Below are 57,671 nucleotides of genomic sequence, written 5' to 3'. Positions count from 1 at the left end.
ACTGGTTATTGGTGGCGGACTGGGTGGATTGTCGGCAGCCATCACACTGAAGCAGAATGGGTTCGACGTCAGCCTGTATGAGAAGAATGCGCACCTCGGAGGCAAGCTCAACCGACACGAGCAGGATGGATTCGGATTTGATCTGGGCCCTTCTCTGCTCACCATGCCCTATATATTCGAAAGGCTGTTCGAAAGAAGCAATAAAGTGATGCATGATTATGTTGAAATTGAAGAACTGCCGTTACAATGGCGTTCCTTCTTCACTGATGGCAGGCAGATCGACCTATACGGTGACCTTGAAAGGATGGCATTTGAAAATCCCGATCTCACTGAACAGGATATGGAGGAGTATCGTGCGTTTCTCGCATATGCAGGGAAAATCGATCGGCTGACGTTGCCCGGCTACTTCGAAAGAGGGCTCGATGACATCCGATCCATCATCCGTTTCCATGGTCCATTGACGGCGCTCAAAGGGTTCGACTACCTCTCCACGATGCAGCAGGGAATAGACAGGCATGTCAGCAATCCATATCTTAGAGATATGCTCGGGTACTTTATAAAGTATGTCGGATCAAGTGCGTATAACGCCCCGGCGGTACTGAATATGATGGCCCATATGCAGCACGAGCAGGGTGTGTGGTACGTCAAGGGCGGTCTGCATAGACTGGCAGAAGGTATCGCTCAGCTGGCCCGCGACATCGGTGTCGAAATACATACCGGCCAGGCCATACAGACAGCCGTTACCAATGGACAGAAGAAAGTGGAGTATATTGTGCTTGAAGATGGCAGCAGGGTGGATGCCGATTATATCGTCTCCAATATGGAAGTATTGCCATTCTATCGCCATGTTCTGGATACACCACCTGATAATATGCCGGTACTTGAGAAAAAGTTCGAGCCTGCGAGTTCAGGTCTCGTTCTCCACCTTGGTATCGACCGTACGTATCCCGAGCTCGGGCATCATAATTTCTTCTTCTCCAAAGATTCCAAGAAGAACTATAAAGAAGTATTTGATAAAAAAGTAATGCCGAGCGATCCAACCATCTACCTCGTCAATACGAACAAGACGGATGCGGCACAGGCCCCGGCAGGTCATGAAAATCTGAAAGTACTGCCTCATATACCGCCAATTCAGAAAGATGAGTATACAAAGGCGGACTATCTCGCATTCAGGGAGACCGTCCTTGAGAAGCTTGAAAACATGGGTTTGACGAATCTCAGACAGCATATCGTGTCGGAGTATATGCTCACGCCGCACGACATACAATCTCTCTATAATTCAGATCATGGTGCGATATATGGGACAGTTTCAGACCGCAAAAGGAACAAGGGGTTCAAGCATCCGAAAAAAGATCGGCGTATGGACAATCTGTACTTTGTCGGCGGCACTGTCAACCCGGGCGGCGGCATGCCGATGGTGACACTGAGTGGTCAGCAAGTGGGTGAAATGATTGCAGATCAGGAAAGAAGCAGAAAGTGATATTTCCTGGGTAATGAAAAACGGAAACGAGGCTTATGCCCCGTTTCCGTTTTTCTTGTCCTCCTTGAACTTGTGTGCGCCTTTCAGAAGGCCGACAATACCACTCGTTGTGTAGTCCACATCATCAGTAATTGTCTTGAAAGTTGTATTTTTATTGTCATCAATATGATAAAGAATGATATCGTCTTCTGTAATACTATCCGCTTCAGCTGCATCCACTTCTGTAATTTCATGCTTGTCGACAAACTGGCTGAACCAGTAGTAGGTGAACCGATCGTCAAACAGGATGTGATGCTTGATAACCTGTTCGATGTTCTTCCGTGATTTCTCACTTTCAAAAGGTGGAGGCAGCATGCCTACATTCCTCAGACCGAATTCCTGTGAAAGTTCATTGAAGGCAAGATGGTTGAAAGTATAGGAACGTGTCATGATAAGACACTGGCTATACTTTGTAAGGTCAGTACGGACACGTTCCTCTCTTGAGAGCAGATTACCCTCGAAAGTTTCGAGTCCATATTCCTGAGCCTTTTTCGTTTCGGAATTCAAAAGATCTGAAATGAGTACGGGTATGCCATGACTGTCCAGTTTTTTGGCCAACGCCAGAGAGAATAAATTTTCCCCGAGGATGATTACTCCTGGCGGGCTGGTACTCGACAGCTTCATCCATTTGCTCAATGGTTTGAAGCTGAAGCCGTAGATGACCACCGTTACAAATACGAATCCGAAAGTGACCGGCACAATGAAATCTGCCATCCTTACCTCTTCGCTGATGAACAGGCCGGCGAAGAATTCCGCCACTGCCAGAGCGACGATTCCACGCGGTGCAACAAAAGATATGAAGGCTCGTTCCTTGAACGGAATCTCAGTCTTTATTGTTGCAAGAAGAATGTACAGCGGCCGAATGATGACAATCATGGCAATGCAGAACAGTACGAGCTGCCAGTTGAGCACTTCACCCAGAACTTGTCTGGTCAATGACGAAGTGATCAGAATGAAGACTGTCGACAGTAGTATCAGAGTCATTTCCTCTATGAAGTGATCGGATTCCTTATAGATGAGACTCTGATTTTTCAAGCGCGCCATGACGAGGCCGAAGATTGTAACTGCAAGCAGTCCGGATTCATGCAGTACATTATGACTGATGCTGAAAATCAGCAGAATGAAGATGAACTGGACCGGCGCCATGAGGTTCTGGGGAATAAAGTCCTTCTTTATCAGCCACCTGAACAGATAGGAAGCACCATACCCAAGGATGAATGCGACAGCAAAGCCGATAATATAATTCATAAGATATCCGATTCCAAACCCTTGATCTATGATCTGGAACATGTAAAATGCAAATAGTGCGAAAAGTGGACCTACAGGATCCAGAATGATACTTTCCCATCTCAGTATCGAATTGACCGAGTTCTTGACTTTTGCCTGCTTGAGCAGCGGTTGGATGACGGTTGGACCCGTCACTATGAATAGCCCTGCCATTACAAAAGATATTGATAGTGGGAACCCTAATATCAGATACATGGCCAGGGTACCCAGGAGCCAGGCGAGTACTGCACCTACAGTAATGATCCGGGTAACCGCTTTGGAGACACCTGGTAGTTCCCGGTAATCCAGATTACTGCTGCCTTCAAACAAGATGATGGCGACAGCCAGTGATACGATTGTACTGAAAAGTTCACTCCCCATCATCTCTTGTGGATTTACCAGTTGAAATCCGGGACCGATGAGCAGTCCAGCAATCGACATCACAACGATTGGCGGCCACTTGATTGTCGCTGCAAGCCATTGGCTCAGTATTCCCAAGCTGATAAAGATCACGATGAGCAGCATCAATGGCAGTTCTATATTCATTGCACCCTTCCTTCCTCTAACCGATTGTGAAACTGATATGAATGTAGATATGATCCATTAAAAAACAGATACGAAATCATATCTTGATTTCCGTATCTGTCTCTTACCCTTTTTTTACTACTTTACTATCATCACAGGAATATTTGCTCTTTTGGCAACCTTGTGACTGACGCTGCCAAGTACCATTTCCTGCAGACCGTTCAGCCCTCTCGTACCGAGCAGAACAACATCATAATCACCTGAATTTGCAACTTTGACGACTGTCTCCTTCGGCTCTCCATGTTCAAAAAGAGTCTCATATCTGATGTTGTTTTCATCGAAGAAACCTGTAATCTTCGATAGCTTCTCCAGACGCTCCCGTTCAAGACTTCTGTTGTTTGAGCCATGGAGTACATCCGCTTTGGAATCGGCATAGCCGATAATGTTGAGGATGGTGACCGTCGCATCCTCATGATAGAACTTCTTCACTTCCTGTGCAGCTCTGTAGCTGTTTTCGGAACCATCAGCTGCAAGCAGAATCGACTTATACATCAAAACTCCCCCTTATATCAGTTCTTCCTTATTGATCATGCTCAGTTCATTGATGATCTTCCGGCTGTCCTTGTTCAGATTCCTGATGGAGACCCGATTGCCTTTACGCTTCAGCTTGCTGATCATCGTGTCGATCGCATCGACACCTGAGTCATCCCAAATATGTGCATTGGTAAAATCAAGTTCAATCGCTTTATTTTCCTCATCCAGATCAATCTGATTCATCATTGTATCGACTGAAGCGAAGAACACCTGACCATTGAAACGATAGTTTACAGCATCGTCTGTCTTTGTCTTCTCAACCTCGACGTTCGATATCTTGGTTGCGAAGAACAGTGCACTGAGAATGACACCGGCAATGACACCGATGGCAAGATTGTGCGTCATGAGGACGATGGCTACTGTCACTACCATTACAATTGCATCCGTTCTAGGTGCTCTGACCATATACTTGAATGAGCCCCAGTCGAATGTACCAATTGCAACCATGACCATAATCCCTGCCAGAATTGGCATCGGTACCTGTACGACAAGATCACCAAGCACGATAATCAAGAATATCAGAACAGTACCCGCAGTGAAGGTGGAGAGTCTCGTTGTCGCACCAGAACGTACGTTGATGATCGACTGACCGATCATGGCACAACCACCCATACCGCCGAAGAAGCTTGCGATGATGTTGGATATGCCCTGTCCACGGGATTCGCGGTTCTTACTGCTGTAGGAATCCGTTGCATCGTCCACAATCTTGGCGGTCAGCAGACTTTCGACCAGTCCGACAATCGCCATTGAAATTGAAAAGGGAAGGATGATTCTCAATGTTTCAAGCGTGTAGGGTACGTCCGGTATGATGAAGCTTGGCAGGGATCTTTCGATTGCACCAAGGTCGCCTACTGTTCTGACTTCCGCACCCATGAACAGATAGATTGCCGTCAGCAGTACAATGGCAATCAGTGGGGCAGGCACCGCCTTGAAAAAGCGGGGAACAAGATAGACAATCAGCAATGTGACACCGACATAGACATATGTGGAAATCGAGATTCCGAAAATATGTTCAATCTGTGAGGTGAAAATCATGACAGCCAGGGCGTTGACAAAACCGAGCATGACCGACTTGGGAATGAATTTCATCAGTTTGCCGATTTTGAGTATGCCAAGTATGAGTTGTATAAGACCCATCAGCAGTGTGGCAGCAAGCAGGTATTCAACACCATACTCACTGACAAGCGGAGTGACGAGCAGGGCGATGGCTCCCGTTGCAGCAGAAATCATTGCGGGACGGCCCCCGAGAATCGAAATCGATACGGCAATGATGAAGGATGCATAAAGACCGACCATCGGATCCACACCCGCAATAATCGAGAAGGCGATGGCCTCAGGAATCAAAGCCAGAGCGACGACAATACCCGCGAGTATATTCGTTTTGGGATCCGTGATCCATTCTTTCTTTAAAATATCTATCATTTTTTACGCTCCTATTTTATAATTCATAGAGCCTATTATAATTGCATCAGTATCACATGTATACCCCTTTTTGATATCATCGGAAGTTAATTGAAGTTTTTAGGAGTGTTTGAAATGAAATATGGATACGTCAGGCCTGTCGAAATGATTGATTCCATGGAACAGCAGCAGAAAACATTGCATAAACATGTTGATCACATATACCAGGAAATACATGATAAAGCTAAAGGCAGAGACCAGCTGGAATTGATGATGTCTGCCATTCAACCGGGTGATACTCTATTTGCTACGGACCTTTTCATTTTCGCAGATTCTACAAAACAGCTCGTGGATCTTGTGAATGAAGCATCCAGGAAAAAAGCCGGCATTGTTGTTCTGAACAAGAACCTGACTATTGATTCGGAAACTGCTTTTACATTCGGACACTCTCTCAATCTGCTTTCCGAATTCCAAAGCGATGTCGTCAAATTCAGGACACGCATGGGAATGACTGAAGCGACAACCAAAGGAAAGCAGCTCGGCCGTCCAAAACGTAGTGACGACAATATAAAAAAAGCAATCAAGATGTACATGTCCAAAAAATATACACTTGATGAAATAAAAGAAGAAACGAATATCAGCCGGGCAACCCTATATCGGCACCTTGATCTATAGATCATGATTGGGGGATGGCAATTGCCATCTCCTATTTCTTTTTCAGCAAACCTTGAATGACCGCACTCTTGCCCTGGTGCATGCGTCCCTCGCTGCGGTGGACAATCACTTCTTTCAGTTCAATGATTTCCACACCGTATCCTTCAAGCTCCCTTCCCAAATCTCCTGCATCAAACATCATATGAATATCTTTCGGCCCCCCTGTCTGAAACTCGATCTGCCTTCTGGAATAGAGTTCAAAGACGATATGCCCACCGGGCTTCACACTTTCAGCAAAATTTCTGATCATTTCCGACTTGCCTGCCGGTGGTACATGACCGAACACATTGATCGCTATATCATATTCACTTTTCGGAAGTGCATCAGGAATTGTAATATCCTGCAGCTGTGTCTTGACGTCTACACCTTCAGATTGTGCCAGTTTATGCGTCTTGTCGATGCCTGACTGTGAAAAGTCATAGGCTGTCACGTCATGGCCGAGTTTCGCCATGTATACTGCATTTCTCCCTTCACCTTCGGCAAGTAGTGCTACTTTGAAATTGCCTTTCTCTTTGAAGATGGACTTAACCCATACATTTGGCTCTGTACCATAAATATATTCTTCCACATCAAATCTCTCATCCCATTGATTCATACTCCGCCTTCTTTCATCAAAAAAGTGTATTCAAATAAACCATACTTTGGTGGAAATAACAGAGCAAGATATATGCCCAATCAATATTTTTGGATTTAATCCATTTGCGTTCTACAATAAGCATGAACATACTTTAATGGAGGTAGATCATATGAAAAATGAACAGATTGTTCTTGCGAAACGTCCTGAAGGTTTACCAGGTGACGATGTATTCAGATTTGAAGATACAGAGGTCGCTCAGCCCTCTGACGGGGAAGCATTGATCAAGCCGCTGTATATATCAGTCGATCCCTACATGCGTGGCCGGATGTCCGATGCCAAATCCTACGTAGCACCTTACGAACTCGATAAGCCACTGCAAGGCCATATCGTTGGTGAAGTTGTGGAATCAAAGGATGATGCGCTTAAAGAAGGAGATCATGTTGTGGGCGTACTGCCCTGGCAGCGTTATATCACCGTTACAACGGATCGCGTGTCCAAAATACAAAACACCGATGTACCGCTTCATCTCTACCTGAGCACACTTGGAATGACGGGACAGACGGCATACCATGGCCTGTTGAAGATCGGCCAGCCTAAAGAAGGCGAAACGGTTGTTGTTTCCGCCGCATCAGGTGCTGTCGGATCCGTAGTCGGACAGATTGCGAAAATTAAAGGCGCCAGAGTCGTTGGTATTGCTGGCGGAGATGAGAAGGTCAGCTACCTTACAGAAACACTCGGCTTCGATGCAGGCGTGGACTATAAAGCAGATGATTTTGAAGAAGCATTCAAAGCAGCAGTGCCCGATGGTGTCGACGTCTATTTCGAGAACGTAGGCGGAGAAGTATCGGACGTCGTTTTCAAGCACCTTAATAAATTCGCACGCATCCCCGTATGTGGTACCATCTCAAGCTATAACAATACGGAAGCAGATATCGGTCCACGCATCCAGGGCGTACTCGTCAAAACACAGGCCCTGATGCAGGGATTCATTGTCGGCAATTACAGCGACGACTTCGAAACAGCTGGAAAAGAACTGGCCGAATGGGTTCAGAATGACAGGATCCATACCGAAGTGTCCATTGAAGAAGGATTTGAAAATGTACCAAAAGCCTTCATCAATCTATTCGAAGGGAAAAACTTCGGTAAACAGGTCGTAAAAATATAATAGCAATATGCAGAACAAGCCTCGGATGCAATCATCCGAGGCTTGTTCTGTAATACATATTCAACTGTTGGAACATGAATGAAGACTAGGAGAAGATTTCATCTATCCTGCTGATTTCATCCTCAGTCAATTCAATTTCCGCTGCTCTTAAGTTGGAGCGGATCTGCTCCCCATTTTTAGCTCCTGGAATCAGAAGATCCATGGAAGGACGGGTGAGATAGAACGCGAGTACGATGTGCGCCACTTCCTCGCCTTTTTCTTCTGCGATCTTCTTCAGCTCATCGACCTTTTTCAAGTTTTCTTCGAACTGCTCTTCTTTATAGAAAGGAAGGTCTGCTCTCAGATCTTCAAATTTCGTATTCTCATCATATTTGCCGGCTAGCAGTCCGGCAGCTAGTGGAAAGTACGGAACAAAAGTAATCTGGTTGTCAGCTGTATATTTTAATAAATCTTTTTCAGCTGAACGATCAAAGAGATTGTACTGACCTTGATAGACGTCGACATGTCCATTCTTGTCCGCTTGCTTGAGCTGCTCAATGGAGAAGTTGGAAACACCGATTGCACGTATTTTTCCTTGTGATTTCAATTCTTCCAATGCCTCCACTGCTTCATCCTTTGGTGTGTCCTCGTCAGGGAAGTGAATATAGAACAGATCGATATAGTCCGTCTTCAGCCGCTTGAGTGCATCTTCTACAGCATGCTTGAGGAATTCCGGCGAGTTGTCGAAGTACTGGTTGCCATCTTCGTCAAAGGCATGTGCTGCTTTTGTGGCAATGATGATGTCTTCGCGGTTGTATTCTTTGATTACTTCACCAACCAGTTCTTCAGAACGTTCCGGACCGTATATATAGGCTGTATCAATCAAAGTGACGCCTGCATCAATCGCATCTCTGACTACTTGACGACCCGCCTCTTCATCCAGATTTTGATAGAGATTGTGACCGCCAACCGCATTTGCACCCAGTGCAATAGGATGGACCTTGATGCCGGAATTTCCAAGCTCAGTAAAACTTGCCATGATTAAAACTTCCTTTCTATAGATGATTCATTTTAATCATATCTTTTCACTCAAGTTCATTACAAACCAGTTGCTCAATAAGATCGAGACTACAGCCATTCCAATAATCTCTTGGCATACTATTAGAAAATATTTGAAGATTTTTCTATCGTTGTGAGATAATCAGGAAAAGAAAGCTGAGCAGTACTGTCGTTCCATGGAGGTGAAAGGCATGACACGATGCCAGAAATGCGGAAAGCAATGGACATTCAAAGAGAAGCTGAGGAAGTCGTTCAAATTTTCATTCGATCGCAGTATGAACTGTCCCCATTGTCAGGAGAAGCAGTATCTGACCAACGGATATAGAAAGAAGAGTGCACTTATTACTTTCCTCATGATTCTGACGATCTTTCTGCCATCATTTCTTGGTGCATCATGGGAGATTTATGTCGTCTGCCTCGTTGCAGCAGTATCTATTGGATTTTTTCTGCAGATCCATACTTTCGAACTCAGCAATACAGACGAGGGGGACTTCTGGAATGAATAGGTACATCAGAAATATCATTATAATTATCATATTGCTTCCTGCTCTCTTACTCATATTCAATTCCTGGTTGTATTTTACATGGTGGGGAAATGCATTCATGATTGTAACGGCGTTATTTGCCATTGGAACCAACGTGGTTGCCATCTGGCATGGCAGGAAGCATAGTTACGATATCAGCGATAATGACTATATGAGAGGGATATAGCATTCAAAGGCAATGGAAAGGTGGAAACGTTATGTGGTTGCTTTATCTGATCTCTGACCTGTAATTCGAATCAGATTACAGGAGGAGATATGAATGGCAAGCAATTGGGCAGAGAAGTTTTATGAAATGCAGTACCGTTCACTGAAGCAGGAAGGTGAACTCACTGTTTATGAAATGGATTTGGCAAAAAGCTTAAAAGAACAGGTTGGCAGGCCACTCGGCAATGTGCTTGAGCTCGGTGCCTGGGATGGTAGATTGGCGCGTATATTGGCAGATGATGCTGACACGATTACTACGGTGGAGCTGATTCCAGAGATGGTGGAAGTGGCAAAAGCTCATTCTGCACCCAATATAACGCCGTTATGCGGTGATTTCTATGATATCAAAATTGACAGTACATTCGATACAATACTGTACATGGATGGATTTGGAGTCGGTGAGGATGAAGACCAGCGGACATTGCTTGAACGGATTGGAAGCTGGCTCAATGATAATGGCACAGCACTTATCGATATCTATAACCCGACCCATTGGATAAAGGCGGATGGACAAAGCATGTGTCCTAATCCTGTAGATCATCCTGAAGTAATAAGACGATATGACTATGATTATGACAACAATAGAATGATCGATACATGGTGGCATGCGGATGAGCCGGAAAATACGCTGTCCCAATACTTGAAGTGCTACACCACGGAGCAGATATATACGCTTTGCCAGGCGGCGGGACTTGATGTAATCGGTTATTTTCCCAACGGAGCCATGGATTATAACGCTTGGCAATACAGTGATAATGCTTCCCTAGAAGAGTGTCTTTCCTACCGCATCAAAGTCAGGAGACACTAGAATAGAAGCCATTCCAAAGAATTTGGAATGGCTTCATAACGTTTACTTCGTTTCAGGATGATGCTGGACGAACACTTCATATATCGACAGTTCAGCGCCGAGAATCGGATTGTCTTCAGGCTTCTTCCCACTATCACCTGACCCATGGGATTTCTGTGTCGCTCTGCTTTCTCTCCATGCATTGAAACTTTCATGATCCTCCCATGTCGTACATACTTCAATTACATCTTCTTCCTCGGTACCTTCTTTGATCAGTACTTCCATCAATACGAACCCTTCGAAAGTATGGACCGATTTCGCTTTGGAGAATCGTTCAGCGACTTCCTGTACGCGCCCCTTCTGAATACTAATTCTATTCACTGCTTTAATCATACGTCTAATGACCTCCTTAAAGTGGTATAGGGTATAAGGAGAATATACCACGAACACTGTTACTCAATAAAATATCAACTTCTAAACTGATATTATTTACTTTATTTGAATATGAGATGTAAAATAAATAGAATCGAAGGGAGGAGATTTCCATGAGTGGGAAAAAGCAGCCGAACAGATCCATGATGGGTGCAGGCCTGGCTATAGGTATTGGTGTTGGCACGGCGCTTGGGGTTGCTCTGGATAACCTGGCCATCGGAGTCGCACTTGGAGCAGGTATCGGTGTGGCACTCGGAGCAGGCATGTCGAATCGCGACGATAATGAAAAATAGTACAGCTGGAGGCAGTAACATGATACTTATCGATAAGGAAAAAAATTATAGAGTGGTCATCAAAGAAAATTTTGCATCCATTCGAACGAACACGGAAACAAACTACTACACAATTATCGAAAACAGAGGGGATATAGAAAACAGCGGCTACTGTGTCCTTAACAATGTATATGTCAATGAAGGCATGGAAGGTCCTTTTGAAGCACGCTTTCTGAGCCGCCAGTCGAATCTGGATACAGTGGACGGCTATAAGGCACTGCGTGTAATGAAGTCGGAGTCGGATCAATATTATGTCATCCTTTCTCTTTGGGAAGCAGAAGAAGACTTTCACAACTGGCAGAACTCTTCCCAATACCAGACCACCCATAAGAAAAGAGGCACAGACTCAGGGCTCGACCGCGATGTTGTAGACAGGACAAAATCTTTCAACTTTCGATTCTTCCTTGGCGGAGAGTAGAAAGAGGTCGTGTCTGCATCACTCCTTTTCATATTGAAATCAGATGAACTTCATGTGCAAGCCAAAATGAAAGCGTGAGTACAGAAAGATCCAAATTCAACAATAAGAAAAGAAGTGTAATATATGAAACGATTTCTGGACTAGGTGCCTCTAGCGATATGTGGCCTTATACTCGGTATCATATCGATTGGAAATCTCTTTTTCTCAATGCAGAACTATATACTCGGTTGGACTTTTACTTCCATGGGATTAATTTTAATGTTGCCGTTCATTCTGAGAATCATAACGATGGGCAAAGGGTTTCTAAAAAGTCTAGAAGATCCGGTTACAGCTGCTGTGTTGGCGGCATTCCCGATGGCGATGATGATTCTATGCACTATAATGAGCCGTTTTACTGAGTACGGCACTCTTATCACTGTAGTTTGGTGGATGGCCGTCATTCTGCATTTCGCAATGTTGACACTATTCATTTTCTATTTCGTCATACCGCATAGATTCAAATCGGATTACCTTCATCCCGGCTGGTTCATTCCTTTTGTAGGGATTGCGATGGTCTCGATTACTTCCACAAATTTCAGCATCGAATTCGGCAGAATCGTTTTCTGGATTGCATTGATTTTTGCAGTTGTTCTGCTTCCAATTGTCATCGGTAAGATGATCAAGGACAATCCAAGTCGTCAGAGCTTCCCTTTAGCTGCGACATTGGCCACCCCTGGATCAATCTGCCTGGCTGCCTATATTTCAGTGATGTCACCACCATCTGTCGGCATGGTCTATGGACTACTGATTCTATCTCAGCTACTATATTTAGTGACCCTGATACTCATCCCTAAAATGCTGAAGCCAGAGTTTTATGCCAGCTATGCTTCGCTGACATTCCCTTTGGCCATCTCAGCCACAGCACTCAACAACACTCTGAATGTAAAGGGGCTTGATGGTACACTAAAAAGTATTCTTGAAGTACTCTCCACCATCGAGCAGTATATCGTCGTTATCATCATTATCTATATTCTGGTGCGCTATATATGGTTCCTCGGTCAAAGCTATACCGAAAGCAGTCAGTCACGGGACTAGAAAGAATACTGCTGAAAAAATCAGATTCAGATTCCTGTTCCTTGTTCCCTGCTTCAAGAGACGGATGAGAACTGGCATAAGAGACAGCACTTCTTTCCATATTGAAAAAACAGGCATCTGGATGTACACTTGATTTTTGTGCTCTATACGGTGCACCACATTCAATCCAAAAAAGAAGTGACATGACATGAAACGATTCTTGTATCAGGTACCAGTGTCAATATGCGGTCTTATACTTGGACTCGTATCGCTCGGCAGCCTATTCTTCTCAATAGAACATCATATCCTCGGCTGGACTTTCATTATAATGGGAGTCCTTTTAATGCTGCCTTTCTTTATGAAAATAACCATTACAGGCAGAGATGCCTTAAAATCCTTGAATGATCCCGTAGCAGCTGCGATATCACCTACTTTTCCGATGTCATTGATGGTGCTCTCAAGTACTTTGAGCCGGTTCACCGCGAATGACATACTTGTGCTCACTGTATGGTGGGGGGCCATCCTCATGCATTTTACACTGATCATATTCTTTACACTCTATTTCATCACACCGAATAGAATACGATCTGAATACATCAATCCTGGATGGTTTGTCACTTTCGTCGGCATCGGCATCATTCCTACCACTTCCAGAAATTTTGGAGTGGAGTTTGGACAGGCCATCATCTGGATCGCACTACTATTCTATATGATCCTTCTGCCGATTATTATCAGACAGATGATAAAAGAAAAAGCCAGTCGCTCAGCTTTCCCTCTGACTGCCATTTTGGCAGCACCAGGCTCGCTATGTCTGACCGGCTATATCTCAGTAGTAGTCCACCCATCGGAAATACTCGTCTATACATTGCTCATTCTCTCGCAGATACTCTATTTTTTGATTGTCCTCATAATGCCGAAAATGCTGGAAATAAAGTTCCACCCAAGCTATGCTGCACTCACATTCCCAACAGTCATTTCAGCTACAGCAATTATCCACGTATTGGATTTTTTTAACACCATGGGACGGATGAACATCATCCTGACGTATCTTTTTACTTTCGAGCTTTATCTGGCTGTGGCCATTGTCGCCTACGTACTGATTCGATATGCACACTTCATTGCAAAGTGCTATTTTGAAAGCAGGCAAACATACGAGTAGAATGCTCGTGCGACTGATATCGACAGACACGCCTCTTCATTGCCATCTTTTTATTAAGTAAAATTTCACTATTATGATTCTGAATAGATCTTTAAAATGATAGACTATCTATAAGAACATTCTAACATTGAGGTGCGTTATGAGCAGAGCAGAAATGGCAATTCTTACAAATATGTGCATGATACAAAATGAAAAAGGGCAAATACTGATTCAGGATAGACTGAAGCATAACTGGCCTGGCGTGACTTTCCCAGGAGGTCATATCGAGAAGGGGGAGTCTTTCCATGACTCCGTGATCCGGGAAGTATTCGAGGAGACGGGACTCACTATCAGAAATCCTAAACTCTGCGGGGTTAAGCAGTTTCAGACTGCAAATGAAGAGCGGTATATTGTGTTCTTCTATAGAGCGAAGGAATTCGAAGGTGAACTGGCAAGCTCTGCTGAAGGAGAAGTCTCCTGGATTGAACCCGAAGACCTTGCAAACTACACACTGGCAAATGATTTTGAAGACATGTACAGAGTGTTTGCTGATGATAGCATATCTGAATTCTTTTATGATGCAGACTGGAAAGTGGCTCTAATGTAGTTTATCCAATACGTTATATGAGCGTTATACCGCATTGCGATACATCTATTTATTACTCTGCTAATAGTAGATTGTTAGTATATTGACAGGCGTTATCATTCGACCATACTGGTTCACGATGCTATACTGAAGATGCAATAGTATAGACACCGAGTCTTATATGTAATCATTAAAGGAGAGATGTAAAATGGCTTACGAACCAAGACCTTCCAACAGCCTTTTCGACATGAATCCGAGTGATATTTTCAGAGATTTTGGCCGCCAGCTATTTCCCCAGATGCCTGAGAGTACGATGAAATCCGATATTCGCGAATATGACAGCACTTATGTACTTGAAGCTGAATTGCCAGGTATCGAGAAGGAGAACATCAGCATTGAATATACGAATGGCGTACTTTCCATTTCAGCCGACCAGTCCACCGAGAATGAATTGAAAAGTGACCTTGGCCGCGTGATTCACCGTGAGCGCAGCTACAGTACAATCAAACGACAGTTTACATTTGATAACATCAGAGAAGAAGGTATTACAGCCGACTTCAATAATGGGGTACTGAAGATTACACTGCCCAAGACAAGTAGAGACAACTATTCGAAACGTATTGAAATCAACTAAATGAAGATAGTGCAGGAAGCATGGATCAACTGATTCATGCTTCTTTTTATGCTGGTTCAATAATTTGCCTTCTATATAAAAAAGTTTTATATTGAAAGTGCTTATAGTATCATAAAGGGATATATTTTTGAAACTTTTCTGTTATACTTGCCTTATTCTTTTCAGGAATCAGGAGGTTTTTTATGATAGAAAAGTTGAAAAGAGAATGGCTTGCTGCACCTGGGGCCAACATCATGGCAGGTATCGTTGTTGCATTGGCACTTATACCTGAAGCAATTGCGTTCTCCATTATTGCCGGAGTCGATCCAATGGTCGGGCTATACGCTTCATTTCTTATATCTGTAATCATTTCGATCGTCGGTGGACGCCCAGCAATGATTTCCGGTGCAACAGGTGCCATTGCGCTGCTGATTGTACCCCTTGTAAGCGAGTATGGTCTGGACTATCTGTTGGCTGCTACAATTCTCATGGGCGTCATACAGTTGATACTCGGCTTTTTGAAAGTCGGTAAGCTGATGAAATTCATACCAAATTCTGTAATGATTGGTTTTGTCAATGCACTTGGCATTATGATTTTCATGTCGCAGATCGAGCATATATTTGGCATTTCCATCGACACCTATGTCTATGTCATCGTCACGCTTCTAATCGTGTATATCGTTCCAAGATTCATTAAGAAACTGCCAGCACCACTGATTGCGCTGGTCGTTCTGACTGCGATATACATCTTCCTCGGTTCTGAAGTCCGTACGGTTGGCAATCTCGGCAATATCAAACGTTCCCTGCCGAGCTTCTTCATCCCGAATGTACCTTTCAATATGGAAACATTGCAGATCATACTGCCTTATTCGCTATCCATGGCCGTCGTCGGACTGGTGGAAAGCCTGCTGACAGCAAAGATTGTCGATAATGCGACAGATACCTACAGCAGTAAGAATAGGGAATCCCGGGGACAGGGCATTGCTAACTTCATTACTGGATTCTTTGGTGGCATGGGTGGCTGTGCCATGATCGGCCAGTCTGTCATCAATGTAAAATCCGGGGCGACAACACGGCTGTCGTCACTCACTGCTGGCGTAGTGCTGATTTTCCTCATCATTGTACTGGGCAATTGGGTGGTCCAGATACCAATGCCCATTCTGGCAGGCATCGTGGTCATGGTATCCATCGGAACTTTCGACTGGGGTTCCTTCAGATATCTGGCCAAGGCGCCACGAACGGACGCATTCGTCATGGTCGTCACTGTTGCTGTCGTCCTGTTCACTCACAACCTGGCCATCGGTGTCGTCGTCGGTGTGCTCTTCAGCGCAATATTCTTTGCCACAAAAATATCCAAAGTGGTCGTTACTTTTGAATCACTCAATGTCAGAAATGTGGTACGCTTTCAAGGACAGATATTCTTTGCCTCGATTGATACAATGATCGATCAGATAGAATTCAAGGAATACGACAAGGCGATCGAACTCGACTTCTCACAGGCTCACCTCTGGGATGATTCTGCAGTGGATGCAATTGATACGATCGTGAGAAAGTTTGAGGAGAAGGGGAACACTGTTCATGTCAGCCAGCTCAACGCGGATAGTCGCAAAATCGTCAAAGAGTTGAGCAGACTTAACGAACAGCATCTCACTTAAAAACAAAGGGGAGAATACCATGTACAAAAAGATTCTACTTGCAGCGGACGGATCTGAAAACAGCTATCGCGCAGCAGAGGAAACATTGAATTTTATTGATGGGAACTCGGAGGTGACCATCCTCAACGTCATCAACACAAACGATTCAAAGGATGACGTTCTGCATAACACACCTGGTGAAAGCATAAATGCCAAAAGAAAAGAGAAGTTGCAAAGCATCATCAATTTCTACGAAACCAATAACATTCCCTACAAGGTGCAATTTGAACACGGTACACCAAATGAGACCGTCGTCAAAATTGCCAACAGCGAAAAACATCAGGCAGTCGTGCTCGGGACAAGAGGCTTGAATGGGCTGCAGGAGATGGTACTTGGCAGTGTCAGCCATAAGGTGGCAAAGCGTGCCGAAATCCCTGTAATCATTGTAAAGTAATCTATCAGAAGCTTATGGATCATGTGGATTCTATAAGCTTTTTCATTATCATGGTGAATCATGGAATCCTGGATGGAAGTGGAACTGTAATGAAAAATAATACGAATTTCTACTATGGATGGGTCATAGTTTTTGTCTGTGGTCTTGCAGTATTTTTCTCAGGGCCGGGCCAGACCTATTCAAATGCCGTTTTTATCGATCAATATATCAATACGTTTGGATGGAGCCGGACCGAAGTTTCAAGCATCTACTCTTTCGCCACTCTGGTAGCCGGCTTTGTCATGATTGCAGTGGGAAACTTCATCGACCGCTTCGGCCAGAAAAAGATGATGATCATCGCCGCTTTCTTTCTGGCTCTGGCCTGTTTCCTGAATAGTGCTGTAACCAGTACTTTCATGCTGGCAATCGGCTTTTTCCTGATCCGTCTCTTTGGACAGGGCAGTATGACGCTGATTCCGAATACGCTTCTCCCCCAGTGGTTCATAAGAAAAAGAGGGCTGTCATTCAGTTTGATGACACTCGGAAGCTTTTTGAGTGCCATGCTTTTTCCAATCATCAACGTATGGCTCATTTCTGAATGGGGATGGCGTTTTGCCTGGCAGTTCTGGGGCGTATCTCTGATTGTAATATTCATTCCGATTGCATGGTTCTTTACATATAATACTCCAGAGCAGATTGGACTTTCACCAGATGGTCCACGGAAGAAAAAGGCAGGGGATGATGAAACAGAAAACGTAGACATTTTTGATTTCGAAGACAGCTGGACCTTGAAAGAAGCATCACGCACGCTTTCTTTCTGGACACTTCTTATATGTGTCGGTATCCCTTCCATGATCAATACGGGCATCACCTTCCATATCGTGTCCATCTTCAGTGAAAATGGACTGGAAGTCAGTGCGTCTGCCATGGTACTTAGCCTTATGGCAATTGTGGGTATACCGATGTCTTTCATATCCGGTGTGATTACCGACCGTATCAGAACAAATTATATTCTGCTTATGATATTTATTATAGAAATCATCATCCTGCTTCTGCTGAATAACGTCACCACCTATTATCTCGCCATTCTATTCGGTGTCATCTGGGGCATTTCGAACGGCCTGGAACGTATCGGTACCAATGTAGTATGGTCGAACTACTTCGGCAGAAGGTATGTAGGCAGCATCAATGGTGTCGGGTCGACCATGATCGTCATCGGCTCTTCATTGGGACCACTGCCTTTTGGACTCGGATATGATACGTTCGGCAGCTATACTGCTGTCATCAGTATCATGTTCATTTTTCCTGTCATCGGCATCATATGCGCGCTACTGTCCAAAAAGCCGCAGAAATTTCTACATTAGCCACCACTGCTGACAGAGGAGGAAACTATGATGGTCGACCAGCACTGCAAACTATGTCACACGCCAGTCAGAATCTATACCCATGCAAAACTGGGGCGATTCTATCTCTGCACTGGGTGTGAATTTATATTCAAGGACCGAGCCTTCTTCCTTTCCGAAGATGAAGAACGGCAATCCTATAGGAGACATAACAACTCGATAGAAGATCCAAGATACGTGACGTTCTTCTACAAGTTTCTTGACGACGCTGTATTTCCCTACATCGGGACAGGCAGACAGGGGTTCGATTTCGGCAGCGGACCAGAACCTGTATTGGCAACACTCCTGGAGCAGAATCATGGCTTCCAGATGGATATCTATGATATCTTCTATGCTCCCGACAAGGTGTATCAAGGCAAGAAATATGATCTGATTACAGCAACCGAAGTCGTGGAGCATCTCGGGGATCCATTACATTACTTCAAACGCTTTGCCGGACTGCTCAAACCGGATGGGGTACTCGCCGTCATGACATTGTTCCATCATAATGACATATCCCATTTCAATAATTGGCACTATATGCGCGATCGGACCCATGTTTCCTTCTACACACCAAAGACAATGCGCCATATTGCTGAGCAGAGCGGGCTCAAAGTTGTTCATACGGATGGAATCCGCTACACGACTTTCATGCTGGATGACTGATTTACATACTGGAATTCATTCAGATGCGAATATACGAAGTGTATGACACATTTGAATAAATTCCAGTATAATGGAAGGTAACATTTTAATGGGAGTGTGTGCTATGGTGAATACTTTTGGTAACGATTTCAAATATCAGACGATCGACAGGGACAGGGATATGAGAGCAAAGTATCTGAATCTACTCTCTGAGAAGTTTGATAGCGAAGAGAAAGTGGTAACGGAAATCATCAACCTGGAATCCATTCTGGATCTTCCGAAAGGCACAGAGCATTTTGTCAGTGATCTGCACGGGGAGTTCCATGCATTCCAGCATGTACTGAGAAACGGCTCCGGCAATGTCCGGGTAAAGATTCACGATATTTTCAAGGACAGGCTGTCGGAAGAGGAGATCAGCCAGTTTGCAGCACTTGTCTACTACCCTGAGGATAAGATGAAGCTGATCAAAAATCAGGTGGATTCCAAAGAGGCATTGAACGAATGGTATAAAACGAAGATCCATCATATGATCGAACTGATTTCCTATGCGTCTTCGAAGTATACGCGGTCGAAGCTGAGGAAGGCACTGCCCAAGCAGTTTGTCTACATCATCGAAGAGCTGCTCTACAAGACGGATGAAGATACCAACAAGAAACCTTATTACGAGAAGATTGTGGAAAAGATCATCTCCCTGGGTCAGGCAGAAAAGCTGATCATCGGGCTGTCGCATACTACACAGCGTCTTGTGGTCGACCATCTTCATGTCGTCGGTGATATTTATGATCGTGGACCGGAACCGGATAAGATCATGGATACACTGATCGACTACCATTCCCTCGACATCCAGTGGGGCAACCATGATGTCCTGTGGATCGGCGCCTTTGCAGGATCCAAAGTATGCCTGGCGAACATACTCAGAATCTGTGCACGCTACAACAACCTCGATATCATTGAGGACGCATATGGCATCAACTTGCGTCCACTGCTCAATCTGGCGGAGAAATACTATGACGATAATCCGGCGTTCCATCCGAAGCAGCAGTCGGATAAGCCATTGTCCGAACAGGAGAAGCATCAGATTACCATCATCCATCAGGCAATTGCCATGATCCAGTTCAAACTGGAAAGCCCGATCATCAAGCGACGCCCATACTTTGATATGGACGAGCGTCTGGTGCTTGAAAAGGTCGAATACGACAAGCAGGAAATTACAGTCTACGGACAGACGTATCCGCTGCAGAATACATGCTTCAAAACCATCAATCCAGAGAATCCTGCAGAGCTGCTCGAAGAGGAGCAGGAAGTCATCGATAAGCTCCTGCTCTCCGTGCAGCAGTCGGAAAAGCTGAAACGTCATATGAGCTTCCTGATGAAAAAAGGCAGCCTATACTTGAAGTACAACGGAAATCTGCTGATCCATGGCTGTATCCCAGTAGATGAGAATGGGGATATGGAACAGATGGAGATTGATGGAGAAATCTATAAAGGACGGGAGCTTCTGAATCAGTTTGAATATCATCTGCGCAAGGCATTTGCAGATGTTGAATCGACGGATGACCTGTCGACCGACCTTGTCTGGTATCTATGGACCGGAAAATATTCCTCACTGTTCGGCAAACGTGCCATGACAACATTTGAACGCTACTTCATTGAGGACAAGGCTTCCCATAAAGAAGTAAAGAACCCGTATTATCATCTGCGTGAAGATAGTGAAATGTGTAAAAAAATGCTCGAGGAATTCGATCTCGATCCGGAGCAGGGGCACATCATCAATGGACATACACCTGTAAAGGAAAGGGACGGGGAAAATCCGATCAAGGCGAACGGCAAGATGATCGTCATCGATGGCGGATTCTCGAAAGCCTACCAGAAGACGACAGGAATAGCCGGATATACGCTGCTGTTCAATTCCTATGGCATGCAGCTGGTGGCCCATCAGCATTTCAATTCCAAAGAGAATGTTCTGATGAACGGTGCCGATGCCATGTCCGTCCGCAGAGTGGTTGATGAAGAACTTGAAAGACAGATGATACTGGACACCAACATTGGAGCGAGACTGCAGGAAGAGATCGAAATGCTCCAGGCACTCATGTCCTATCGCTACATCAATTAAATAATTACATTATGTAAGCATATAACATGACAAGCCTCTCCATTTCTGCGAAACTGGAAAACATGAAAAGGAGAGGATACAGATGATTCACTATCTATTGAATGCTTTCATTGGAAAAAATATCATTGAAAGCGGACTGACAAAAGTTGAGAATGAAGGACAGGTCGGCGAGGATTTCGAAAAGGAATTCAATGTCAATCCCAACCAGATGAAGATTGCAGGCTATCTTGAAGCCATCGGCGCAATGCTTCTGTTTGCATCCTTCCTTGGTAAATCATTCACACGCATCGGTTCCATCATGGTCGGTTCCGTAATGGGTGTGGCAGCATATAAGCACTACAAGGCCGGACACGGCTACGAAGGCAGCAAAAATGCACTTAAATTCCTTGGACTCAGTGCGTTGAGCTTTGCGAGCACGTTCAATAAAAAATAATGTTTTCTTAACCTGGAAACATCATATAAAAACAGCGGACCCCGAGGTCCGCTGTTTTTATTTTGAGCAATATTATTTTATAGGAAGATGAATAATTGTATAATTTCATGTAATGCATTTGAATCCACATCGGAAAGGGGGAGTGTTTCACGTGAAAAAACTGATTGTTTTTCTTTTTATAATCATACTCATCACAACAGGACTATTCATAGTGGACCGCCAGACTGAAAGAGGGCTGATAGGTACTTTGGAATATACACTGCTCCCCGATCCGATGGCCACGAATTTCTATGATGCAGGTGAATGCACCTTTTATGTATTCAATAAGGTAAAAGCAAATGGAGAAATGATTGAAACAAGCTGGCGCAATGCAGAATTCTGGGCGGCAAGAGCCAAGACAGATGGCTACACAGTCAATGATGAACCCGCAGAAGGCGCCATCCTTCAGACTTCAAGAGGCGAGATTGGTCATGTCGCCTATATAGAGACCGTCAATGAGGACGGATCGATTGATATATCCGAAATGAATTACCGTGAACCCTATGAGGTGACAGAACGTACCATCACCGCTGACAGAATTGACGAATACGCATATATCCATCCCAAGGTGAATCCAAGACCGAAGGAGATGAAAGCTCAGACGCAGAACAGCGCCTGAGCTTCTTTTTCAAACTGATGTTTTCTCTTTTTTAAAATGCCATTGCCTGGCTTTCGGATGAAAATAAGTTGCGACTCTCAGCAGGTATTCAAGCGGACCATATCGAAATTTTGATGTATACCAGGTCGCCAGAAACATCTGAAACACATAGACCAGCAGGAATATGATGACAGCCTGACCGAATATATCACGTCCGAACCAGCCGAGCCCATATCCATAGAAGAGGGTAGTCGCAATCAGACTCTGCATGATATACATGGTGAGCGACAGTTTCCCCATGCTTCTAAATCCGATGAAGATGAAATTTTGTCGATACTTCGTGTGGAGATTTCTGATCAGCACAATAAGACCGAAAGAAAGCACGCTTCCGAAGAAAATGTGAAGCATGGAGGCCAGGTCTTTGTTGTCCATCCAGATGATGCTTGATTTCATGAATATGCTTACCGGAATCAGAAAGATGAACAGGTTGGCACTTAGCAGCCGGTTGGAATTTTTACTGAACCAGTCGCTTTTCGACAGATAGATTCCAATGTTGTAGTAGAAAATCGGCATCAGCAGACCCGCAATCAAGAGAATGATGCCCGCGCCTTCAAGATAACTTACAATTTCTGTAATATAAGGATCTTCCAGATGATTGCGTGCTTGATAGGCATTTGCATATGTACCTTCTCCGTAGGCGAATTTCAGTTCCTTCAGGTAGCCTTGCATATCTACATCATTCGGAGCAGGGACTTCTTCTGCCGGTGCGAAGACAGCGAGTGATGTAATCAGTAAAGCTGCAGAAATGGAGAGGGTGGTCACCCATTTGAAGAATCTTTTGCCGAGACCGATGAACGGGATGATGAAGAGCATGGCAATACCATATGCCAGAAGAATGTCACCTTCCCATATGAAATAGCTGTGAAGCAGACCGAACGCAATAAGTGTGAAGGCCCTCATATACAGCTTGATTCTCTTCAGTTTCACTTGCTTTCGCTTCATCGACTGGAACAGCCTGTCCAGGGAGAAGCCGAACAGAATGGCAAAGATGGGCAGGAAGCTACTTTCAAAAATAATTTTTACGCCTTTCAATATACCCTCATTAAGAGGATGCAGTTCAAAGTATTCCAGATGATCCTTTCCGGTCAGACCATATTGGAAGATCAGCAGATTTGCCATGAAAATGCCGAACAGGCTGAATCCTCTGATGGCATCCACGGCTTCAATTCTTTTCATGTCAATCACCTCGCCATCCATTATGAAGGAAGAACCTTAAACTCTCTTTATGCCCACCTTAAATATAGCTTAATTATCCGAATATCAATGGTCATCAACTCCAACACGTAATAGAATATGTATTGAGGTGAACAGCATGGATAACAAAGTTCTGATTATTGAAGACGATAAAGACATTTGCGAGCTGATTCAGCTTGCCCTTGCCGGCAAGAACAACACGAAAATTCACACTGCTGAAGATATCGGAAGTGCCAGGGCACTCATCAGCCAGTACCAGTTCGAAGTCATTCTGCTCGATCTGAACTTGAAAACCGAAAGCGGATATGAACTGATGCGATATATCGATACTGCCTATACGAAAATATTGATTGTCACCGCTAAAAATACAGAGCTTGATGTATACAAAGGGTTTGAACAAGGTGCGGTGGACTACATCAAGAAACCATTCGATCCAATGGAACTGGCATATAGAGTCAACGTCCATCTCGACAGGGCCAGAATATATGAATATGGCCACCTAAGAATAAATTCGAATGCTGCCGAGGTTTTTGTCAATGGTCAGCCGGTCAGACTGACTTCAAGGGAATACGACCTGCTTTTATTCTTCATACATAATAGGAATCAGATTCTCACCAAAGAACAGCTATATGATAAAGTTTGGGGCTACCATAGGGTGACCGACGATAATACGCTTATGGTACACATGCGGACTTTAAGAAAGAAGATTGAAATGGACCCCGATCATCCGGCACTTATTGTCACTATCAGAGGCAAAGGATACATATTTAAAGGACAGGACCATGAATAGACGCTTTACTCTCAAGTTCATCAAGTACATTTTTCTTTTCCTTGCTTCCAGTATTTTTTTGATGATCATCGGTCTCATTCTGTTCTTTTACAATTTCAATATACTCTTCTATAATTCCATGGAAGACATTGATGCGGATTATCTTATAAACGGAGTGACCGGAACCCGCGGCGATTATGCTTTCAGCGAGAATTTCCAGAACATGCTCGAAGAGAGTGATATGGAAGCCTATATCGTCGATGATGAAGGTGATGCCATCCATCCTGAAAACGCTGGAAATCTGAAGCAGCGGATATTTGATAACTTGTGGGGCACGATGGCAATGCCTTATAAAGAGGGGGAGCATGTCATACTGATAAAGGAGACTCCCGAGAACCTCTCAATCCAGAATAGCCATGCAGTTGATATGTCGAAGCTGATCAACAGTCTGTACCTTCATAACCACAACGCATACCAGTATTATATTGAAGATGACGGTCTCTACTTTACAGAAAACCCACTCCAACGGGATTATGTGCATGTCGATGAGTTCAGTGAAAGGGACATCACGCTGTTCAAAAGAATTGGAATCATTCTGCTCGTTGTACCGGCTTTGAATATCCTGATTACAGTCATCATGGCCATACTGCTGTCCCGGCGCATCAGCAGACCTTTATTCTTCTATATCGACTGGATCGAACAGCTTGCCCGGGGCAGACTGTATAAACCCGGTTCGGAACATAATCACAAACGCGGAAAAAAGCTGTTCCAGGAACTGGACACATCACTTGAGACATTGAACGCCCAGCTGATTGATGACCATCTGTACCAGAACCAGATCAGCTACTATCGTGAAAAGTGGATCAGCCAGATTACCCATGATCTGAAGTCTCCACTGACTTCGATATATGGGTACTCAAAGATTCTGGCACAATATCCAGTCAAAACAGAAGCATACAGTGGATTGATTTCCGAAAAAGCCAAGTATATGGAACAGCTTATAGATGGACTGAATCATAATTTTAAAATTGAAACCAGTCAGATGAATATCGACCGGGAAGCATTTTCCATCGTCGATCTGCTCAATGGTATCAAACAGACTATCGGATACCGGCATATGACAGTCACACATGACCTTGTCGACTCAGAGTATTATGGCAACCGGCTCTATCTGGAGAGGATGTTCGTCAATCTGATTGATAACAGTATTGAGCATAACCGGCACAATCCTGATATTTCAATACACGTGAGGGATACAGAAGATGATCTGATCATCGACTACAGGGATAATGGACATGGAATCGGATCAATGGACATGCAGGCCTTCAGAGGCACTTCTTCAACCAAGAAAGAAAGGGAAGGCCATGGAATCGGAGGTTCCATCATTCTGGATGCCATCGATTTTCACAATGGAGAGCTTTCCCACATCTCCAAAAGCAGCGGCCTGCATTTCGTCATAACACTCAGTAAAAAATGAGGGAGAGGAAGTAATCACTCCACTGATATAATGCATCACGATATGTAAAATCGCAACGCACGTCGTTATATGACTGTACGTTCAATAGTATTCCCGGGCGTTATACAGCGTTATTACGGCGTTATCAACCTGGCCGTCCGATAACACGTTATAATTCCCGTTGCTGTTTATTTGCGTTCATACTCCAAAGATTGCTAAACTCCTACCATGCAAATCGAATAGGAGGCTGTAAAACGTGAATGAAGTCATAGAAACACTACAGAGCCACCGGTCAATCCGTTCCTACACGGATCAACCGGTCAGCGACAAACAGCTAGATGAAATTATAGAATCCGTTCAGGCGTCTCCAAATTGGATCAATGGCCAGCAGTATACGATCATTGCTGTGAAAGATAAAGCACGCAAGAAGCAGCTTGCTGAACTGTGCGGCAATCAGAAGCACATTGAAGAAGCACCTGTCTTTCTGATTTTCTGTGCGGATTACTACCGTACCGCCATCGCCAGTGAAATGGAAGGTACGCCATTGAATATTACGAATGATATCGATTCATTGATTGTCGGAGCAACAGACGTCGGCATTGCTCTTGGGACAGCGGTAGTTGCGGCGGAATCCATGGGCCTTGGGACTGTCGCCATCGGAGGCATTCGCAGGCAGTCTGGTGAAGTCATCGACATGCTCGAACTTCCAGAGTACGTCATTCCAGTCTCCGGGTTATGCATCGGCCATCCTGACGAAGATGTCGATCAGAAACCGCGACTTCCGAAAGAAGCCGTATATCATGAAGAGCGCTACAAGCACGACCTGAAACCACTGCTTGAAAAATACAATGATACCTACAAGCAGTACCTGCAGGAAAGAACGAGCAACAATAGAATAGGGACGTGGACTGGGTTCGTTTCTACATTCTTCAGTAAGCCATACTACCTGGGTATCGACGAGATGCTGAACAGACAGAAATTTCCGGGAGGAAAGCAGACACCTGAGCAATGATGCTCAGGTGTCTTTCTACGTGACCGGCTTAGTCTACTTGAAAAATGATACAAGTGATTTCATGAAGTCATTGAAAAAAACGATGGACATCAAACCTAGAATCATAAAGGTGGTGGATAGTGAATCATCAAAGAGGAAAATGCCGAGCACCACCAGGAGGAGACCTATATAAAAGCCGGGATCGTTATCCCCATATAATTCATCTTCATCGATACTGATCTTATTTTGCAGTTCTTCATCACTTTTGATCAGCTCGTCGATTGTAACACTAAAAATATCGCTTATTATGATCAGGTTTTTAATATCGGGATAACCTTTGTTGGTTTCCCATTTATAGACTGCCTGACGCGAAACATTCAATTCTTTGGCCAGCTTATCCTGACTCCATCCTTTTTCTTCCCTGAGTGTCTTAAGTTTGTTGCCGAATTCGTCATTCATATGCAAAGCCTCCTTTGGGTAAAGCCTACATTATTCTGGAGGGTTTTGGTATAAACTTATTGTTACAAAGGCAAACGTCTTGTTTGCATACTACTTTTACTTAATAAACTTTCATCTTCGCTTCGGTTTGAGTGCATGGGGACCATGTGTCGCGATAAGATGCAGGAGCGGTCGCCATGCATTGGTGTGACGCTGGGTAGCTTTACCTTCAGCAATTCTTTTAAGCTGCATGGCATAGTATACATTGCCGACAGCGGGACCGATGTTTGCGTCAAGCGCCTTCACGCCTGTAGTAAGGTGCTGGGTCGTTATTTCGGCGTTACTTCCCGCCATGATCTCTTTGGGCAGATGCGGTTCGAGTGCCAGCGGCCGGGCGATGCCGATCATATCGGTGTGATTTTTCTCAAGTGCCGACTCCATGCTTTCAGGAGAACGGAACCCGCCTGTTACGACAACCGGGATATCGACTTCCTCTTTCAGTTTCCGTGCATAGTCCAGGAAGAAAACTTCGGAATCCGTTCCTGTCGACATTTTCGGCTGTTCATAGTTGCCGCCGGATATTTCGATCAGATCCAAGCCGAGTGATGCCATCTTCTCGACCACTTGTATCGATTCCTCTTCTGTGAAACCTACTCTACTGAAGTCCGATGAATTGAGCTTCAATGCAATCGGATAATCCGCACCTACTGCGTAACGCATCTCTTCATATATTTCTACAAGGAACTTCATGCGGTTCTCAAGTCTGCCGCCATATTCATCTTCTCTTTGATTGTCGTGTGGAGAAAGAAACTGGTTGACGAGGTAGCCATGTGCCCCGTGAATCTGTACACCCGTAAACCCCGCTTTCCTAGCTAGGCGGGCAGTATTTGCAAACTTTTGGACAAGTTGTTTGATCTCCTCAACCGTCAAAGCTCTTGGTGGATTGAATGCCCCTCTGAATTTGTCTCCGAGCGGTACCGCACTCGGTGCCACCGGTTTTTTTGACATGGACTTCGGCGACTGCTTTCCCGGGTGATTGAGCTGCATCCAGAGTTGAGTTCCGTTCTCCGTACCCTTGCGTGCCCATTCCCGAAGCATCCCGATATCCCGTTCATCTTCTATAACGACGTTACCCGGCTCGCCCAGAGCATTACGGTCGACCATGACATTGCCTGTGACCACAACGCCGGCACCCCCTTTTGCCCATTCGTGATACAGTCTGATATGTTTTTCATTCGGCTGGTTCATGCTGCTTGCCATCGTTTCGCTCATTGCCGATTTGAAGAACCGGTTCTTAAGTTCAACGCCGTTCGCAAGTTTCAGCGGTTCTGCCACTCTCATCATCGGTTCCTCCTCTTTCTCCATTCTCATATGCTTTTCCCGATACTTTCAATTTGTAACCCATATTATCAGAGCACTATAGAAAAGCTCGTAATATATCATTTTATAAATTCAAGAATTGGAGTACACTTTAACCATACAGTATTCTAAAATGTTTGAATTTTACAATATAAGGGAAAAGCCTTATAAAATTTAATTTGAAAAGGGGAATGGGGATGAAGGACTTTTTTGAGTTCGAGCTCAACGGTAGCAAGCAGCAAGCTGTCAGCAGCAGTTCCGTGCTCGACCATTTGAAAGACACAGCTTTAGAACCTCCAAATCTATGCTACCACCCGGATCTGGGTGCACTGGAGACATGTGATACATGCATCGTCAAAGTGAATGGGGAATATGTACGGTCCTGCTCGACACAATTGAAAAAAGGGGATGTTGTGGAAACAGTGGGCGAGGATGTACATGAGGCCCAGCTCATTGCGATGGACCGTATTCTTGGCAACCATGAACTCTACTGCACCGTCTGTGACTTCAACAACGGCAACTGTGAAATACATAATACAGTCAAGGAGCTCCGGATCAGCCATCAGGAGACGCCGCATGAGGGGAAAGATGCGGGTGTAATGCGCAATGCTTTCTACCGCTATGACCCTGACCAGTGCATCCTGTGTGGCCGTTGTGTGGAAGCATGCCAGGATCTGCAGGTGAATGAAACACTGCTGATCGACTGGACCCTGAAAAAACCGCGTGTCATCTGGGATAACGATACGACGATCGATGATTCCTCCTGTGTAAACTGTGGACACTGCTCAACAGTCTGCCCATGCAATGCGATGATGGAGGTCGGCATGGAAGGGGAAGCGGGTTTCCTGACCGGCATGGCGCGTGAATCCTTCAGACCCATGGTCAATATTACAAAAAATGTAGAGACGGGCTATGAGTCTCTGATGACACTCTCCGATGTGGAAGCGCAGATGCGCGAGGAGCGCATCGATAAGACGAAGACGGTATGTACGTATTGTGGCGTTGGCTGTTCATTTGATGTGTGGACGAAAGGGCGCGAGATACTGAAGATCGAGCCGCGCAGCGAGGCGCCAGCGAATGGTGTATCCACTTGTGTCAAAGGAAAATTCGGCTGGGATTTTGTGAACAGTGAGGAGCGCCTCAAGAAACCATTGATCAGGGAAGGGGATGCCTTCAGGGAAGCAGAATGGGAAGAGGCGCTCGACCTCATCGAAAGCAAGTTCACAGCGACGCTGAAAGGCAAGGGACCGGACGCTCTGGCTTTCATTTCCTCTTCCAAATGTACAAATGAAGAATCCTACCTGATGCAAAAGCTGGGTCGCGGTGTCATCGGAACTAACAATATCGACAACTGTTCAAGATACTGCCAGTCACCAGCGACAATGGGACTGTGGCGTACTGTCGGCTACGGAGGCGACTCGGGCAGCATTACGGATATCGCCCAGGCAGAACTTGTCATCTCCATCGGATCCAATACGGCAGAATCCCACCCCGTACTGGCTACACGCGTCAAGCGAGCGCAGAAGCTGCATGGACAGAAAGTGATTGTGGCCGATCTGCGTGAGCATGAACTGGCCAACCGGGCAGATCTCTTTGTCAGACCCGCACCTGGCAGTGATCTCGTATGGCTGTCAGCTGTAACGAAGTACATCATCGATAAGGGATGGCACGATCGGGCCTTCCTGCGCGACCACGTCAATGATGTCGATGCCTACTTTGCCAGCCTTGATAAATATACATTGGATTATGCGTCGGAAGTGACCGGCATGACGAAAAAGGAACTGATCAGCATCGCAACATCCATCCATGAAGCGAAAAGTACATCCATCCTATGGGCCATGGGTGTCACCCAGCATGGCGGCGGCAGCGATACAAGCACAGCCATCTCCAACCTGCTGCTTGTCACCGGCAACTACATGAAGCCCGGTGCCGGTTCCTATCCGCTTCGTGGCCACAACAATGTCCAGGGGGCGAGTGACTTCGGCAGCATGCCGGACCGCTTCCCCGGGTACCAGTTCGTCAGCGATGATGCTGTCCGTGCCCGTTTCGAAAAGAGCTGGGGGACTGAAATACCGACAAAACCGGGGCTCAACAACCATGAGATGGTGGACGCCATACATGACGGCGACCTTGAAGTGCTTTACTTGAAAGGGGAGGACATGGGCATCGTCGATTCCAACCTGAACCACGTCCATTCCGCCTATGAAAAGCTGAAGTTCTTCGTTGTGCAGGATATATTCTTCTCGAAGACGTGCGAGTATGCGGATGTCGTCCTGCCTGCAAGCCCGAGCCTTGAGAAGGATGGCACATTCGTCAATACCGAACGCCGTTTCCAACGTCTCTATAAAGTCATGGACCCACTCGGTGACTCGAAGCCTGACTGGCAGATCATCACAGAAATCGCCAACCGTATGGGTGCCGACTGGAACTATGCACATCCGAGCGAGATCATGGATGAAGCTGCCTCGCTGACGCCGCTGTTTGCAGGTGTCAGCTATGATCGACTGGAGGGCTACGATAGTCTACAGTGGCCGGTGGCAGAGGACGGTACGGATACACCACTGCTATTTGAAAAGGAATTTCCACTGCCTGGGGGCAAAGCACGACTATGGCCGGTGGAATGGACGAAGCCGCTTGAATTTGAAAGCGAGTATGATCTTCACGTCAACAATGGCCGCCTGCTGGAACACTTCCATGAAGGCAATCTGACCTATAAATCAGAAGGCATCACTGCCAAAACCCCTGAAGTATTCCTGGAAGTTTCACCCGATCTTGCGAAGGAACGCAAGATAGAGGATGGTACAAAAGTCCGGCTGACATCCCCTTATGGCAGCGTCAAAGTCAGCTGTATTGTGACAGACCGTGTATTCGGCAATCAGCTCTATCTGCCGATGAACTCAAGCGGCGAAGGGGTCATCAACTACCTGACAAGCTCTCATGCCGACAAGGATACGGATACACCGGCCTACAAGGAGGTCTCTGTAAAAATGGAGGTACTCGAACCGAAAGGGAAAAGCCCACTACCAAAAATCAACCATCGCTATGGCAACCCGCAGCCCCAGATTGGTGTCCGCGTAGAGGAGAAGTGGGCCAGGGAAGACTATATATTCCCAGGTGATCTTGTCAAAGAGAGAAGGGGGAATAGGTAATGGCGAAAGCAACGAAAGTCATCCATAGGATGAAAGTGGATCCTGAAGTGGCACACGAGAAAGGCGTAAGGGAACTGGAGACACTGCTGGTGGACCACAAGGAGACGCTTAAGGATATTTTTGATATCGTGGAAAAGATGCGGGAACGCGAAATACTCAACATGGTCAACAGCAGTCTTGGCCAGAGTGACAAAATCATTACCCGCATTGTTACGGCACTCGATGCCTCCGATACACCCAAGTCGGTTAAAAACGCCATGCTGCTGTTCCAGCTTCTCGGCAATATCGACATGGAGCAGCTCGAACCCATTGCACTGAAAATAAACAGTGGTATTGCGCGCGCGGCAGAATATGAACATGAAGGGCAGCCTGCCGGATATGGAGGACTGCTTGGTGCCGTGAAGGACCCTGAAGTCATCGAGGGCATGAACGTCCTTCTTTGCATGCTGAAAGGGATGGGAGAACAGCAGGATGCAAAAGAGCGTGTTGAACCTCAAAAGGAACGTCTTGAGAATCCCGGCAAGGAAATGGGGACAAGCTCCACAAATAAGAAAAGCGTCCAACCATCAAACCGCAAGTCCAATACAGGATGGTATGTTCTGGCGGCAGGCGCATGGGGCGTGGCAATCCCGCTACTTATGAAGGGGAGGCAGGCCAAAGACAGAACTTCCGTCTGATGAAGGCAATAATGATAGGAAGAGGACTGAACTGATGAGAATATTTACTGCTGGACATTCAACCAATACGAAAGAGCAGTTTCTGCAGATGCTTGAATCCGCAAGCATCGAGTTTGTGGCAGATGTACGTGCCTATCCATACAGCAGAAAACACCCTCAATTCAATGGAGAAGAAATGAAAGAATGGCTGAAGGAAGCGGGTATCGGCTACAATCATTTTCCCCTGCTCGGAGGCAGGCGCGGTACTGCCTCAAATGTAGGCAGCAATCTGAACAGCGGCTGGAATAATGTTTCATTCCACAATTACGCAGACTATACGCTGACAGAAGATTTCTCTTCAGGTATTGAAATGCTGGTAGACAAGGCAGCTTCATACAATATAGTCTGCATGTGTTCAGAGCGGCACCCTGCCCGCTGCCATCGTCTGATCATCAGCAACTGGCTTGCGGCACACGATTGGACAGTCCAGCACATCATCAATAACAGCAAAAACGAACCGGAACTGGTTCACCATGTTCTCGGCAAATGGGGGGCAATGCCGATCATAGAGGCAGACGGCACTGTCGTGTACCCTGAAGACGTATAATTCTCAGGTACTTGACGGTCAGCTGGAACAAGGAAATGTCCATCAGTTGAAATTATTTTCATTTAGCACAACTTTCTTTATAATCAGCATATAAGACTTCCCATAGGAGCAGACAAATGATTGAATTTAAAAATGTGACAAAACGATACGGCGACAAGCTTGCAGTGGACGATGTGAGTTTCAATATCAGAGAAGGGGAAATATTTGTTCTGATCGGCCCTTCCGGTTGCGGCAAAACAACCACATTGAAGATGATCAATCGTCTGATACCACTTAGTGAAGGTTATATCTATTTCAAAGATAAGCCGATCAGTGACTACCCGATCTACGAGATGCGTTGGGATATTGGCTATGTACTTCAGCAGATCGCCCTTTTCCCGCATATGACCATCAAGGAAAATATTGCCCAGGTTCCCCAGATGAAGAAATGGAACGATAGGAAGATCAATGAAAGAATTGATGAACTGCTGACGATGGTCGGCCTGGAACCGGAACAGTACAAGCATCGTACACCAGATGAACTTTCCGGTGGTCAGCAGCAGCGTGTTGGTGTTGTAAGAGCACTGGCTGCCGACCCACCCCTTATACTTATGGATGAGCCGTTCAGTGCACTCGACCCGATCAGCAGGGAGAAACTTCAGGACGATCTGGTCGAATTGCAGAAAAAAATTAAAAAGACGATTGTCTTCGTCACCCATGATATCCAGGAGGCATTGAAGATTGGTGACCGTGTATGTCTGCTTAGAGAGGGTCATGTGGAACAGATCGGTACGCCTGAAGAGTTTATGGCCAACCCGAAGAATGACTTTGTCAGGGAGTTCATCGGCAACCTCGAGTCATACAGGATGCAGCAGGTAACGATTGCGGATATCATCAGGACATATCCACCACTTGATCCCGGAGATACTCCCGGCTATCCTGAGGTCGCACACGATGCAACACTTCAGGATATCTATCAGCACCTGTCAGATCATGAAGGTGTTGTCATCCGGGAAGATGGCGAGAGGAAAGTACTGAAACATCACGATGTCTTCAAGTATCTTGCAACAAGTCAGCGAGGTGATAAGCAATGAACACCTTCTTCGAAACACTGGATGCACGAAAAGGAGAACTGCTGACCACGCTGATTGAACACATCCAGATTTCCTTCATTTCTCTTATAATTGCTGTCATCATCGGTTTGCCACTTGGTATCCTGCTGACAAAAACAAAGAAGATATCGGAATTTGTCATCAACATAGCAGCTGTACTTCAGACCATCCCATCCCTGGCACTGCTCGGGCTCATGATACCGCTTTTCGGTATTGGTAAAGTACCGGCAATCATCGCCCTGACTGTCTATGCACTGTTGCCGATTCTACGTAATACGTTTACCGGAATCGACGAAGTGGATGATTCACTTGTCGAAGCGGCCAAAGGCATCGGTATGAAACCGATGCGCCGGCTGACCAAGGTCGAACTGCCGATTGCAATGCCGGTCATCATGGCAGGGATACGCACAGCGATGGTGCTGATCATCGGGACCGCGACCCTTGCTGCCCTGATCGGTGCCGGCGGTCTTGGGGACCTGATCCTGCTCGGAATCGACCGCAACAATACATCCCTCATTCTCATCGGTGCCATTCCGGCAGCGCTGCTGGCCATTCTTTTTGATGTATTGCTGCGTATCATTCAGAGATTATCCTATAAGAAGATCATCATTACGCTTGGAACCATTCTGATTGCCATGCTGGCAATTACTGTTGCTCCGCTGCTTGCTCAGAGAGAAGATTCCATCACCATCGCAGGTAAACTGGGCACAGAACCCGCCATCATTACAAATATGTATAAAATTCTGATTGAAGAAGAAACAGATTATACAGTCAATGTGGAAGATGGACTTGGCAGGACAACCTTCCTGTTCAATGCACTGAGATCCGATGATATTGATGGCTACCTTGAATTTACAGGCACCGTCATCGCTGAGCTGACAAAAGAAGAACTTGAATCGAAAGAGGAAGAAGCGGTCTACGAACAGGCCAAATCCGGACTCCAGGAACAGTTCGGTATGACACTGCTCGAACCGATGCAGTACAACAATACCTATGCACTTGCTGTAAAGCGAGATTTTGCAGAAGAACATAACCTTGAAACCATCGGAGATCTGAGAGAAATACAAAACCAGATCTATCCTGGGCTCACTGCAGAATTCAATGACCGTGCAGACGGCTTTCCGGCTCTGCTGGATGCCTATAATCTGGACTTCAATGAGGTAGTGACCATGGAGCCAAGTCTCAGATATCCGGCTGTTGAAGCAGGAGACATCAACCTGATTGATGCATACTCCACGGATGCAGAGCTCAGACAGTTCGATATGGTCGTACTTGAAGATGATAGAAACGTTTTCCCGCCATACCAGGGCGCACCTTTATTCAAGCAGTCATTCCTCGATGAACATCCTGAGATTATTGAACCACTGAACAAGCTCGGTGGCATGATCAGCAACGAAGAGATGCAGGAGATGAACTACCGTGTGGCTGAAGAAGGCGAAGATCCTTATGTTGTGGCTGAAGAATATCTGCAAGAGGCAGGTCTGATAGAGTAGTTTCTATCATCCAGCCGATGCCCTGTATTACAGACCTACTGTAATACAGGGTTTTTATTTGAAAAAATTACATAAAAAAGCAGGAACAGTGATAGAAATTCCCATTTGTTTTCGAATATAGAAGTGAACACAACAGTAAAGGAGGAAATCAGTTGGATTCCAATGAAGAACAAATGGTGCAGCTGATTCGTTCACAAGACGAAACAGGTATCAGATACTTGCTTCAGCACTATGGTGGCCTGATGAAAAGCGTCTCGCAACGTCATCTGTACCATCTTGAGAGCCATATTGACGAGTGCATGAATGATGCCCTGCTGGCAGTCTGGAACCATATTGAGGATTTTAATCCATCACAGTCTTCGTTTAAAAACTGGGTACTGTCCATCACACGTTTCAAAGCCATAGACCTTCTGCGCAAGCATAGTAAAGAGAAGCACGAAGCATGCGATGAGCACCCAGCCATTCATGAAGATCAGCATCAGCAACTTTGGGAAGAAGAATGGAATGATCTGATAAAAGATCTGAATGACAAGGATCAGCAACTGATGACGCTTGTCTTTGTGGAAGGATATTCTGTCGAAGATGCCGCAAGAATGAACGGAACCAGCAGAGATAATGTCTACAACCGGATATCGAGAGCAAGGAAGAAACTAAGGAGGCATAAGGATGAGCATCTACAAACAGTTCAATCACACGCAAACAGAAGACTATAGAGCTGACGCACTTAACAATGAAGAACTGGAGCATTACTTCAGCAACTTCAAATCAAGCCGGACAATCAAGAAGAAGACGAGAAGACCAGTCCGCTCCCTGGTTACTGCAGCAGCCGCTGTACTGGTGCTGATCCCTGTCGCATTCAACGAGGACATCCAGGCGAGTGTCTCCACGTTTCTGGATGATTTCAGTTATAGTCTGACGAACACCTTCTCTCCCAATGCCACCGAGTATGCATCCGCAGTCAATCAAGTATTGAGCTTTGATAATGCAGATATAAAATTGACTGATGTCCTTGTAGATGACCAGTACATCACGTACAACGTACTGATTGATGCGAAAGAAGATATCGAAGTGATCGGTCTGAACTCGAAGCCGCTTGAAATCAATGGAAAAACATACACCGGCGGCGCTTCTGGACAGCTCGGAATGGTTGACGAAGAGAATAACGTCTATTCCATGGTGATGACAGAACGTCTGAATGAACCGGTACCGGATGGCGAACTGGATATTTCACTCCAATTCAGCGACTTCTACTATTTTCAGGACGGCACTGAGCTGAAAGATGATATGAATGCTGTATATGAACTTACAGCAACCAAGTCTCTGCTCACCCAGGATACCCATAATCTCAACCTGGAAAAAATTTATGATGTTGGCGATTATGATGTCGCACTGAATCAACTTATACTCAATCCAGTCACAGCACGTATTGATGCACGAGATTCCGAGAAGAACCTGACATACGATATGACGTTTGAAGATCAATCCGGCAAGACCTATCTGTTCAACTTGACCAGTAAGTCGCCCGCAGAAACAGAAAATGAATTTGAAACAGTACTTACTTTCAATCCTGAATTCTCGAGCGGTACAATAGATGATTTGAACCATGCAGACTACCTGACCCCAGAATTTGAACTCTCCGTTATTCCTGAATCCAGCGGAAAGATACAGGATATTAAAAATCCAACTGTTGTATATGAACCCATCAATCTGAGATGATTTCTGTATTTTATCAATAAAACCTATTCGGAATAATTCATTTCCCGGGAAATAAGAGCATGTCAAAACGTTTTGACACCTATTATATGGTCGATGTCAAAAGAACTTGGTAGTATAAAAGAAATACCCCGACTAATCTGGAAACGAGGACATCGATATGAAAATCAGCACTCAAATTAGAAAGTACAGGCAACGGGATGGCTACTCCCAGGAGGAACTTGCACATAAATTATATGTGTCCAGGCAGACAATATCCAACTGGGAGAACAGCCATAGCTATCCGGATATTCAAACGCTTCTGATGATGAGTGTGCTATTCGATGTTTCTCTCGATAATCTGGTCAGGGGAGATATGGATATGATGAAAAACGAAGTTTTGAAGCAGAAGAACGCAATGAATTTCTGGTCGTGGACAATGGTAGGCGCCTATTTCGCAACTGCAGTACTGATGGGGGTAGTCCTCAACTTCATGAATATATGGGGAATCATCCTACCAATCTGTACATTCGGCATTGCTCTCCTTGGAGCAATCAAAGTAGAAAGGATTAAAAAGACACATGCTCTGGGAACGTACGAAAAGATTGTTGCTTTCAGTGAAGGGCGGCCGACAGAAGAAATATCAACCAAAAAGGGATGGAAGGATGTAATGAGTCTTGTAGGCGTGCCACTCGCATTCATAATCATAATGCTGCTGAGCGTCTATCTGTTCTCATTGATCTAGAAAAGACGGTCTGTACTATAAAATGGAATATAAAAATGTGGCTCCTGAAAGAGATTCAGGAGCCGTTTTATTTAGCTGCGCAGATTTTTGAATCCGACAACTATCGCTGCAAGCAGCAGTGCAATGCTTCCGATGAGCAATGTAATACTGACACTTGTATATTCGCTGCCACTTTCAGCGTAGATGCCATAATAGGGCCAGATGATTACGAGCGGATAGAGCCAGTCCTTGAAAAAGAAGGCAATGGCCAGACCGATCAGTGTCGCCACAATCAGAATAATGACCGTCCATGCCAGCTCATCCAGTCCAAGGATGGTTTCCACATTGTTGCTAACTGTGACTGTAAAGATATTGACGATGGTCGCAACTGTCACCCATGCAAAATAGATCGAGAAAGGCAGACGATCGAACCAGTGGTATCCGGTTTCGGTCATCGTGGAATACATCTCTGCCAATGTATAAAGCAGTGCTGCAATCACAATCGTGGATGCAATCAGCCACTGCTGGGTGAATACTAGAATCCATGCACCATTCAGGAGAAAGTTGATGATGGGCCAGAATTTCAGTCGATACGCCATGGAATCTTCCCATGTTCTTGAAAAGAAGATTTTGATGATCCATATGAAGAGCAATACATAGATTACACCCCAGATTGAGAATGCAAAACCTGCAGGCTGAATGATGGACTGGTTGTTATTTGCCACAAACCCCACATTCGTTGCACTCCAATAGTTCAGGAAAATCATGATGGCAAAGGCCACAAGGTATCCAATTGCCCATTTCTTCTGTTCAGCCATATGTACTCACTCTTTCTTCGATTAGTTGTTTCTTATCTATTTACTTTAAAGAGAAGGGTGAAACAATATATGCAGAATGCGTTTATTTGAATTAGAAAATAAAATGGATGGCGACCAGTATGAACATTGTAATTCCAAGTCTGATGTGCAGCTTTCTGACTCTGATTCTGGGGTCGATCAGCAGACGGTACCATCCCGAAAGGACAAGGACGAACAGGTTGATGGAAGCGAGGAATCCAGTCAGAATCTTCATGTTGGTCAGATTGAAGCCATAGAGCTCTATGACTGCCCATCCATGAAGCAGGATGATGATCAGAGCAGATGTCCCTACCCAGCGGTGGTATGGACGGATCCGCTTCGACATTCTCGCCAATCGTATCCTGTTCTGCCTGTTTTCTGCATTGCGGATTGTAGAGAACACTGCGTTTCGTGTCCAGTTGAAGATGAACAGCAGAAATCCGGCAAAACCGAGTAGTATATGTATGTATGATGCATGGCTGGATATGCCGAAGGCAACATTCCATATGGCCCAGATGAGCAGCATACCATTCAATAAAAACCAGATACTCATGTTCCTGCCTCCACACAAAGGATAATTTTATACGTGCCACAATGACTATGGTCACTAGAAAGAAATTATATAGAAGTTTCCAGTAATGTCCACAGTCCGAGAGATGATTTGTCGCCGCCCACAATATATGATAATATATTCATATATTGATATTGATGATTGAGGTGAAGTACTTTGGAAAAGTTTGAAGCTGAAAAGGAAAATATCCAGGACCTGGATAGCGAAACGATTTTCATGGTGTCACAGACGTTCAAGGCACTTGGTGATCCTACCAGAATCAGAATATTGAACTTGATATGCGAAGAAGAACATTCTGTGAATCAGATTGCAGAAACGCTGGATATTGGACAATCCACCGTTTCCCACCAGTTGCGGTTTCTGAAAAACCTGCGTCTTGTGAAGTACCGCCGTGAAGGCACAAGCATCTACTACTCGAATGATGATGAGCACGTGATGCTGACGCTGAAACAGATGATCGATCATGCACGCCACAACTAATTTGTACGTATGTGCGTGGGTACACGCATATGTTATTTAGGAGGGGTTTCCATGGGACATGACCATGAACACCATAATCATAATGCCAATCGGACTGTGTTGAAAACCAGTTTCTTCATCATTGCTGCATTTATGCTCCTCGAAGCCGTGGGGGGGTATCTGACCAACAGTCTGGCACTGCTCGCAGATGCAGGCCATATGCTGAGTGATGCCATTTCGCTCGGGGTCGCTGTACTGGCCATGACAGTCGGAGCAAAGGCCGCGGACTATAGTAAGACCTTCGGCTATAGACGATTCGAGATTCTGGCAGCCATTTTCAACGGCGTCACACTTATACTGATTTCCCTCTATATCTTCTATGAAGCATTCCAGCGGTTCTCAGACCCGCCGGAAGTGGCCTCGACCGGGATGCTGATCATCGCAATCATCGGTCTGTCAGTCAATATACTGGTCGCCTGGCTGATGATGAGCGGCGGCGATGCTAAAGAAAACCTGAATGTCAGAGCGGCCTTTCTGCATGTCCTCGGTGATCTGCTCGGATCAATTGGTGCCATCGTGGCAGCACTGCTCATCATGTTATTCGGCTGGGGCTTTGCCGACCCATTGGCCAGTGTAATTGTTGCTACCTTAGTGCTGATCAGCGGTTGGAACGTCTCTAAAGATGCAGTACACATTCTTATGGAAGGCACACCTTCCAATGTAGATATAAAGCGGATTGTTGAAACCATGAAGGAAGAAGAGGGCGTGACCGGTGTTCATGATCTGCATATATGGAGCATCTCAAGTGGGCTCAATGCCTTGTCATGCCATGTCACTGTAGACGGCAGCAGGACAGTAGGAGAATGCCAGAAGCTGCTGCAGTCTCTTGAAGAGCGGCTTGAGGATAAGAATATCCATCATGTAACGATTCAGATGGAAAATGAAACCCATCATCATTCAGATGCCTTAATGTGCAACATGAAGCATAGCCACTGATTCGGGATTCTGACACGGTAGTTGATCATCCATCAACTGCCGTTTTTTTATTGAACAATAAATTTTATCATCGGGTTGAGCATTTGTACTTGAATATACCCATATGGGGTATGTTATGATTCATTCAAGCTATACAGGAGGCAGTAACCACTTAAGCAAACCAAAGGTGTATAAAAGCTTTCTACAGCTAATAATAATGATAAAGGAAGTAACAACATGGCAAATCAAAACATCACACTGGAAACTGTATGGAATGGCAATCAGGGCGAAGGTGTCATCCATAGCAGAAATATTGATACCAAAATTGCAATTCCTGAAGCAATGGGCGGTACTGGTGCAGGTACGGATCCAAAAGAAATGCTCATCTCTTCTGCCGCAGCATGCTATTCAATGACACTGGCTTCCATGCTTGAAGCAAGAAAGCTGCCGGTCACCGAGTTCACAATGCGTTCTGAAGCAGGAATGACTGAAGAAAACAACCTGCAGATTGTACACTACCCTCAGATTACACTATCAGCAGAAGCGACAGAAAAAGAAGTCCAATCGGTGGATAGAGCATTTTCATCTGCTGATAAGGCTTGTGCTGTCGGCAATATACTGAAAAAAGCAGATAATGAAATTTCCATCGAAGGGAGCATCTCTGTAGGTACTGGCGAATAATACGCTGTTTCATCTTCGAAATGTATCTCACTGGAAGTAGGAGTTGAATAATAGAATGACGAATTATCAATTGGAAGTCTATTCAAGGCCGACCTGTTCAGATTGCCAGAACCTGAAGCAGTTTCTTCGAGCGCATAGCATTTCATATACAGAATATGACTTGTCAGAGCAGCCCGAGAAAGAACAGGACCTCAAGAAGATCACAGGGAGCAGGATTGTTCCTGCCCTTGTCTTCTCACGTCCTGCGTTTATGGGAATCAAAAGAAAAAGGACCAGCATGATCGGTTTTGAACAGAATGAAGAAAAGATCAGAACATTACTGAATATCACTTAGAATATTACAAAGCACTTTCTTGACGCTATATTTTTTTACACGTATTAATACCCCATAAGGGTATTAATGCAAAGGTAGAACTTGGACGAAATAAAATCAAATGAACTGGAGGTTCTTCCCATGTCATCACAAACACTCACACATCCAATCCGAATCGCTTTAAAGCACTGTTTCTTCTTTGTTTTGCCAACTTCCTCGTCATGATGGACTCGGCAATCATACAGATTGCATTACCATCCATACAGGGAACACTTGGCTATACCCAGGAGAATCTGCAATGGATCATGAGTGCATTCCTCATCTTCTTTGGCGGATTCCTGCTACTGGGTGGCAGACTTGCCGATCTATTCGGCAATAGAAAAATTTTCAATATCGGTGTCATGATCCTCGTTGTCTCATCCTTATTTGCAGGGTTGGCATGGAGTGAAATGGCTCTGAATGTCTCAAGAGCTGTACAAGGACTCGGATCTGCCCTGATCGCTCCAGCAGCATTATCCATGATCATGCTGCTGTTCAGCGCAAACCCAAAGGAAATGGGTAAAGCACTTGCCTTCTGGGGTCTGTCCGGTGCAGCTGGCGGCGCCCTCGGCATCGTCCTCGGTGGCGTCATCACGGAATTCGTAGGATGGCGTTGGACGCTGCTACTCTATGTACCGCTTGGTCTCGCAGTTCTATTCTTTTCACCAAGACTACTGCAAGCTACGAAAGGCAGAGTCAAAGGCCGTGTCGATTACATCGGTGCGCTGGCGGTAACCATATCATTGATGCTCATTGTATACGGTATTGTTACAGCTGAGCACAGTGGATGGCAGTCTCTGAGTACAATCCTGCCGCTCTCAATCGGCGGATTGCTATTCCTGCTGTTCCTGATTCTGCAATCCAGAGTAAAAGCACCGCTTATTCCGCTCAATATTTTTAGGGCACACAATCTTATGATCGGAAACATTTCCGTATTCCTGATCGCAGCATCATGGTTCCCACTCGTATATATACTGGTACTATACCTCCAGCAGGTATTACATCTGGCACCATTCACCAGTGCGATGGCGCTGATCCCGATGCCGATTTTCATGGCATTCTTCATGATCATGATTGCTGAGAAAGTAATGGCCAAGTTCGGTATCAAAAAGACGATGGTTGCCGAGTTCATCATACTGGCTGCTGGCGGTTTCCTCTTCTCCCAGATGGCAACGGTAGATGGAAACTACTGGACCAATGTATTGCTTGCTTCTCTATTTGCATCTTTAGGCAACGCACTGGCATATCTGCCGGCAACAACCGCTTCGGTTGCTGCAGTCAGGTCGGACAGATCAGGTATTGCATCAGGACTGTATAACACTTTCTATCAGATCGGTTCTGCCATCGGTCTTGCATCCATCGTAGCTATCGCAGGCGCAGCAAGATCTGCGAGTACTGCGGCCAATCCAGTCGCCATGCTGAATGACGGATTCCAGCAGGCCTTCCTATGGTCCGGAATCATCGCATTGGCGGGAGCTGTTCTTGCCATCATTTTCACACATCCGGCAACACAGGAAGAGTAAAAAGCCAGTCCAGCAACTGCCGGCAAGTCTTTAAGCTAAAATCATTCATTGGAGGAATCAATTATGAAAAATATAAAATATCTATTTGGAGCAACAGCCGTGACGGCACTGATACTCGGTGCCTGCGGGGCAGAGGAAAGCACTTCAGAGCATGGATCACATGAAGAAAGTATGGATCATTCTGAAATGGAGCACTCCGGTATGGACCACTCCAGCTCAGGCGAAGTGCCGGAGAGCCTTGCAGAAGCAGAAGACCCGACCTATCCAGTGGATAGCCAGGCAATCATACGCACAGAGCATATGGCAGGAATGAATGGTGCCACCGCAACCATTACAGGTGCGTTCGACACTACAGCCTATGCTGTGACGTATACTCCTGAGACAGGCGGCGACCCGGTCGAAAACCACAAATGGGTAGTCCACGAAGAACTGGATAATCCGGGCGAAGCACCTTTAGCACAAGGGGATGAAGCTACAATGAACGCAACGCATATGGAAGGCATGGACGGTGCCACTGCGACGATTGATTCTGCTGAACAGACGACTGTCTACATGGTGAGCTATACGGATACGGAGACTGGAAATGAAGTCCAACATCATAAATGGGTCACTGAAGACGAACTGGAACCATTGGAGTAGCTTTTCAAAATCCGCTGTCTTGACATTAATACCCTTAGGGGGTATAATGAAATGAATTAATAACACATGAAAAGTGGTGAATATATATGGCGGATCATTTACAGGCACTTGCGATCGAACCAAGAACTTCGGATGAGAAGACAAAGATGCTGAATCGTCTGAAGCGTGTCGAAGGGCAAGTTCGCGGCATACAGAAAATGATTGATGAAGACCGCTACTGTATCGATATTCTGGTACAGATCAGTGCCATCGAATCGGCACTGAAGAACGTCGGATACAGTGTAACCGAAAGACATATGAAGCACTGTGTGACAGACGCCATTGAAAAAGGGGAAGGTGCTGATTCCATCGAAGAACTGATGGCGGTCCTGAAGCAATTCTCCAAGTAGAAAAAGCAAAATCGAATAAGGAGGGAAATATATTGTCCAACAGCAAACACGTCACATTAAACGTTACAGGCATGACATGCGCCGCATGTTCAAGCCGTATTGAAAAAGTACTGAATAAGATGGACGATGTCGATGCCAAAGTCAATCTGGCAACTGAGAAGGCGTCCATCGACTATGATTCAGATAGTATAAAACTCGATACCATTACAGATAAAATCGCAAACCTTGGATATGGTGTCGAATATGATGAAGTCGAATTCGATATTACCGGCATGACATGTGCCGCATGTTCAAGCCGCATCGAGAAAGTATTGAATAAGACCGACGGCGTTAGTAATGCAACAGTCAACCTGACTACAGAAAGTGCCGTCATCGAATATAATTCCAGTATCGTCACCGAGAAGGATCTTATCAGTAAAGTCGGCAATCTGGGGTATGAAGCAAAACCGAAACAGAGCAGTGAAGAAAAAGGCACCAAGAAGGAACAGGAACTGACACGGATGAAGTGGAAAGTCATCATTGCAGCACTTTTATCCTTACCGCTGCTTGTGACCATGCTTGATCACCTGTTCGGAGTAAGCCTTCCGGCCATATTCATGAATCCATGGTTCCAGCTGGCGTTTGCCACTCCTGTGCAGTTCATTCTCGGCTGGCAGTTCTATGTCGGTGCCTATAAGAACCTGAAGAACTTCAACGCCAATATGGATGTACTTGTTGTCATGGGTACAAGCGCTGCATTCATATATAGTCTATATGAAACCTATTCATGGATGACCGGTGCCACAATGCACCCGCATCTTTATTTTGAAACGAGTGCCATCATCATTACACTGATCCTATTCGGAAAATATCTGGAAACACGTGCAAAATCAAATACGACAGGCGCCATCAAGGAGCTTCTGAATCTCCAGGCGAAAGAAGCGCGCGTCATCAAAGATGGTGTAGAGCAGATGGTACCGGCCGAAGAAGTTATGAAGGGCGACCACCTCATCGTCAAGCCGGGTGAGAAATTCCCGGTGGATGCGGTCGTCGTCAAAGGACGGACGTCTGTTGACGAATCGATGATCACCGGCGAGTCGATTCCAATTGAAAAAGAAATCGGCACCAGTGTCATCGGATCGACCGTGAACCAGAACGGTACAGTTGAAATTGAAGCAACCAAGGTCGGCAAGGAAACAGCCCTCCAGTCCATCATCAAAGTGGTTGAAGAAGCACAAGGCAAAAAAGCACCGATACAGAGGATGGCTGACATCATTTCGGGCTATTTCGTTCCTATCGTCATCGGAATTGCATTTGTCACGTTCCTCGTATGGTACTTCCTGGCAAGCCCAGGCAATTTTGAACCTGCACTCGTCGCTGCGATTTCGGTACTCGTTATCGCATGTCCTTGTGCGCTTGGTCTTGCTACACCGACATCAATCATGGTCGGCACAGGCAAAGGCGCGGAAAATGGGATTCTATTCAAAGGTGGGGAGCACCTTGAAAAGACGCATTCTCTGAATACAATCATCATGGATAAGACAGGTACAATCACTAAAGGTAAACCTGAAGTGACCGATTTCACAGGCGACCAGGATACACTCAGGCTGCTTGCTTCAGCTGAGAAAGGTTCTGAGCACCCACTGGCACAAGCCATCGTCGGCTATGCAACTGAAAATGATATTTCAATGGTAGATGTGGAAGACTTCAGTGCGATACCAGGACACGGTATCGAAGCAGTCATCGAAGGCCGCAAAGTTCTTGTCGGTACGCGCAAGCTGATGGCTGAAAATAATATGAACACGGATCACCTTGAAGACAGCATGACCCAGTTCGAACACGAAGGCAAAACAGCCATGATCATTGCAACAGATAATCAGATCAAAGGTGTCGTTGCCGTGCAGGATACGGTAAAGGACAGTGCCAAAGAAGCAATCAAAGCATTGCATGACCAAGGTCTTGAAGTGGTCATGCTGACCGGGGACAATACCCGGACAGCAGCAGCCATCGCCAGACAGGTCAACATCGATACGGTCATCGCTGAAGTACTTCCTGAGGAAAAAGCGTCTCATGTTAAACAAATGCAGGACGAAGGCAAAATCGTCGCCATGGTTGGAGACGGCGTCAATGATGCCCCTGCACTTGCAACTGCCGACATCGGTATCGCCATCGGTACCGGTACAGAAGTTGCAATCGAAGCCGCCGACATCACCATTCTCGGTGGCGAACTGACACTGATCCCAAGGGCAATCAACCTGAGCCATAAAACAATACGCAACATCAAGCAGAACCTGTTCTGGGCATTCGCCTATAATACAGCAGGCATTCCAATCGCAGCACTCGGGTTCCTTGCCCCTTGGGTGGCAGGCGCTGCCATGGCATTCAGCTCAGTCAGCGTTGTATCAAACTCGCTTCGCCTGAAACGCGCAAAAATTTAATTCAAATCATAGGAGGAATTTCATTATGGAAAACCAGACAATCAAAGTAGAAGGTATGACATGCGGTCATTGCAAAAGCTCGGTAGAAGGTGCGCTTAATAAACTCGACGGTGTCGACAGTGCAGTCGTCAGCCTCGAAGACAACCAGGTCGCTGTCCAGTATGACGAAAGCAAAGTGAGCAGCAGTGAACTGAACGAAGCAATCGAAGACCAGGGCTACGATGTCGTAAAATAAGTGAAGATATGCTTTATTTCCCCCATTAAAAGGAATGGGGGATTTTTTATGTTCAACCAACTCCTTAATAATTCAGTATTCCTTTAATTCATATAGTATATATACACCATTTTATTTATAACGTTATGCATTACGTAAAAAATCCTTATAAATCAGTATTTATACACCTGGTATAACGCTTATGTATCGCTTTATAGCACTCGCTGACATACATTAACCGGTTTAAAAATTGCTTTTGATGTGTAAACCTAGTATTATAAGTAGCCTGTTCATTTACATACTAGTAAAAGTAACGGGATGCCGAACGGTATTCCATAAATATTAAGGAGCGAATCAATGAAGGATTCTTCAGGTCCCAGTAGTAGGAAGTTATCGAAGGTTTTCATCTATTCAGTAATGATTGTTGCCCTGCTCGTAGTTGCCGGCATCATCAATCCAGACCAGTTCGGAGCAGTTTCTGGTGCTATTGCAGGGTGGGTAAGCAAATATTTTGGATGGTACTACATGATCATCACATCCGGCATGCTGTTCTTCTGTATTTTTCTTATCTTCAGCCCGATCGGCAAATTGAAGCTCGGAAAACCACACCACAAGCCGGAATTCAGTACCCGTTCGTGGCTGACCATGCTTTTTAGTGCAGGAATGGGAATCGGTGTCGTATTCTACAGTACTTCGGAACCGATCTCCCATTTTGTCACACCCGCCACTGCGGATCCGGAATCAGAGGAAGCAGTACTTGAAGCCATCCGTGCGACCATCTTCCACTGGGGTGCCCATGCCTGGGGAATGTACGGTGCAGTGGCATTGGCGCTTGCCTATTTCCAGTTCAGAAAAGGGGAGACCGGACTGCTTTCGAAAACCCTGCGTCCAATACTCGGAGATAAAGTCGATGGCACTGTGGGCGTCATCATCGATGTTCTGACTGTGTTCGCCACAGTAATCGGTGTTGCGGTAACACTTGGTGTCGGTACTACACAGATCAATGGCGGTCTGAACTACCTCTTCGATATGCCGATCAACCTGACCATGCAAGGTATCATCATTGCCGTAGTCACTCTGCTCTTCCTGGCCAGCGCATGGAGCGGTCTCAGTAAAGGAATCAAATACTTGAGTAATATGAATATGGTACTGGCAACCATACTTCTACTGTCCGTCCTGATAATGGGTCCAACGCTGTTGATCCTGAACATGCTGCCGACAGCAGCCGGGGAATACATCAATACATTCATCGCACGTACGCTTGATGCAGCACCTTTGAACAGCCAGAAGAATGAATGGCTGCAGTCTTGGACCATCTACTACTGGGCATGGTGGCTAAGCTGGAGTCCATTTGTCGGCATTTTCATTGCCCGCGTATCAAAAGGACGTACCGTTCGTGAATTCGTCCTGGCCCTGCTTATCGTACCGACAACAATCGGAATCATCTGGTTTACAGTATTCGGTGTAACGGGTATCGATATGGCTGATCGAACGCCGGACATCATCAATCTCGGACCGGAAACACAGCTGTTTGCCATATTCAATGAGATGCCGCTCAGCGTACCATTATCAATTCTCGCAATCATACTCATATCGTCATTCTTCATTACATCAGCGGATTCAGCGACTTTCGTATTGGGCATGCAGACATCCCATGGCTCGTTGCGCCCTTCTGCAAAAATCAAGGTGATATGGGGCATCAGCCTGTCGTCCATCGCCTACGTACTGCTACTCTCAGGGGGAGAAACAGGGCTCGAGGCGCTTCAGTCGGCAGCCATTATAGCAGCGTTACCGTTCAGTTTCGTCATTCTCATGATGATGTATTCATTCTATAAGGATGCCAATAGAGAGAGAAAGTATCTCGGGCTGACAATTACTCCAAACAAGCATCGCATGAAGGAATACCTCAACCGTGAAGAAAAAGAATATCAGGAACAGAAAGAGGCAGGGGTAGACGAAAGAGATCTATAGCAGTCACAAGCAGCACCAGACCTTCAAAAGTCTGGTGCTTTTTATGTATTGCATGCGTTATTCATCCATGTATTGAAGTATTTGTAGTTATGTGGGCAATGTTCTACACTCGTCTTATACCTAAATTATGCAAGGGGCGTTTACATGAGATTCTATATCAAGCAGAAAATTTTCTCCTTCAAAAATCAGTTTACAGTAAAAGATGCAGAAGAAAATGATGCTTTCTACGTAGAAGGCAAAGCGATTTCGCTCAGGAACAAGCTGCGTGTAACCGACACAAGCGGTGAAGAGGTTTTATATATTGAACAGAAGGTCCTTCGCTTCTCCCCGGAGTTTGAATTGTATAGAAATGACCAAAAGGTAGCGACAGTCAAAAAAGACTTCAATCTGCTGGCGAACAACTATACGATTCTGGGGCCGGACTGGCACATAGAAGGCTCCATCATGGAGCATAACTATGTCATCAAAGAGAATGACAATATTGTTGCCGAAGTCAGTAAAAAGCTGATTTCATGGGGGGATTCCTATTCGATTGATATCTACGATGAGGCACATCTGGATATCCTTCTTGGCATCGTAATCGTTATCGACTGCGTCAACCAGAAAAACAACTAGATGATAGGCGACATTCTACTTGAATCATAAAACCCGAAGCGTCGCTTCGGGTTTTTCTTTATATGCACTTATTCATATGAATACTATATGGGAGTCGATCATTCCTTCTACTTACAGTATACACTCATCTGTGAATCATTTATAGACTGTTCATACTGAAGTATCCGTATTATAGTTGCATTACAAAACGAGAGTATGGAGGGGAAAAGATGAATAATAACGCCGTTACAGACGCTGGCCCTTTTTTCCACGGTACGAAAGCAGAGCTCAAGATTGGAAAATATCTCGAGCCAAAGCACTTTTCAAACTATCAGGATAGAAAATCCAATTTCATCTACTTTACTGCATCACTGGATGCGGCCAAGTGGGGGGCTGAACTGGCAAAGTCCGATTTAAAAGAGAGAATCTATATTGTAGAACCACTGGGTGTTTTCGAAAATGATCCCAACTTGACCGATAAGAGATTTCCCGGAAATCCGACACGCTCCTATAGATCCAGATCTCCTCTGAAAATAATTGCTGAGCTCGGTTCGTGGGAAGGGCATACCGATGAAGAAATAGAGCATATGAAAGCTTCTCTCGAAAAACTCCGTAGAGAGGGAAAAGACGTAATGGATGATTAATGTTCATCACCTGTCCTCATGTCGATTATTTCGTCCGTTTTAGGGAAAGTATGAGGTAAATTAATATATAGAAGGTGTAATGATGCGACATAGAAAATGGTGGGAAGATGCGATCATCTATCAGATCTATCCAAGAAGTTTCAAAGATTCCAATGGGGATGGAATAGGAGACATCAATGGCATAATCGAAAAACTGGATTACATCGAGTCTCTCGGTGTCAACACAGTATGGATCAACCCGATGATTCTATCCAATCAGCAGGATAATGGGTATGATGTCATCAACTATACAAAGGTGGACCCATTATTCGGCACTGAAGAAGATGGAGAGAGACTGATCAAAGAACTAAAGAACAGGGGAATCAAGATCATCTTCGACTTTCCATTGAACCATACATCAGATCAGCACCCCTGGTTCAAGGAAGCATTAAAGGGAAAAGACAATCCTTACCGCAACTATTATGTATGGGCAGAGTCAGAAGAAGACCGTCCATACCCGAACAATTGGACTGCAGGATTTGGCGGCTCGGCCTGGAGCAGGGTGTTGAACGAAGACCAGTACTATCTGCACCTGTTCATGCACTCCATGCCTGACTTGAACTGGTCGCATGCGCCGCTCAGACAAGAAATGGCGGAAGTGCTGAACTACTGGATTGAAAAGGGCATCGATGGCTTCAGACTGGATGCTTTCATTTATATGGATATCGATCAGGATTTCCCGGAGTATCCTGGAGAGAAGGGGCCGGGACAGGGGATGAATGAGCACGGAAATAATATCAAAGACTATCTGAACGAAATGAACCAGGCGATCAGCCACCATGAAAAGGAAGTATTCCTGGTCGGCGAAGCAACCAGTGCAGATGCAGACTTGACACAATGGTACACGGATCAGGAGAACGATATGGTGGACAAGATCATCACACTTCAGTATTTCCCGGAAAATAAAGAAGGAATGGATCGGTCTGTTCCCGAATCAAACCAGCATCTGCCTCTTGATCCCAAGAAGTTCAAGAAAGTGCAGAAGGAATTCCAGGAGAAAGGTGGGGCGGACGGCGGCCCCATACTTTTCTGGTCGAACCACGATATGCCACGTTCACCACATAAATATGGCAACATGGCAACCGAGCATCGGGACAACAGCGCTAAAATGATGGCGACGCTCCTCTACTTGCAAAGAGGGATACCGATAATATACAACGGGGAAGAAATCGGCATGAAAAATGTTGCCTTTGGTGATCCAGGCAATATTGCAGATTCAGGTGTGATGCACTTCTACCAGGAAGCTCATCAGGCTGGTTGGGAGCATAAGAATATCATGCACCACATCAATCTGACTGCTCGTGATGTCAGCAGAGGCATCATGCAGTGGGAGGATAGTGAAAAAGTCGGATTCACTGACGGTGTCCCCTGGATGCTCTATAATCGCGAATCGACTTATAACGTAAAAGACCAGGAGAAAGATGAAGACAGCATACTCAATTTTCATAGAAAGCTGATTGAGCTGAAGAAGACAGAACTCTTCCAACATGGCGCCTATGAAATGAAAGAGACAGAAGAGACACTCTATGCCTATGAACGTACATCAGGTGTCGAAAGAGCACTGATCTATTGCAATTTCTCCGAATCAGCAAAGACAGTCGATATTGAAGAAGGCTGGCATGCACAGCAGATCGCTCTTCAGAACGCAGGCAACGGACTTGAAGATGGAAAGTTGCGTCTGTCTCCATATGGTGCAGTTGTCCTTGTAAAGAAATAGATAAAGATATTCAAATCAGTTTTCCTTTTTCAAGGAAAGCTGCTGATTTTTTATGTCCAAATCGTGACCCTTGATCAATTATTCAGAAAGAATACAAACAGATATCAATATTACAATGATCGATACTAATTGTAACCTTGTTATTATTAAGCTGTAACACCCGACAGATAAATTCATGATATAGTGTGTCTTGTCTTAAAAAATAAGGCTTGAAAACGACATGACTCAACAACTCAATAAAACACTCATATAAAATTTATCTGGAGGATGAAAAAATTTATGAAGAAAACAATTCTGACTACAACTCTGGCACTCGGTCTCGGTATCACTGGTATCACATCAGGTCAAACTGCAGACGCTTCCACTCACGAAATCAACAAGCAGGAGCTCGCAGAAATGGCTCTGTCAAATTCAAGCGAACTCAACAATGCGCCAATCCACGAAGGTGCATATGACTATGACTTCACGCTTAATGGTGTAGACTACAGCTTCGAATCAAATGGTACAAGCTTCACATGGGCTTACAATAGCTATGGCGATGTTCAACCACAGCAGGAAGTTCAAGTACAAGAACCTGTAGAACAAGAAGTTCAAGTACAAGAGCCTGTACAGCAGGAAGTTCAAGTTCAGGAACCAGTACAACAGGAAGTCGAAGTTCAGCAACCAGAACCTGAGTACAATGTACAGGAAGTATCCAACACACAGCAACAGACTGAAACTACTCAAGCAGCTGCACCACAGCAGTCCACTGGCGGATCAACTAAAGAACAATTCCTGGCTGCTGGCGGTACAGAAGCAATGTGGCAAAATATTGTCCTGCCAGAATCAAGTGGTAACCCGAACGCAGTGAATCCACTCGGCTACAGAGGCCTTGGACAAACAAAAGAAGCATGGGGAACAGGATCTGTTGAAACACAGACTAAAGGCATGATCAACTACGCTCAAGAACGTTATGGTTCTGTTGAAGCTGCTATGGATTTCCGTGCACAAAACAACTGGTGGTAAGATTCAGACCAACTAATAACCCGTATGACTTGGAAAATCCAGGTCATACGGGTTTTATTTTCTACATATTAAATTTGAATTAGCATCAATAATGCTTATTTAAAACTCCGTGTAAACTCCGCTGGAATTTTCGATTCAAATCGCAGGGATTCTCCTGTTTTCGGGTGTTTGAATGCGATGACGTGGGCGTGTAGGCCCACTCTTCTAATCGGATTACCGTGTGCTCCATACTTCTTATCGCCGACAATTGGATGGCCCAAGTCCTGCATATGAACACGGATCTGGTTTTTACGCCCCGTTTCCAAGTTGACTTCCAGTAATGATAGATTGTGACTGAACTTTAATACTTTATAATGGGTAATCGCTTTTTTACCGTCATTCGGATGCTTACTCGAACGCATTATCAACTCTTTATTCTCCGTCAGCCAGGAAGTGATTTTACCCCCTTTAGCTACTTTACCTTCAACAAGCGCGATGTATGTTCGCTCAGAAACGATATCTTTCCAGTTATCCTGCAACTTCTGCTGCACCTGTTTATTCTTCGCAAATATCATGATTCCGGAAGTCTCACGGTCCAGTCGATGCACGATGAAAATACGGTTCCTAGGATTAATACCTCGTACATAATCCGCCAATTGACGATAGGCAGTCATCTGCTGCTCTTTCTCTGATGCGATTGAAAGCAGACCGGCGTCTTTTTCAATGACGATTACATCGTCATCTTCATGGAAAATTCTGATGCCTCTAAGTTTTACATTTTTAGCTGCAGAACGTATTTCAACACGATCTCCCGGTTTGAGTGCATCATTGAATTGAGTTGTCCCTTCACCGTTTACAAAAACTTTTCCCCGGCTCAATGTTTCTTTTACAGCTTTGCGACTACGCGAAGACATCACTTCGAATAGGAACTTCAGCAATTCAGTCGGTTCTTTAACGATCCATTCTTGATTCTGTCCGTTTGATTTTTCTTTTTTGTTCATTATAAACTTCCTTTTTCAACTTATATTATTCTTTAATACGAACGTGTCATCCGACAAGTGATTAATAAGCAATACCAGCACGTGCTTTTATATACCCATCATCTTCTATCTGTCTGTATGCAAACTCTGCTGTATCAGGAACGGAAATCATTTTCCCGTTTTCAGGAAGGAAGTCACGTTCTATTCGATATCTGCTTGTATGTTCACCATCAGGCAGATAGGTGGGGCAGATGATTGTCCAGTCAAGAGATGAGTTTTCAAGCAACTCATAGACTTTGTGATGCTCCTTTGCTGCACGTGTCGTTCTTCTTTTTGATTCATTCGATTGATAGCGCAGTTTTCCGGGTTCGGTTCTGCTGTTCAGAATGCCTGCAGTGCCAATAGTAATGATTCGTTTTATGCCTTCATCTTCCATTACTTTCACAATGGACGGCATGCTTTCGGAAAGCGTCGTGGTGCCATCAGTGCCGAGTGCGCTGATTACCATATCCATACCCGCTATCGCGTTCACAATGTCTGCTTCTACTAGAACATTTCCTTCTATGACTGTTAGGTTTCTATCTTTAATCCGGAGCTTATCCACGTCACGTACCAATACCTTAACATGATAATTATCATTCAGTGTAGATTTCAGTATATGGCTGCCGACTCGTCCAGTTGCTCCTAAAATCAATATGTTCATTCCGAGTCTCCACCTTTCAATTATTTATGGTAGCTCTCATTCTTGATGATCTTATTCGCCCTGTAGATCTGTTCCATGAGCATGACCTTCATCATCTGGTGGGGGTAGGTGAGGGTACCGAAGCTGATTTCCTGGTTGGAGCGCTGCTTGACTGCCTGGCCGAGCCCGTTGCTGCCGCCGATGATGAATACGATGTCACTCTTGCCGGTATTCATCCATTGCTGATACTGGCTCGCAAGCTGCTCGCTTGTGTAGGTCTTCCCATGGATCTCGAGTGTAACGACGTGCTGGCTGTCTTTGACTCTGCCCAGTATCTTCTCTGCTTCCTTGTCCTTGATGTTTTCAATATCCTTCTCACTGGCATTATTCGGTTCCTTTTCATCGGGAACTTCAACCAGTTCAAGTTTGGCATATGCACCGAGCCGCTTCCTATATTCATCCACAGCCTGCTGCCAGTACTTCTCTTTCAACTTGCCCACAGTAATCAAAGTGATTTTCATACATATCCTCCTGTTTATCCACATTTATTCCACATATCCACGGATATTTACTCATTCACTGTGTATAATATCATTTTCTAATCATCCTAATCACATAAATATAAGAAAAGCAGCCAGTAATCCTTTACTGACTGCTTAGTTATCCACATTTTTATACTTTACCCACATTTATGACTATTTATCCACATAGTTTTCACACATTTCTGTGTATAACTTTATATCTGATAGATTTTTGTCGGTACAGCCTTGTCCGTATCACTGATTGTTATATGATTGTCTGTATCGATATCATACTGGTTCAACACTTGCTCCACGCTCATTTTAGCCAGTTCTTTTATATTGTTATCCAGACTCAGGTGACTGAGATAGATACGCTTTGTACGGTCCGTTATAACGTCACGCATGGCATGTGCAGCGTCTTCATTCGACACGTGGCCGACATCGGAGAGTATACGCTGTTTGGTGACCCACGGATATCTGCCCATCCGGAGCATATCGACATCATGATTGCTTTCGAAAATGAAAACATCGCTGTCTTTGATGATGCCTTTCATCTGGTCCGAAATATAGCCCGTATCCGTGATGACGGAAATCTTCTTGTTGTCTTTCATGAATGTGTAGAACTGGGGGTCGATGGCGTCATGGGAAACATTGAACGACTGGACGTTCATGCCGAGCAGTTCTTTCTCTTCCAGAGGGTTGAAATGGAATCTCTTGTCATTATGGACTTCGATGTCCTTGGCTTCGATTCTCTGCCATGTCAACTCATTGGCATAGATCGGAATGCCATAGCGTTTCGAGATGACTTTGAGCCCTTTGATGTGATCGCTGTGTTCATGGGTGATGAGTATGGCATCTATATTATTAAGAGAAGTATCCAGTGTGTTCAGTGCCTCTTCAATACGTTTGCAGGAAAGTCCCACATCTATGAGCAAGCTGCCTTTTTCAGTTTCTATATACGTGCTGTTCCCGGTGGAACCGCTGGCTAACACGCTCATCTTCATTACTGTCACTCACTTTCGATAATATCTTCTGTTTCACTGATGGCGTCGACATAAATGGTCTTTTCGACGTCCTGGTCAGTGACCTGGAACTCCCATTTCGGTCTGAGGAGCACCTGCTCTTCATCATTGAGAATGATGTAGTAGCCGAGTCTGGCATTTTCAATGACCGCTTCTCCGGAAATCCTTTCACGGAGATACAAGTCCGATACGACCTGTCTCGGGTCTCTTGCGGTAATCGGGGAGGTGTGGCTGTTCTCGTGCAGATTTGTAATATAGCCCTGTTCATACTCGGCTGCCTCCACACCTTCGCCTCTATACAGCACACGGGCTGCTTCATGGTTGAAAATAGGGTATTCTCCATAATACTGATTGAACAGCATATAGTTGTTATTGCTCATTACATCATCATACTTGTAATCGCCGCCCCTGTAAACCTGATCATTCTTATGCGCCTCGAGTGGTTCCTGTTCCATCACCGGCGCGAGATCTCCATCTTCAAAACTATGATGGATGACGAAGTCCTCGTCGGTTATCTCGACAGTTTCCTGATCGATTTCTTCGACTTCTGCAAAATTGACCCGCTCTCCTACAAGGATGGTCACCTGTTCCGGTTCGTATTCCGGAAGCTCTGAAAGGTCGATATTCGTCGATTCCAATACACTCGGTGCATCTTCAATCTCCCTGATTTCTTCCTGCTGCTTATTGTAGTACATCACCAGCAGGGCTACGTTGATGAGCAGGAATACAAGGATGTAGAGGGATTTGGTCAGTTTCCAATCCATTAATGCAACCCTCCTTCATTGTAGCGCAGCCATTCCCCATCGTACTTCACATACCATTCGGGAGTGAAATTCACCAGGTTGAGTTCGGTCTGCTCCTCCGAAAAGCGCATGTTGTAGCCGATGGTGATTTTGGATACTTTCTGGAGATCGAGTTCATCATTCAGTGCAATTTCATATCTGACATCTTCCAGACGGGCCAGTTCCTCCGCCTCTTCACTCGGTACCTGCGCATTGATGTAGAGCAGTGGCCGCTCGTATTCGAATAGGGCATTGCTGCCATATTTTGTTGTGACCGTCGTTGCAATTTCATCACTGAATACAGCGTACCCATTCAGCGTATAGCGATAGGTCGACTGGTTGCCTTCTTCTTCATAGTCGAACAGAATATGCTCCGGTGCCAGACCGATATGGGAGTTGAGGAAGTTGAAGCTGCGCTGTATTGTCCGATGGGGATCTCGTTCTGAAGATAAGGATTCGTTCAGGTTGGTGTATACATAGTTGTAGGTGTCCGTATTGTAGGTGGCCAGACCATTTTCAGCTTCGTATACATATACATTTTCATTCTGTGACACACTGACATCATCCTCCATGAAGAGGATATCATTCATGTTGTCTATGCTGATCTGTGTGGACAGGAAACGCATCACACTGACTTCTCCAGGCGCATCGGGTCCGTAGATCGCTGTCTTGTTGTTCGCAGTCTGCTGATTGGTGATGATGCCTGTATAATCTTCAAATGAACCTTCATAATCGTTGACGATGGACAGCAGATAGTCGCTCTCAATATCGGTCTTGGCAACCGCCACGCGGTCCAGTGATTCATTCAGCATATAA

General features: G+C 45.2%; 60 protein-coding genes (2 of these 60 cut by a window edge). 43 read left to right on the top strand and 17 right to left on the bottom strand.

Annotated elements, in window-relative coordinates; translation table 11 throughout:
- Positions 1 to 1,480: the 3' portion of a phytoene desaturase family protein gene (locus tag FO441_RS06790; RefSeq protein ID WP_145287693.1), read on the top strand. 20 nt of this gene lie to the left of the window's left edge; the window shows 1,480 of its 1,500 coding nt (coding positions 21-1,500); its start codon lies beyond the left edge, outside the window; it ends in the stop codon at positions 1,478 to 1,480.
- Positions 1,481 to 1,513: 33 nt separating this feature from the next.
- Here the strand turns inward: FO441_RS06790 and FO441_RS06785 are convergent, their stop codons facing one another.
- The 3 genes from FO441_RS06785 to FO441_RS06775 form a co-directional block, all read right to left on the bottom strand.
- Positions 1,514 to 3,331 (bottom strand): cation:proton antiporter, encoded by a 1,818-nt coding sequence (locus tag FO441_RS06785; protein ID WP_145287690.1) that lies wholly within the window; start codon positions 3,329 to 3,331, stop codon positions 1,514 to 1,516.
- A gap of 117 nt (positions 3,332 to 3,448) precedes the next feature.
- Positions 3,449 to 3,862 (bottom strand): universal stress protein, encoded by a 414-nt coding sequence (locus tag FO441_RS06780; RefSeq protein WP_145287687.1) that lies wholly within the window; start codon positions 3,860 to 3,862, stop codon positions 3,449 to 3,451.
- A gap of 12 nt (positions 3,863 to 3,874) precedes the next feature.
- Positions 3,875 to 5,326 (bottom strand): SulP family inorganic anion transporter, encoded by a 1,452-nt coding sequence (locus FO441_RS06775; protein ID WP_145287684.1) that lies wholly within the window; start codon positions 5,324 to 5,326, stop codon positions 3,875 to 3,877.
- Positions 5,327 to 5,440: 114 nt separating this feature from the next.
- Between FO441_RS06775 and FO441_RS06770 the strand changes: the two genes are divergently transcribed.
- Positions 5,441 to 5,980, top strand: a complete 540-nt coding sequence (locus tag FO441_RS06770) for a recombinase family protein (RefSeq protein WP_186365497.1) — start codon at positions 5,441 to 5,443, stop codon at positions 5,978 to 5,980.
- Positions 5,981 to 6,011: 31 nt separating this feature from the next.
- Here FO441_RS06770 and FO441_RS06765 read toward each other — a convergent pair whose 3' ends face one another.
- Positions 6,012 to 6,614: a class I SAM-dependent methyltransferase gene (locus FO441_RS06765; RefSeq protein ID WP_145287681.1), complete on the bottom strand. Its 603-nt coding sequence runs from the start codon at positions 6,612 to 6,614 to the stop codon at positions 6,012 to 6,014.
- Between the two features lie 151 nt (positions 6,615 to 6,765).
- On the opposite strand from FO441_RS06765, the gene FO441_RS06760 reads away from it, so the two are divergent.
- Complete coding sequence (locus tag FO441_RS06760; protein ID WP_145287678.1) at positions 6,766 to 7,761, top strand: NADP-dependent oxidoreductase; 996 nt, start codon at positions 6,766 to 6,768, stop codon at positions 7,759 to 7,761.
- Between the two features lie 85 nt (positions 7,762 to 7,846).
- Here the strand turns inward: FO441_RS06760 and FO441_RS06755 are convergent, their stop codons facing one another.
- The gene (locus FO441_RS06755) at positions 7,847 to 8,779 is read right to left on the bottom strand and encodes an aldo/keto reductase (RefSeq protein WP_145287675.1); all 933 of its coding nucleotides are present in this window, start codon (positions 8,777 to 8,779) and stop codon (positions 7,847 to 7,849) included.
- A gap of 211 nt (positions 8,780 to 8,990) precedes the next feature.
- Between FO441_RS06755 and FO441_RS06750 the strand changes: the two genes are divergently transcribed.
- The gene (locus FO441_RS06750) at positions 8,991 to 9,305 is read left to right on the top strand and encodes a TIGR04104 family putative zinc finger protein (RefSeq protein ID WP_186365496.1); all 315 of its coding nucleotides are present in this window, start codon (positions 8,991 to 8,993) and stop codon (positions 9,303 to 9,305) included.
- Between the two features lie 298 nt (positions 9,306 to 9,603).
- Positions 9,604 to 10,356 carry a class I SAM-dependent methyltransferase gene (locus FO441_RS06745; RefSeq protein WP_145287669.1) on the top strand — a complete coding sequence of 251 codons (753 nt, stop codon included), beginning with the start codon at positions 9,604 to 9,606 and terminating at the stop codon, positions 10,354 to 10,356.
- A gap of 42 nt (positions 10,357 to 10,398) precedes the next feature.
- Here FO441_RS06745 and FO441_RS06740 read toward each other — a convergent pair whose 3' ends face one another.
- On the bottom strand, positions 10,399 to 10,728 hold the full coding sequence (locus tag FO441_RS06740) for an antibiotic biosynthesis monooxygenase (protein WP_145287666.1): 330 nt from the start codon (positions 10,726 to 10,728) through the stop codon (positions 10,399 to 10,401).
- Between the two features lie 152 nt (positions 10,729 to 10,880).
- On the opposite strand from FO441_RS06740, the gene FO441_RS06735 reads away from it, so the two are divergent.
- From FO441_RS06735 to FO441_RS06675, 13 genes are all read left to right on the top strand, one after another.
- Positions 10,881 to 11,060: a glycine zipper domain-containing protein gene (locus FO441_RS06735; RefSeq protein WP_145287663.1), complete on the top strand. Its 180-nt coding sequence runs from the start codon at positions 10,881 to 10,883 to the stop codon at positions 11,058 to 11,060.
- Between the two features lie 19 nt (positions 11,061 to 11,079).
- Positions 11,080 to 11,517 (top strand): antibiotic biosynthesis monooxygenase family protein, encoded by a 438-nt coding sequence (locus FO441_RS06730; protein WP_186365495.1) that lies wholly within the window; start codon positions 11,080 to 11,082, stop codon positions 11,515 to 11,517.
- A gap of 144 nt (positions 11,518 to 11,661) precedes the next feature.
- On the top strand, positions 11,662 to 12,591 hold the full coding sequence (locus FO441_RS06725) for a TDT family transporter (RefSeq protein WP_145287657.1): 930 nt from the start codon (positions 11,662 to 11,664) through the stop codon (positions 12,589 to 12,591).
- Between the two features lie 187 nt (positions 12,592 to 12,778).
- A complete protein-coding gene (locus FO441_RS06720; protein ID WP_145287654.1) occupies positions 12,779 to 13,729 on the top strand; it encodes a TDT family transporter in 951 nt (316 codons plus the stop codon).
- Positions 13,730 to 13,868: 139 nt separating this feature from the next.
- Positions 13,869 to 14,315, top strand: a complete 447-nt coding sequence (locus FO441_RS06715; protein WP_145287651.1) for an 8-oxo-dGTP diphosphatase — start codon at positions 13,869 to 13,871, stop codon at positions 14,313 to 14,315.
- 187 nt (positions 14,316 to 14,502) lie between these two features.
- Positions 14,503 to 14,928 (top strand): Hsp20/alpha crystallin family protein, encoded by a 426-nt coding sequence (locus FO441_RS06710; protein ID WP_145287648.1) that lies wholly within the window; start codon positions 14,503 to 14,505, stop codon positions 14,926 to 14,928.
- Between the two features lie 182 nt (positions 14,929 to 15,110).
- Complete coding sequence (locus FO441_RS06705) at positions 15,111 to 16,562, top strand: SulP family inorganic anion transporter (RefSeq protein ID WP_145287645.1); 1,452 nt, start codon at positions 15,111 to 15,113, stop codon at positions 16,560 to 16,562.
- 19 nt (positions 16,563 to 16,581) lie between these two features.
- On the top strand, positions 16,582 to 16,995 hold the full coding sequence (locus tag FO441_RS06700) for a universal stress protein (protein ID WP_145287642.1): 414 nt from the start codon (positions 16,582 to 16,584) through the stop codon (positions 16,993 to 16,995).
- Positions 16,996 to 17,084: 89 nt separating this feature from the next.
- On the top strand, positions 17,085 to 18,338 hold the full coding sequence (locus FO441_RS06695; RefSeq protein WP_145287638.1) for an MFS transporter: 1,254 nt from the start codon (positions 17,085 to 17,087) through the stop codon (positions 18,336 to 18,338).
- Between the two features lie 27 nt (positions 18,339 to 18,365).
- Positions 18,366 to 19,022, top strand: coding sequence for a class I SAM-dependent methyltransferase (locus tag FO441_RS06690; protein ID WP_145287636.1), 657 nt, complete (start codon positions 18,366 to 18,368; stop codon positions 19,020 to 19,022).
- 160 nt (positions 19,023 to 19,182) lie between these two features.
- Positions 19,183 to 21,114, top strand: coding sequence for a fructose-1,6-bisphosphatase (locus tag FO441_RS06685; protein WP_145288248.1), 1,932 nt, complete (start codon positions 19,183 to 19,185; stop codon positions 21,112 to 21,114).
- 82 nt (positions 21,115 to 21,196) lie between these two features.
- The gene (locus tag FO441_RS06680) at positions 21,197 to 21,547 is read left to right on the top strand and encodes a hypothetical protein (protein ID WP_145287633.1); all 351 of its coding nucleotides are present in this window, start codon (positions 21,197 to 21,199) and stop codon (positions 21,545 to 21,547) included.
- Between the two features lie 151 nt (positions 21,548 to 21,698).
- On the top strand, positions 21,699 to 22,205 hold the full coding sequence (locus tag FO441_RS06675; RefSeq protein ID WP_145287630.1) for a CHAP domain-containing protein: 507 nt from the start codon (positions 21,699 to 21,701) through the stop codon (positions 22,203 to 22,205).
- 9 nt (positions 22,206 to 22,214) lie between these two features.
- On the opposite strand, the gene FO441_RS06670 is transcribed toward FO441_RS06675, so the two are convergent.
- Complete coding sequence (locus FO441_RS06670) at positions 22,215 to 23,420, bottom strand: DUF418 domain-containing protein (protein ID WP_186365494.1); 1,206 nt, start codon at positions 23,418 to 23,420, stop codon at positions 22,215 to 22,217.
- A gap of 136 nt (positions 23,421 to 23,556) precedes the next feature.
- Between FO441_RS06670 and FO441_RS06665 the strand changes: the two genes are divergently transcribed.
- The 3 genes from FO441_RS06665 to FO441_RS06655 all read left to right on the top strand — a co-directional run bounded on the left by FO441_RS06665 (position 23,557) and on the right by FO441_RS06655 (position 26,675).
- Positions 23,557 to 24,228 carry a response regulator transcription factor gene (locus FO441_RS06665; protein ID WP_145287624.1) on the top strand — a complete coding sequence of 224 codons (672 nt, stop codon included), beginning with the start codon at positions 23,557 to 23,559 and terminating at the stop codon, positions 24,226 to 24,228.
- A complete protein-coding gene (locus tag FO441_RS06660; RefSeq protein WP_145287621.1) occupies positions 24,221 to 25,684 on the top strand; it encodes a sensor histidine kinase in 1,464 nt (487 codons plus the stop codon). The genes FO441_RS06665 and FO441_RS06660 overlap by 8 nt, the downstream gene beginning before the upstream one ends.
- A 235-nt stretch (positions 25,685 to 25,919) precedes the next feature.
- Positions 25,920 to 26,675, top strand: coding sequence for an NADPH-dependent oxidoreductase (locus FO441_RS06655; RefSeq protein ID WP_145287618.1), 756 nt, complete (start codon positions 25,920 to 25,922; stop codon positions 26,673 to 26,675).
- Between the two features lie 33 nt (positions 26,676 to 26,708).
- Here FO441_RS06655 and FO441_RS06650 read toward each other — a convergent pair whose 3' ends face one another.
- Positions 26,709 to 27,113: a helix-turn-helix transcriptional regulator gene (locus FO441_RS06650; protein ID WP_145287615.1), complete on the bottom strand. Its 405-nt coding sequence runs from the start codon at positions 27,111 to 27,113 to the stop codon at positions 26,709 to 26,711.
- A 111-nt stretch (positions 27,114 to 27,224) separates the two neighbouring features.
- On the bottom strand, positions 27,225 to 28,433 hold the full coding sequence (locus FO441_RS06645) for an NADH:flavin oxidoreductase/NADH oxidase family protein (RefSeq protein ID WP_246095060.1): 1,209 nt from the start codon (positions 28,431 to 28,433) through the stop codon (positions 27,225 to 27,227).
- Between the two features lie 215 nt (positions 28,434 to 28,648).
- Between FO441_RS06645 and fdhF the strand changes: the two genes are divergently transcribed.
- From fdhF to FO441_RS06605, 8 genes are all read left to right on the top strand, one after another.
- Positions 28,649 to 31,600 (top strand): formate dehydrogenase subunit alpha, encoded by a 2,952-nt coding sequence (fdhF, locus tag FO441_RS06640; protein WP_145287609.1) that lies wholly within the window; start codon positions 28,649 to 28,651, stop codon positions 31,598 to 31,600.
- Complete coding sequence (locus FO441_RS06635) at positions 31,600 to 32,277, top strand: helical membrane plugin domain-containing protein (protein WP_145287607.1); 678 nt, start codon at positions 31,600 to 31,602, stop codon at positions 32,275 to 32,277. The genes fdhF and FO441_RS06635 overlap by 1 nt, the downstream gene beginning before the upstream one ends.
- Before the next feature lie 34 nt (positions 32,278 to 32,311).
- Positions 32,312 to 32,863 carry a DUF488 domain-containing protein gene (locus FO441_RS06630; protein WP_145287604.1) on the top strand — a complete coding sequence of 184 codons (552 nt, stop codon included), beginning with the start codon at positions 32,312 to 32,314 and terminating at the stop codon, positions 32,861 to 32,863.
- 116 nt (positions 32,864 to 32,979) lie between these two features.
- Positions 32,980 to 33,936, top strand: a complete 957-nt coding sequence (locus FO441_RS06625; RefSeq protein WP_145287601.1) for an ABC transporter ATP-binding protein — start codon at positions 32,980 to 32,982, stop codon at positions 33,934 to 33,936.
- On the top strand, positions 33,933 to 35,447 hold the full coding sequence (locus FO441_RS06620; protein ID WP_145287598.1) for an ABC transporter permease/substrate-binding protein: 1,515 nt from the start codon (positions 33,933 to 33,935) through the stop codon (positions 35,445 to 35,447). The genes FO441_RS06625 and FO441_RS06620 overlap by 4 nt, the downstream gene beginning before the upstream one ends.
- A 152-nt stretch (positions 35,448 to 35,599) precedes the next feature.
- Positions 35,600 to 36,160, top strand: a complete 561-nt coding sequence (locus FO441_RS06615; protein ID WP_145287595.1) for a sigma-70 family RNA polymerase sigma factor — start codon at positions 35,600 to 35,602, stop codon at positions 36,158 to 36,160.
- A complete protein-coding gene (locus FO441_RS06610; RefSeq protein WP_145287592.1) occupies positions 36,114 to 37,163 on the top strand; it encodes a DUF4179 domain-containing protein in 1,050 nt (349 codons plus the stop codon). The genes FO441_RS06615 and FO441_RS06610 overlap by 47 nt, the downstream gene beginning before the upstream one ends.
- Positions 37,164 to 37,320: 157 nt before the next feature.
- Entirely contained in the window at positions 37,321 to 37,884 is a 564-nt protein-coding gene (locus FO441_RS06605; RefSeq protein ID WP_145287588.1) for a helix-turn-helix domain-containing protein, read from the top strand.
- Positions 37,885 to 37,955: 71 nt separating this feature from the next.
- Here the strand turns inward: FO441_RS06605 and FO441_RS06600 are convergent, their stop codons facing one another.
- Entirely contained in the window at positions 37,956 to 38,681 is a 726-nt protein-coding gene (locus tag FO441_RS06600) for a tryptophan-rich sensory protein (RefSeq protein ID WP_145287585.1), read from the bottom strand.
- A gap of 91 nt (positions 38,682 to 38,772) precedes the next feature.
- On the bottom strand, positions 38,773 to 39,252 hold the full coding sequence (locus tag FO441_RS06595) for a hypothetical protein (protein WP_145287583.1): 480 nt from the start codon (positions 39,250 to 39,252) through the stop codon (positions 38,773 to 38,775).
- A 234-nt stretch (positions 39,253 to 39,486) separates the two neighbouring features.
- Here FO441_RS06595 and FO441_RS06590 point away from each other — a divergent pair, with 234 nt between their 5' ends.
- From FO441_RS06590 to FO441_RS06525, 14 genes are all read left to right on the top strand, one after another.
- The gene (locus tag FO441_RS06590; RefSeq protein ID WP_145288245.1) at positions 39,487 to 39,750 is read left to right on the top strand and encodes an ArsR/SmtB family transcription factor; all 264 of its coding nucleotides are present in this window, start codon (positions 39,487 to 39,489) and stop codon (positions 39,748 to 39,750) included.
- Positions 39,751 to 39,801: 51 nt separating this feature from the next.
- Positions 39,802 to 40,725 carry a cation diffusion facilitator family transporter gene (locus tag FO441_RS06585; protein WP_145287580.1) on the top strand — a complete coding sequence of 308 codons (924 nt, stop codon included), beginning with the start codon at positions 39,802 to 39,804 and terminating at the stop codon, positions 40,723 to 40,725.
- 216 nt (positions 40,726 to 40,941) lie between these two features.
- Positions 40,942 to 41,385 (top strand): OsmC family protein, encoded by a 444-nt coding sequence (locus FO441_RS06580; protein WP_145287577.1) that lies wholly within the window; start codon positions 40,942 to 40,944, stop codon positions 41,383 to 41,385.
- 55 nt (positions 41,386 to 41,440) lie between these two features.
- Positions 41,441 to 41,719, top strand: coding sequence for a glutaredoxin family protein (locus FO441_RS06575; RefSeq protein WP_145287574.1), 279 nt, complete (start codon positions 41,441 to 41,443; stop codon positions 41,717 to 41,719).
- A 125-nt stretch (positions 41,720 to 41,844) separates the two neighbouring features.
- Positions 41,845 to 43,260 (top strand): MFS transporter, encoded by a 1,416-nt coding sequence (locus FO441_RS06570; RefSeq protein WP_246095074.1) that lies wholly within the window; start codon positions 41,845 to 41,847, stop codon positions 43,258 to 43,260.
- Positions 43,261 to 43,323: 63 nt separating this feature from the next.
- Positions 43,324 to 43,899, top strand: a complete 576-nt coding sequence (locus tag FO441_RS06565) for a YdhK family protein (protein ID WP_145287568.1) — start codon at positions 43,324 to 43,326, stop codon at positions 43,897 to 43,899.
- A gap of 86 nt (positions 43,900 to 43,985) precedes the next feature.
- A complete protein-coding gene (locus FO441_RS06560) occupies positions 43,986 to 44,288 on the top strand; it encodes a metal-sensing transcriptional repressor (RefSeq protein ID WP_145287565.1) in 303 nt (100 codons plus the stop codon).
- 32 nt (positions 44,289 to 44,320) lie between these two features.
- Positions 44,321 to 46,705, top strand: a complete 2,385-nt coding sequence (locus tag FO441_RS06555) for a heavy metal translocating P-type ATPase (RefSeq protein WP_145287563.1) — start codon at positions 44,321 to 44,323, stop codon at positions 46,703 to 46,705.
- Positions 46,706 to 46,730: 25 nt separating this feature from the next.
- On the top strand, positions 46,731 to 46,940 hold the full coding sequence (copZ, locus tag FO441_RS06550) for a copper chaperone CopZ (RefSeq protein WP_145287560.1): 210 nt from the start codon (positions 46,731 to 46,733) through the stop codon (positions 46,938 to 46,940).
- Positions 46,941 to 47,276: 336 nt separating this feature from the next.
- Positions 47,277 to 48,890: a BCCT family transporter gene (locus FO441_RS06545; protein WP_145287557.1), complete on the top strand. Its 1,614-nt coding sequence runs from the start codon at positions 47,277 to 47,279 to the stop codon at positions 48,888 to 48,890.
- Between the two features lie 144 nt (positions 48,891 to 49,034).
- Positions 49,035 to 49,505 carry an LURP-one-related/scramblase family protein gene (locus FO441_RS06540; protein ID WP_145287554.1) on the top strand — a complete coding sequence of 157 codons (471 nt, stop codon included), beginning with the start codon at positions 49,035 to 49,037 and terminating at the stop codon, positions 49,503 to 49,505.
- Positions 49,506 to 49,714: 209 nt separating this feature from the next.
- Positions 49,715 to 50,128: an NAD(+)--rifampin ADP-ribosyltransferase gene (arr, locus tag FO441_RS06535; protein ID WP_145287551.1), complete on the top strand. Its 414-nt coding sequence runs from the start codon at positions 49,715 to 49,717 to the stop codon at positions 50,126 to 50,128.
- A gap of 82 nt (positions 50,129 to 50,210) precedes the next feature.
- Positions 50,211 to 51,884: an alpha-glucosidase gene (locus FO441_RS06530; protein ID WP_186365493.1), complete on the top strand. Its 1,674-nt coding sequence runs from the start codon at positions 50,211 to 50,213 to the stop codon at positions 51,882 to 51,884.
- 279 nt (positions 51,885 to 52,163) lie between these two features.
- The gene (locus FO441_RS06525; protein ID WP_145287547.1) at positions 52,164 to 52,889 is read left to right on the top strand and encodes an aggregation-promoting factor C-terminal-like domain-containing protein; all 726 of its coding nucleotides are present in this window, start codon (positions 52,164 to 52,166) and stop codon (positions 52,887 to 52,889) included.
- Positions 52,890 to 52,984: 95 nt separating this feature from the next.
- Here FO441_RS06525 and FO441_RS06520 read toward each other — a convergent pair whose 3' ends face one another.
- From FO441_RS06520 to FO441_RS06495, 6 genes are all read right to left on the bottom strand, one after another.
- Positions 52,985 to 53,869 (bottom strand): RluA family pseudouridine synthase, encoded by an 885-nt coding sequence (locus FO441_RS06520; protein ID WP_145287544.1) that lies wholly within the window; start codon positions 53,867 to 53,869, stop codon positions 52,985 to 52,987.
- Positions 53,870 to 53,930: 61 nt separating this feature from the next.
- Positions 53,931 to 54,551, bottom strand: coding sequence for an NAD(P)-dependent oxidoreductase (locus FO441_RS06515; protein WP_145287541.1), 621 nt, complete (start codon positions 54,549 to 54,551; stop codon positions 53,931 to 53,933).
- Between the two features lie 20 nt (positions 54,552 to 54,571).
- Positions 54,572 to 55,051: a 23S rRNA (pseudouridine(1915)-N(3))-methyltransferase RlmH gene (gene rlmH / locus FO441_RS06510; protein ID WP_145287539.1), complete on the bottom strand. Its 480-nt coding sequence runs from the start codon at positions 55,049 to 55,051 to the stop codon at positions 54,572 to 54,574.
- A 215-nt stretch (positions 55,052 to 55,266) separates the two neighbouring features.
- Positions 55,267 to 56,055, bottom strand: a complete 789-nt coding sequence (locus FO441_RS06505; protein WP_145287536.1) for an MBL fold metallo-hydrolase — start codon at positions 56,053 to 56,055, stop codon at positions 55,267 to 55,269.
- A 5-nt stretch (positions 56,056 to 56,060) separates the two neighbouring features.
- Entirely contained in the window at positions 56,061 to 56,837 is a 777-nt protein-coding gene (gene yycI, locus FO441_RS06500) for a two-component system regulatory protein YycI (RefSeq protein ID WP_145287533.1), read from the bottom strand.
- A protein-coding gene (locus tag FO441_RS06495) for a YycH family regulatory protein (protein WP_246095059.1) crosses the window boundary here: on the bottom strand, positions 56,837 to 57,671 show its 3' portion. Its footprint extends 488 nt past the window's final position; the window shows 835 of its 1,323 coding nt (coding positions 489-1,323); the start codon falls outside the window, past its right edge — the gene reads right to left on this strand; its stop codon occupies positions 56,837 to 56,839. Before FO441_RS06495 ends, yycI begins: the two co-directional genes overlap by 1 nt.

This window comes from Salinicoccus cyprini (genome assembly GCF_007713705.1).
GTDB classification, from domain to species: Bacteria; Bacillota; Bacilli; order Staphylococcales; family Salinicoccaceae; genus Salinicoccus; species Salinicoccus cyprini.
Note: the sequence above shows the minus strand (reverse complement) of the source record. Positions and strands in the feature narration are given on the sequence as shown.

What these genes read in the sequence shown, in the direction of transcription:
- FO441_RS06695 (WP_145287638.1), top strand. Translation starts at nt 17,085, where the DNA reads ATGAAAAATAATACGAATTTCTACTATGGATGGGTCATAGTTTTTGTC.
- FO441_RS06600 (WP_145287585.1), bottom strand. Translation starts at nt 38,681, where the DNA reads ATGGCTGAACAGAAGAAATGGGCAATTGGATACCTTGTGGCCTTTGCC.
- FO441_RS06590 (WP_145288245.1), top strand. Translation starts at nt 39,487, where the DNA reads ATGGTGTCACAGACGTTCAAGGCACTTGGTGATCCTACCAGAATCAGA.
- FO441_RS06665 (WP_145287624.1), top strand. Translation starts at nt 23,557, where the DNA reads ATGGATAACAAAGTTCTGATTATTGAAGACGATAAAGACATTTGCGAG.
- FO441_RS06770 (WP_186365497.1), top strand. Translation starts at nt 5,441, where the DNA reads ATGAAATATGGATACGTCAGGCCTGTCGAAATGATTGATTCCATGGAA.
- FO441_RS06545 (WP_145287557.1), top strand. Translation starts at nt 47,277, where the DNA reads ATGAAGGATTCTTCAGGTCCCAGTAGTAGGAAGTTATCGAAGGTTTTC.
- FO441_RS06775 (WP_145287684.1), bottom strand. Translation starts at nt 5,326, where the DNA reads ATGATAGATATTTTAAAGAAAGAATGGATCACGGATCCCAAAACGAAT.
- FO441_RS06575 (WP_145287574.1), top strand. Translation starts at nt 41,441, where the DNA reads ATGACGAATTATCAATTGGAAGTCTATTCAAGGCCGACCTGTTCAGAT.
- FO441_RS06730 (WP_186365495.1), top strand. Translation starts at nt 11,080, where the DNA reads ATGATACTTATCGATAAGGAAAAAAATTATAGAGTGGTCATCAAAGAA.
- FO441_RS06595 (WP_145287583.1), bottom strand. Translation starts at nt 39,252, where the DNA reads ATGAGTATCTGGTTTTTATTGAATGGTATGCTGCTCATCTGGGCCATA.
- FO441_RS06620 (WP_145287598.1), top strand. Translation starts at nt 33,933, where the DNA reads ATGAACACCTTCTTCGAAACACTGGATGCACGAAAAGGAGAACTGCTG.
- fdhF (WP_145287609.1), top strand. Translation starts at nt 28,649, where the DNA reads ATGAAGGACTTTTTTGAGTTCGAGCTCAACGGTAGCAAGCAGCAAGCT.
- yycI (WP_145287533.1), bottom strand. Translation starts at nt 56,837, where the DNA reads ATGGATTGGAAACTGACCAAATCCCTCTACATCCTTGTATTCCTGCTC.
- FO441_RS06720 (WP_145287654.1), top strand. Translation starts at nt 12,779, where the DNA reads ATGAAACGATTCTTGTATCAGGTACCAGTGTCAATATGCGGTCTTATA.
- FO441_RS06650 (WP_145287615.1), bottom strand. Translation starts at nt 27,113, where the DNA reads ATGAATGACGAATTCGGCAACAAACTTAAGACACTCAGGGAAGAAAAA.
- FO441_RS06680 (WP_145287633.1), top strand. Translation starts at nt 21,197, where the DNA reads ATGATTCACTATCTATTGAATGCTTTCATTGGAAAAAATATCATTGAA.
- FO441_RS06750 (WP_186365496.1), top strand. Translation starts at nt 8,991, where the DNA reads ATGACACGATGCCAGAAATGCGGAAAGCAATGGACATTCAAAGAGAAG.
- FO441_RS06540 (WP_145287554.1), top strand. Translation starts at nt 49,035, where the DNA reads ATGAGATTCTATATCAAGCAGAAAATTTTCTCCTTCAAAAATCAGTTT.
- FO441_RS06735 (WP_145287663.1), top strand. Translation starts at nt 10,881, where the DNA reads ATGAGTGGGAAAAAGCAGCCGAACAGATCCATGATGGGTGCAGGCCTG.
- FO441_RS06625 (WP_145287601.1), top strand. Translation starts at nt 32,980, where the DNA reads ATGATTGAATTTAAAAATGTGACAAAACGATACGGCGACAAGCTTGCA.
- FO441_RS06690 (WP_145287636.1), top strand. Translation starts at nt 18,366, where the DNA reads ATGATGGTCGACCAGCACTGCAAACTATGTCACACGCCAGTCAGAATC.
- FO441_RS06525 (WP_145287547.1), top strand. Translation starts at nt 52,164, where the DNA reads ATGAAGAAAACAATTCTGACTACAACTCTGGCACTCGGTCTCGGTATC.
- FO441_RS06605 (WP_145287588.1), top strand. Translation starts at nt 37,321, where the DNA reads ATGAAAATCAGCACTCAAATTAGAAAGTACAGGCAACGGGATGGCTAC.
- FO441_RS06670 (WP_186365494.1), bottom strand. Translation starts at nt 23,420, where the DNA reads ATGAAAAGAATTGAAGCCGTGGATGCCATCAGAGGATTCAGCCTGTTC.
- rlmH (WP_145287539.1), bottom strand. Translation starts at nt 55,051, where the DNA reads ATGAAAATCACTTTGATTACTGTGGGCAAGTTGAAAGAGAAGTACTGG.
- FO441_RS06785 (WP_145287690.1), bottom strand. Translation starts at nt 3,331, where the DNA reads ATGAATATAGAACTGCCATTGATGCTGCTCATCGTGATCTTTATCAGC.
- FO441_RS06645 (WP_246095060.1), bottom strand. Translation starts at nt 28,433, where the DNA reads ATGAGAGTGGCAGAACCGCTGAAACTTGCGAACGGCGTTGAACTTAAG.
- FO441_RS06515 (WP_145287541.1), bottom strand. Translation starts at nt 54,551, where the DNA reads ATGAACATATTGATTTTAGGAGCAACTGGACGAGTCGGCAGCCATATA.
- FO441_RS06585 (WP_145287580.1), top strand. Translation starts at nt 39,802, where the DNA reads ATGGGACATGACCATGAACACCATAATCATAATGCCAATCGGACTGTG.
- FO441_RS06685 (WP_145288248.1), top strand. Translation starts at nt 19,183, where the DNA reads ATGAGAGCAAAGTATCTGAATCTACTCTCTGAGAAGTTTGATAGCGAA.
- FO441_RS06755 (WP_145287675.1), bottom strand. Translation starts at nt 8,779, where the DNA reads ATGGCAAGTTTTACTGAGCTTGGAAATTCCGGCATCAAGGTCCATCCT.
- FO441_RS06610 (WP_145287592.1), top strand. Translation starts at nt 36,114, where the DNA reads ATGAGCATCTACAAACAGTTCAATCACACGCAAACAGAAGACTATAGA.
- FO441_RS06700 (WP_145287642.1), top strand. Translation starts at nt 16,582, where the DNA reads ATGTACAAAAAGATTCTACTTGCAGCGGACGGATCTGAAAACAGCTAT.
- FO441_RS06630 (WP_145287604.1), top strand. Translation starts at nt 32,312, where the DNA reads ATGAGAATATTTACTGCTGGACATTCAACCAATACGAAAGAGCAGTTT.
- FO441_RS06520 (WP_145287544.1), bottom strand. Translation starts at nt 53,869, where the DNA reads ATGAACAAAAAAGAAAAATCAAACGGACAGAATCAAGAATGGATCGTT.
- copZ (WP_145287560.1), top strand. Translation starts at nt 46,731, where the DNA reads ATGGAAAACCAGACAATCAAAGTAGAAGGTATGACATGCGGTCATTGC.
- FO441_RS06580 (WP_145287577.1), top strand. Translation starts at nt 40,942, where the DNA reads ATGGCAAATCAAAACATCACACTGGAAACTGTATGGAATGGCAATCAG.
- FO441_RS06765 (WP_145287681.1), bottom strand. Translation starts at nt 6,614, where the DNA reads ATGAATCAATGGGATGAGAGATTTGATGTGGAAGAATATATTTATGGT.
- FO441_RS06635 (WP_145287607.1), top strand. Translation starts at nt 31,600, where the DNA reads ATGGCGAAAGCAACGAAAGTCATCCATAGGATGAAAGTGGATCCTGAA.
- FO441_RS06560 (WP_145287565.1), top strand. Translation starts at nt 43,986, where the DNA reads ATGGCGGATCATTTACAGGCACTTGCGATCGAACCAAGAACTTCGGAT.
- FO441_RS06505 (WP_145287536.1), bottom strand. Translation starts at nt 56,055, where the DNA reads ATGAAGATGAGCGTGTTAGCCAGCGGTTCCACCGGGAACAGCACGTAT.
- FO441_RS06745 (WP_145287669.1), top strand. Translation starts at nt 9,604, where the DNA reads ATGGCAAGCAATTGGGCAGAGAAGTTTTATGAAATGCAGTACCGTTCA.
- FO441_RS06760 (WP_145287678.1), top strand. Translation starts at nt 6,766, where the DNA reads ATGAAAAATGAACAGATTGTTCTTGCGAAACGTCCTGAAGGTTTACCA.
- arr (WP_145287551.1), top strand. Translation starts at nt 49,715, where the DNA reads ATGAATAATAACGCCGTTACAGACGCTGGCCCTTTTTTCCACGGTACG.
- FO441_RS06565 (WP_145287568.1), top strand. Translation starts at nt 43,324, where the DNA reads ATGAAAAATATAAAATATCTATTTGGAGCAACAGCCGTGACGGCACTG.
- FO441_RS06660 (WP_145287621.1), top strand. Translation starts at nt 24,221, where the DNA reads ATGAATAGACGCTTTACTCTCAAGTTCATCAAGTACATTTTTCTTTTC.
- FO441_RS06705 (WP_145287645.1), top strand. Translation starts at nt 15,111, where the DNA reads ATGATAGAAAAGTTGAAAAGAGAATGGCTTGCTGCACCTGGGGCCAAC.
- FO441_RS06715 (WP_145287651.1), top strand. Translation starts at nt 13,869, where the DNA reads ATGAGCAGAGCAGAAATGGCAATTCTTACAAATATGTGCATGATACAA.
- FO441_RS06740 (WP_145287666.1), bottom strand. Translation starts at nt 10,728, where the DNA reads ATGATTAAAGCAGTGAATAGAATTAGTATTCAGAAGGGGCGCGTACAG.
- FO441_RS06710 (WP_145287648.1), top strand. Translation starts at nt 14,503, where the DNA reads ATGGCTTACGAACCAAGACCTTCCAACAGCCTTTTCGACATGAATCCG.
- FO441_RS06530 (WP_186365493.1), top strand. Translation starts at nt 50,211, where the DNA reads ATGCGACATAGAAAATGGTGGGAAGATGCGATCATCTATCAGATCTAT.
- FO441_RS06780 (WP_145287687.1), bottom strand. Translation starts at nt 3,862, where the DNA reads ATGTATAAGTCGATTCTGCTTGCAGCTGATGGTTCCGAAAACAGCTAC.